The 57,671-nt window shown below is 61.3% G+C and carries 55 protein-coding genes (2 of these 55 only partly in view); 26 read left to right on the forward strand and 29 right to left on the reverse strand.

What is annotated here, in order from left to right; translation table 11 throughout:
• The 5 genes from DESLA_RS19700 to DESLA_RS21705 form a co-directional block, all read right to left on the reverse strand.
• Window positions 1-44, reverse strand: partial view of a hypothetical protein gene (locus DESLA_RS19700; protein WP_035262886.1) — the start only. 607 nt of this gene lie to the left of the window's left edge; only the first 44 of its 651 coding nucleotides appear in the window; its start codon is at window positions 42-44; the stop codon falls past the left edge of the window.
• A gap of 1 nt (window position 45) precedes the next feature.
• Entirely contained in the window at window positions 46-633 is a 588-nt protein-coding gene (gene hisB / locus DESLA_RS0109355) for an imidazoleglycerol-phosphate dehydratase HisB (protein WP_028572247.1), read from the reverse strand.
• 312 nt (window positions 634-945) lie between these two features.
• The gene (locus DESLA_RS0109360) at window positions 946-1,482 is read right to left on the reverse strand and encodes a DUF4416 family protein (RefSeq protein ID WP_028572248.1); all 537 of its coding nucleotides are present in this window, start codon (window positions 1,480-1,482) and stop codon (window positions 946-948) included.
• A gap of 3 nt (window positions 1,483-1,485) precedes the next feature.
• Window positions 1,486-3,507, reverse strand: coding sequence for an ATP-binding protein (locus DESLA_RS21700; protein WP_169732614.1), 2,022 nt, complete (start codon window positions 3,505-3,507; stop codon window positions 1,486-1,488).
• 158 nt (window positions 3,508-3,665) lie between these two features.
• A complete protein-coding gene (locus tag DESLA_RS21705; RefSeq protein WP_051434544.1) occupies window positions 3,666-6,611 on the reverse strand; it encodes a PAS domain S-box protein in 2,946 nt (981 codons plus the stop codon).
• A 497-nt stretch (window positions 6,612-7,108) separates the two neighbouring features.
• On the opposite strand from DESLA_RS21705, the gene DESLA_RS21710 reads away from it, so the two are divergent.
• From DESLA_RS21710 to DESLA_RS22400, 4 genes are all read left to right on the forward strand, one after another.
• On the forward strand, window positions 7,109-9,817 hold the full coding sequence (locus DESLA_RS21710) for a PAS domain-containing hybrid sensor histidine kinase/response regulator (protein WP_051434545.1): 2,709 nt from the start codon (window positions 7,109-7,111) through the stop codon (window positions 9,815-9,817).
• A 72-nt stretch (window positions 9,818-9,889) separates the two neighbouring features.
• Window positions 9,890-12,100, forward strand: a complete 2,211-nt coding sequence (locus tag DESLA_RS21715; RefSeq protein WP_051434546.1) for a LytS/YhcK type 5TM receptor domain-containing protein — start codon at window positions 9,890-9,892, stop codon at window positions 12,098-12,100.
• A 60-nt stretch (window positions 12,101-12,160) separates the two neighbouring features.
• Complete coding sequence (locus tag DESLA_RS0109390; protein WP_028572249.1) at window positions 12,161-12,796, forward strand: response regulator; 636 nt, start codon at window positions 12,161-12,163, stop codon at window positions 12,794-12,796.
• Window positions 12,797-12,851: 55 nt separating this feature from the next.
• Entirely contained in the window at window positions 12,852-12,995 is a 144-nt protein-coding gene (locus DESLA_RS22400) for a response regulator (RefSeq protein ID WP_169732615.1), read from the forward strand.
• Between the two features lie 23 nt (window positions 12,996-13,018).
• Here DESLA_RS22400 and DESLA_RS21720 read toward each other — a convergent pair whose 3' ends face one another.
• Entirely contained in the window at window positions 13,019-14,599 is a 1,581-nt protein-coding gene (locus DESLA_RS21720; protein ID WP_051434547.1) for a GGDEF domain-containing protein, read from the reverse strand.
• A 308-nt stretch (window positions 14,600-14,907) separates the two neighbouring features.
• On the opposite strand from DESLA_RS21720, the gene DESLA_RS0109405 reads away from it, so the two are divergent.
• On the forward strand, window positions 14,908-15,216 hold the full coding sequence (locus tag DESLA_RS0109405; RefSeq protein ID WP_028572250.1) for an RNA recognition motif domain-containing protein: 309 nt from the start codon (window positions 14,908-14,910) through the stop codon (window positions 15,214-15,216).
• A gap of 118 nt (window positions 15,217-15,334) precedes the next feature.
• Window positions 15,335-15,553, forward strand: a complete 219-nt coding sequence (gene infA / locus DESLA_RS0109410) for a translation initiation factor IF-1 (protein ID WP_028572251.1) — start codon at window positions 15,335-15,337, stop codon at window positions 15,551-15,553.
• 163 nt (window positions 15,554-15,716) lie between these two features.
• Here infA and typA read toward each other — a convergent pair whose 3' ends face one another.
• Entirely contained in the window at window positions 15,717-17,540 is a 1,824-nt protein-coding gene (gene typA / locus DESLA_RS0109415; RefSeq protein WP_028572252.1) for a translational GTPase TypA, read from the reverse strand.
• 68 nt (window positions 17,541-17,608) lie between these two features.
• Window positions 17,609-19,132, reverse strand: coding sequence for a helicase HerA-like domain-containing protein (locus DESLA_RS0109420; protein WP_028572253.1), 1,524 nt, complete (start codon window positions 19,130-19,132; stop codon window positions 17,609-17,611).
• 448 nt (window positions 19,133-19,580) lie between these two features.
• On the opposite strand from DESLA_RS0109420, the gene DESLA_RS0109430 reads away from it, so the two are divergent.
• Window positions 19,581-20,786: a type II secretion system F family protein gene (locus DESLA_RS0109430; RefSeq protein ID WP_028572255.1), complete on the forward strand. Its 1,206-nt coding sequence runs from the start codon at window positions 19,581-19,583 to the stop codon at window positions 20,784-20,786.
• A 10-nt stretch (window positions 20,787-20,796) separates the two neighbouring features.
• Here the strand turns inward: DESLA_RS0109430 and DESLA_RS0109435 are convergent, their stop codons facing one another.
• Complete coding sequence (locus DESLA_RS0109435) at window positions 20,797-21,495, reverse strand: heparan-alpha-glucosaminide N-acetyltransferase (RefSeq protein ID WP_028572256.1); 699 nt, start codon at window positions 21,493-21,495, stop codon at window positions 20,797-20,799.
• Window positions 21,496-21,591: 96 nt separating this feature from the next.
• Here DESLA_RS0109435 and DESLA_RS0109440 point away from each other — a divergent pair, with 96 nt between their 5' ends.
• From DESLA_RS0109440 to DESLA_RS0109480, 9 genes are read left to right on the forward strand one after another with little or no spacing between them, the layout of a single operon-like run.
• On the forward strand, window positions 21,592-23,304 hold the full coding sequence (locus DESLA_RS0109440) for a hypothetical protein (RefSeq protein ID WP_028572257.1): 1,713 nt from the start codon (window positions 21,592-21,594) through the stop codon (window positions 23,302-23,304).
• Entirely contained in the window at window positions 23,301-23,738 is a 438-nt protein-coding gene (gene gspG, locus DESLA_RS0109445) for a type II secretion system major pseudopilin GspG (RefSeq protein WP_028572258.1), read from the forward strand. Before DESLA_RS0109440 ends, gspG begins: the two co-directional genes overlap by 4 nt.
• Window positions 23,735-24,178: a prepilin-type N-terminal cleavage/methylation domain-containing protein gene (locus tag DESLA_RS22880; protein WP_051434548.1), complete on the forward strand. Its 444-nt coding sequence runs from the start codon at window positions 23,735-23,737 to the stop codon at window positions 24,176-24,178. Before gspG ends, DESLA_RS22880 begins: the two co-directional genes overlap by 4 nt.
• Window positions 24,175-24,603: a type II secretion system protein gene (locus DESLA_RS19735; protein WP_035261638.1), complete on the forward strand. Its 429-nt coding sequence runs from the start codon at window positions 24,175-24,177 to the stop codon at window positions 24,601-24,603. Before DESLA_RS22880 ends, DESLA_RS19735 begins: the two co-directional genes overlap by 4 nt.
• Window positions 24,534-25,223, forward strand: a complete 690-nt coding sequence (locus DESLA_RS0109460; RefSeq protein ID WP_084031991.1) for a PulJ/GspJ family protein — start codon at window positions 24,534-24,536, stop codon at window positions 25,221-25,223. Before DESLA_RS19735 ends, DESLA_RS0109460 begins: the two co-directional genes overlap by 70 nt.
• Entirely contained in the window at window positions 25,210-26,187 is a 978-nt protein-coding gene (locus DESLA_RS0109465; protein ID WP_028572260.1) for a type II secretion system minor pseudopilin, read from the forward strand. Before DESLA_RS0109460 ends, DESLA_RS0109465 begins: the two co-directional genes overlap by 14 nt.
• Before the next feature lie 59 nt (window positions 26,188-26,246).
• Complete coding sequence (locus DESLA_RS21730; protein ID WP_028572261.1) at window positions 26,247-27,398, forward strand: hypothetical protein; 1,152 nt, start codon at window positions 26,247-26,249, stop codon at window positions 27,396-27,398.
• Between the two features lie 31 nt (window positions 27,399-27,429).
• Entirely contained in the window at window positions 27,430-27,957 is a 528-nt protein-coding gene (locus tag DESLA_RS22885; RefSeq protein WP_051434549.1) for a hypothetical protein, read from the forward strand.
• The gene (locus tag DESLA_RS0109480; protein WP_028572262.1) at window positions 27,954-28,745 is read left to right on the forward strand and encodes a hypothetical protein; all 792 of its coding nucleotides are present in this window, start codon (window positions 27,954-27,956) and stop codon (window positions 28,743-28,745) included. The genes DESLA_RS22885 and DESLA_RS0109480 overlap by 4 nt, the downstream gene beginning before the upstream one ends.
• A gap of 39 nt (window positions 28,746-28,784) precedes the next feature.
• On the opposite strand, the gene DESLA_RS0109485 is transcribed toward DESLA_RS0109480, so the two are convergent.
• The 13 genes from DESLA_RS0109485 to DESLA_RS0109545 form a co-directional block, all read right to left on the reverse strand.
• Window positions 28,785-30,266: a GspE/PulE family protein gene (locus tag DESLA_RS0109485; RefSeq protein WP_245590032.1), complete on the reverse strand. Its 1,482-nt coding sequence runs from the start codon at window positions 30,264-30,266 to the stop codon at window positions 28,785-28,787.
• Window positions 30,263-32,293: a type II secretion system secretin GspD gene (gene gspD / locus DESLA_RS0109490; protein ID WP_028572264.1), complete on the reverse strand. Its 2,031-nt coding sequence runs from the start codon at window positions 32,291-32,293 to the stop codon at window positions 30,263-30,265. The genes DESLA_RS0109485 and gspD overlap by 4 nt, the downstream gene beginning before the upstream one ends.
• Before the next feature lie 53 nt (window positions 32,294-32,346).
• Entirely contained in the window at window positions 32,347-33,150 is an 804-nt protein-coding gene (locus DESLA_RS0109495; RefSeq protein WP_156932916.1) for a PDZ domain-containing protein, read from the reverse strand.
• 305 nt (window positions 33,151-33,455) lie between these two features.
• The gene (fliQ, locus tag DESLA_RS0109500; protein WP_028572266.1) at window positions 33,456-33,725 is read right to left on the reverse strand and encodes a flagellar biosynthesis protein FliQ; all 270 of its coding nucleotides are present in this window, start codon (window positions 33,723-33,725) and stop codon (window positions 33,456-33,458) included.
• 168 nt (window positions 33,726-33,893) lie between these two features.
• Window positions 33,894-34,694, reverse strand: a complete 801-nt coding sequence (gene fliP / locus DESLA_RS0109505) for a flagellar type III secretion system pore protein FliP (protein ID WP_084031995.1) — start codon at window positions 34,692-34,694, stop codon at window positions 33,894-33,896.
• The gene (fliO, locus tag DESLA_RS19750) at window positions 34,633-34,989 is read right to left on the reverse strand and encodes a flagellar biosynthetic protein FliO (RefSeq protein WP_051434550.1); all 357 of its coding nucleotides are present in this window, start codon (window positions 34,987-34,989) and stop codon (window positions 34,633-34,635) included. Before fliO ends, fliP begins: the two co-directional genes overlap by 62 nt.
• Window positions 34,982-35,542, reverse strand: coding sequence for a flagellar motor switch protein FliN (fliN, locus tag DESLA_RS0109515; RefSeq protein ID WP_028572268.1), 561 nt, complete (start codon window positions 35,540-35,542; stop codon window positions 34,982-34,984). The genes fliO and fliN overlap by 8 nt, the downstream gene beginning before the upstream one ends.
• Window positions 35,543-35,614: 72 nt before the next feature.
• The gene (gene fliM, locus DESLA_RS0109520) at window positions 35,615-36,592 is read right to left on the reverse strand and encodes a flagellar motor switch protein FliM (protein WP_028572269.1); all 978 of its coding nucleotides are present in this window, start codon (window positions 36,590-36,592) and stop codon (window positions 35,615-35,617) included.
• 54 nt (window positions 36,593-36,646) lie between these two features.
• A complete protein-coding gene (locus DESLA_RS0109525) occupies window positions 36,647-37,159 on the reverse strand; it encodes a flagellar basal body-associated FliL family protein (RefSeq protein ID WP_028572270.1) in 513 nt (170 codons plus the stop codon).
• 70 nt (window positions 37,160-37,229) lie between these two features.
• Entirely contained in the window at window positions 37,230-37,949 is a 720-nt protein-coding gene (locus tag DESLA_RS0109530) for an OmpA/MotB family protein (protein WP_028572271.1), read from the reverse strand.
• Window positions 37,950-38,204: 255 nt separating this feature from the next.
• On the reverse strand, window positions 38,205-39,038 hold the full coding sequence (locus DESLA_RS19755; protein ID WP_051434551.1) for an OmpA/MotB family protein: 834 nt from the start codon (window positions 39,036-39,038) through the stop codon (window positions 38,205-38,207).
• 24 nt (window positions 39,039-39,062) lie between these two features.
• The gene (locus tag DESLA_RS0109540; RefSeq protein ID WP_028572272.1) at window positions 39,063-39,824 is read right to left on the reverse strand and encodes a motility protein A; all 762 of its coding nucleotides are present in this window, start codon (window positions 39,822-39,824) and stop codon (window positions 39,063-39,065) included.
• A 90-nt stretch (window positions 39,825-39,914) separates the two neighbouring features.
• Window positions 39,915-40,661, reverse strand: coding sequence for a YggS family pyridoxal phosphate-dependent enzyme (locus DESLA_RS0109545; protein WP_051434552.1), 747 nt, complete (start codon window positions 40,659-40,661; stop codon window positions 39,915-39,917).
• 261 nt (window positions 40,662-40,922) lie between these two features.
• On the opposite strand from DESLA_RS0109545, the gene DESLA_RS0109550 reads away from it, so the two are divergent.
• Genes DESLA_RS0109550 through DESLA_RS0109560 form a run of 3 tightly spaced genes read left to right on the forward strand, consistent with a single transcriptional unit; the run spans window position 40,923 to window position 44,928 of the window.
• On the forward strand, window positions 40,923-42,101 hold the full coding sequence (locus tag DESLA_RS0109550; protein ID WP_028572274.1) for a pyridoxal phosphate-dependent aminotransferase: 1,179 nt from the start codon (window positions 40,923-40,925) through the stop codon (window positions 42,099-42,101).
• Window positions 42,102-42,107: 6 nt separating this feature from the next.
• A complete protein-coding gene (locus DESLA_RS0109555) occupies window positions 42,108-43,553 on the forward strand; it encodes an ATP-binding protein (RefSeq protein ID WP_051434553.1) in 1,446 nt (481 codons plus the stop codon).
• A 1-nt stretch (window position 43,554) separates the two neighbouring features.
• Entirely contained in the window at window positions 43,555-44,928 is a 1,374-nt protein-coding gene (locus DESLA_RS0109560) for a sigma-54-dependent transcriptional regulator (RefSeq protein WP_028572276.1), read from the forward strand.
• Window positions 44,929-44,949: 21 nt separating this feature from the next.
• Here the strand turns inward: DESLA_RS0109560 and DESLA_RS0109565 are convergent, their stop codons facing one another.
• Together DESLA_RS0109565 and DESLA_RS19760 are read right to left on the reverse strand one after the other, a co-directional pair.
• Entirely contained in the window at window positions 44,950-45,333 is a 384-nt protein-coding gene (locus DESLA_RS0109565) for a type II toxin-antitoxin system VapC family toxin (protein ID WP_028572277.1), read from the reverse strand.
• Window positions 45,330-45,587, reverse strand: coding sequence for a hypothetical protein (locus tag DESLA_RS19760; RefSeq protein ID WP_156932917.1), 258 nt, complete (start codon window positions 45,585-45,587; stop codon window positions 45,330-45,332). Before DESLA_RS19760 ends, DESLA_RS0109565 begins: the two co-directional genes overlap by 4 nt.
• 70 nt (window positions 45,588-45,657) lie before the next feature.
• Here DESLA_RS19760 and recD2 point away from each other — a divergent pair, with 70 nt between their 5' ends.
• Entirely contained in the window at window positions 45,658-47,877 is a 2,220-nt protein-coding gene (gene recD2, locus DESLA_RS0109575; protein ID WP_051434554.1) for an SF1B family DNA helicase RecD2, read from the forward strand.
• A gap of 46 nt (window positions 47,878-47,923) precedes the next feature.
• On the opposite strand, the gene DESLA_RS0109580 is transcribed toward recD2, so the two are convergent.
• On the reverse strand, window positions 47,924-48,904 hold the full coding sequence (locus DESLA_RS0109580; RefSeq protein WP_028572279.1) for an SAM-dependent methyltransferase: 981 nt from the start codon (window positions 48,902-48,904) through the stop codon (window positions 47,924-47,926).
• 38 nt (window positions 48,905-48,942) lie between these two features.
• On the opposite strand from DESLA_RS0109580, the gene thiD reads away from it, so the two are divergent.
• Window positions 48,943-49,854 (forward strand): bifunctional hydroxymethylpyrimidine kinase/phosphomethylpyrimidine kinase, encoded by a 912-nt coding sequence (gene thiD / locus DESLA_RS19765; RefSeq protein WP_084031996.1) that lies wholly within the window; start codon window positions 48,943-48,945, stop codon window positions 49,852-49,854.
• A gap of 107 nt (window positions 49,855-49,961) precedes the next feature.
• Here thiD and hemC read toward each other — a convergent pair whose 3' ends face one another.
• From hemC to DESLA_RS19770, 4 genes are all read right to left on the reverse strand, one after another.
• A complete protein-coding gene (gene hemC / locus DESLA_RS0109590) occupies window positions 49,962-50,891 on the reverse strand; it encodes a hydroxymethylbilane synthase (RefSeq protein WP_435050756.1) in 930 nt (309 codons plus the stop codon).
• Window positions 50,892-50,904: 13 nt separating this feature from the next.
• Entirely contained in the window at window positions 50,905-51,144 is a 240-nt protein-coding gene (locus DESLA_RS22420; protein WP_084031997.1) for an FmdB family zinc ribbon protein, read from the reverse strand.
• A 395-nt stretch (window positions 51,145-51,539) separates the two neighbouring features.
• On the reverse strand, window positions 51,540-52,142 hold the full coding sequence (locus DESLA_RS0109600; protein ID WP_051434878.1) for a D-sedoheptulose 7-phosphate isomerase: 603 nt from the start codon (window positions 52,140-52,142) through the stop codon (window positions 51,540-51,542).
• 20 nt (window positions 52,143-52,162) lie between these two features.
• Window positions 52,163-52,933 carry a hypothetical protein gene (locus DESLA_RS19770; RefSeq protein WP_035261645.1) on the reverse strand — a complete coding sequence of 257 codons (771 nt, stop codon included), beginning with the start codon at window positions 52,931-52,933 and terminating at the stop codon, window positions 52,163-52,165.
• Between the two features lie 155 nt (window positions 52,934-53,088).
• Between DESLA_RS19770 and DESLA_RS19775 the strand changes: the two genes are divergently transcribed.
• The 5 genes from DESLA_RS19775 to DESLA_RS0109630 all read left to right on the forward strand — a co-directional run.
• The gene (locus DESLA_RS19775) at window positions 53,089-54,465 is read left to right on the forward strand and encodes a TolC family protein (protein ID WP_169732616.1); all 1,377 of its coding nucleotides are present in this window, start codon (window positions 53,089-53,091) and stop codon (window positions 54,463-54,465) included.
• 72 nt (window positions 54,466-54,537) lie between these two features.
• A complete protein-coding gene (locus DESLA_RS0109615) occupies window positions 54,538-54,987 on the forward strand; it encodes a hypothetical protein (protein ID WP_028572283.1) in 450 nt (149 codons plus the stop codon).
• 101 nt (window positions 54,988-55,088) lie between these two features.
• Window positions 55,089-55,910, forward strand: coding sequence for a glycosyltransferase family 2 protein (locus tag DESLA_RS19780; protein WP_051434556.1), 822 nt, complete (start codon window positions 55,089-55,091; stop codon window positions 55,908-55,910).
• Window positions 55,911-55,924: 14 nt separating this feature from the next.
• A complete protein-coding gene (locus DESLA_RS0109625; protein ID WP_028572284.1) occupies window positions 55,925-57,061 on the forward strand; it encodes a glycosyltransferase family 4 protein in 1,137 nt (378 codons plus the stop codon).
• Window positions 57,062-57,104: 43 nt separating this feature from the next.
• Window positions 57,105-57,671 carry the start of a hypothetical protein gene (locus DESLA_RS0109630; protein ID WP_028572285.1) on the forward strand. 1,710 nt of this gene lie beyond the right edge of the window, so 567 of the gene's 2,277 nt are visible here — the first part of the coding sequence; it begins with the start codon at window positions 57,105-57,107; the stop codon falls past the right edge of the window.

A 57,671-nucleotide genomic window follows, 5' to 3' on the forward strand; every position in this document is an offset into this window, starting at 1 on the left:
ATCATGCAGCACAGATACGGAATCAACGAAAAACGACTCGTCATATCAGCAACTTCCTTTGGTGCTCGGCACACCGGTACGGGTCCTGGAAACAGCCTGGCGCAGGGACATGCCAAGGGCCTTGAACGCCCCTTCCACGAGATGGTGGCCGTTGCGGCCGTAGCGATACTGAACATGCAGGTTCATCCGGGCCTCCTGGGTCAGGGACTTGAAGAATTCCCGCCAGACGTCCTTTTCCTCTCCGGCGATCAGAGCAGGCAGCGGCTCGTCGTCGTACACGAGATACGGCCTGCCCGAGAGATCCACCACGACTTCCACCAAGGCCTCGTCCATGGGAACCACCGATGAGCCCAGCCGGACGATCCCGGCCTTGTCCCCCAGGGCGTCCGAGAGGGCCTTGCCCAGGGTCAGGCCCACGTCTTCCAGGCTGTGGTGCGCGTCGATATGCAGGTCCCCGGCGCAGGTCAGATTCAGGTCGAAGTCCGCCCAAAAAGCCAACAGATGCAGCATGTGGTCGGCGAACCCGACGCCGGTCTGGATGTGGGTCGCCCCGGAACCGTCCAGGACCAGTTCCAGCTTGATGGATGTTTCCTTGGTCGTCCGCTCCGTCGCGGCTTTGCGAATCTCGTGCATATACCGTGTCCCGCCTTGCGTTTTGATGCAAAAAGGACATTTTCTCCCGGAAGACGACCGCTGTCAATGCAACCGTCGGGAACGTCCAAGGCAATCTTGTTCTCGAACCACAGGCGTTCTTGGGTCGGTATCGAAATAGAAATCGCGATCGAAATCGATTTCTGGTAATGTTCCGATTTCGATAGCGATTTCGACTTCGATGATTGCTGCCCCACCCTTGCGGGCTTCCCCTGAACACCTTGCAATTCAATTACTTGAAATTACAAATATTTCTAAAGAACACAAATCTCTTACGAGAATGTCCCGGCCCTATCAGTCGGTACAAACGCCCAGCTTCACCCGGTAGCCATGGCGCAGTACGGTCAATTGGGCTTGCAGGGCCGGATCGGCGTAGTCCCGGAAGGTCCAGGGCAGGGAGCGCCACTTCCCGGCCTGAAAAATCAGGGTCAGGTCGGCGAAGACGCCCTGGCCGAGATAAATGCGGTGGGTGAAGTTCTTGCCCGTGGCCAGCACGAACCGCTCCTGGGTCAGCAGTCCCGGGTCCAGATTGAACAACCGCTTGCCGTCCCGGACATGACGCTGTTCCAGTTCATGGGCCCACAACTTGATCTCCCGCAACCGATCCTGCCCCACGACCTGGGCGAACCCGAGCAACCGACGCTCCAACGGCGCTCCGAACTCCGCCTGGTAATACGTCGTTTCCGTGAACGGCAACGGCTTCCCCACGGTTTCCAGCGGCCCGAGATACGCCTCCAGCTCGGATCGTAGGTCCGGCCAAAAAACGTCCCACCGGGCGCTGAACAGGGACAAGACCATCAGGGCCGGAAGAGGTTCTTTGGGAATGCTCATGGTTCAGGCTCGTTTCGGTGATGCCACCACATCATCAGACAGTTTGAACGGCAAAACCACGTACACCGTGGTTCCCTCGCCCACGACGCTTTCCACGAAGGCGTGGCCTTGCAGCAGGTCCACGATCCGTTTGACGATGGCCAGCCCCAGGCCCGCGCCTTGGTGTTTGCGGGTGTAGGAGCCGTCCACCTGGACAAAGGGCCTGAACAGCCCGCCGAGCTTGTCGTCGGGAATGCCGATCCCGGTGTCCGAGACGGTGAACAATATCCGGACGTCTTCTCCCCGGACCGGAGCCAGGGGCGTCATGTCCACCCGGACCTCGCCGCGATCCGTGAACTTCAGGGCGTTGCCCATCAGATTGAACAGCACCTGCCGAATCCGGGCCTCGTCCCCGACGACCCGCGGGGGCAGGGCCGGGTCCAAGGTGCATTTCAGGTCCACGCCCTTGTCCCGGGCCTGCACCGTGAACAGCTCCATGACGGAATTTCCCAGGTCCCTGACCGAAAACTCGGCCTCATAAATCGACAGTTTCCCGGCCTCGATCATGGACAGGTCCAGAATGTCCGAAAGCAGACGGGTCAGGCGGTTGGCCGAGGTGAAGACCATCTGCACGTATTTTTGCTGATCCGCGTCCAGGGTCGTGGCCTGCAAGAGCTGCATCAGTCCCATGATGCCGTTCAAGGGCGTGCGGATTTCATGGCTCATGTTGGCCAGAAACTCACTCTTGGCCTTGTTGGCGGCCTCGGCCTGCTCCTTGGCCTGAAGCAGATCCCGTTCGGCCTGCCTGCGCTCGGTGGCGTCGCGGATGATCATGCTGGTCACGTCGCGGCCTTCGCAGTCCCGGAAAGCGGACGAACTGACCTCCGCGGGGAACCGGGAACCGTCCTTGCGGGTGAAGGTCAATTCACCCAACGCCTTCCCGTGGGCGCATCGCTGTTCCAGCAACTCCGGAAGCCGGGGGTCCGACATGTCCACCAGCCCGCGGCGGCCCGCCTGGATGATCTCCTCCTCCGTTCGCCCGAACATGGCGCACGCCGCGGGATTGGCCGCGAGAATCCCGCCCTGGGGCGTGGTCAACAGGATCGCGTCCAGGCTGTTTTCGAAAAATGCCCGGTACTTCTGCTCGCTGGCCGCAAGCTGGCGCGTCCGCAACCGGACCTGCCGCCGCAAGGCCCAGGACCACAACAGCGCGACGAGCAGCAGCACGACCAACGGCAGCAGCACCATCCCGAAATACCGCGCGAAGTCGAGAAACGAGTGCGGACCCTCTTCGTAGACCCCCATCCATTTTTCATAGATCCGACGGTATTCGTTGTTGTCCCTGAGCACCTGCAAGCCTTCGCTGAAAAGGGCCAGAAGATCGTCCCGCCCCTTGAGCACGGCATAGCAAAAACCCGCGGAAAACAACGAATGACGGCCCACGAGCAGGTTGTTCCAACCATCCTTTTCAATCCAGTACATCGCGGAAAGCCTGGGCAACAGGGCCACCTCGTGCCGCCCCCGGGCCAGTTCGCGCAGCACGTCCCGCAAGGAATCGACAACCGCGGCCTGGCCTTCCAAACCATGGTCCACGACGTAATCGTGCATGATGTCGCCGCGCTGGACCACGAGACGCATCCCGGCCAAATCGGCCAAATCCCTCGGCGGGTCGACTTCGCCCTTGCGCACCACGGCCACGTAATGAATGACCGCGACCGGAGGGCTGAAATCATGGGTCGCATCCCGTCCCGGGGAGTAAAGCATGCCCTGGATCACGTCGATGTCGCCCTGGATCAGTTGTTCGCGAACCACCGGCCAAGGATCCAGACGGATTTCCAGGTCCATCTCCATCGCCTGGGCAACGGCCCGGGTCAGGTCGAGCATGAATCCGGCGGGAGCGCCGTCCTGATCAAGAAAGGCGAACGGAGGATAGTTGTCGTCGCCGCTGACGACGATGGGCCGCCCGCTCGCGATGCCGTCGCCCGGCACGGGGAACACGAGCACGGCCAACAGGACCACCGCGACCAGCACCATAATCCGTTTCAACGCCGTTCCGGACGACCTCACGCTCGCACGGCTGATGTCATGCATAATTGACACGTTCATCGCAACCCCTGGCTTTCCGACGCGGACACGTCGATATCTTGTCGTCACCTTGCCGCCCGGATGACGGACTCACCGCCTCGTCCATCCAAATCGAAATCTCACCGCTCCAAAACCTCCCGAATCACGGCCTCCAAATCCCGCAATTGATACGGCTTGCCGATAAAGCCCTTGGCGCCGGCGGACAGGGATTGTCGACCGTGCCCTTCCGATGAGTAGCCGCTGGCGATCACCACCTTGACCAGCGGGTCGGCGCGCAGCAGTTCTTGCAGGCATCTGTGCCCGCCCATGCCGGGCATGTTCAGATCCAGCAGCACCAAATCGATTCCCTCGCCCTCCCGGCGGTATGTTTCCAGGGCCTCTTCCCCGCTGACCGCGCTTTTCACCTTGAACCCCAAAGCCTCCAAGGCCTCACGGGTCAATTCACGGATTTCCGGCTCGTCGTCCACCACCAGAATGGTTTCTCCCTGGCCATGGCCCGTGGCCAACGGGCTGTTCCGCTCCGTCTCCTCTTCCGGCGCATGTCCGTCCGCCGCGGGCAGGTAGATTCTGAACACGGTCCCCTGCCCTGGTTCGCTGTAGCATTGGATGTAGCCGCCGTGGCTCTTGACGATGCCGTACACCGAGGCCAGTCCCAGCCCGGTACCCTTGCCCACGGTCTTGGTGGTGTAAAAGGGATCAAAAATGTGAATCAGTGTTTCCTTGTCCATGCCGCGGCCCGTATCCATGACGGTCAACAGCACGTGGCGGCCGAGATCGGAGCCGGGATGCATCCGGACAAAGCCTTCGTCCAAAACCACGTTGCCGGTTTCGATGCGAAACATTCCTCCGTCCGGCATGGCGTCCACCGAGTTGTTCGCCAGGTTGAGCAGCACCTGTTCGATCTGTACGGGATCGGCCAAGAGCGGCCAAAGCCCGGGATCAAGACGCGTTTCCACGGCGACCATCTTGGGGATGGTCCGCCGCAGCATGTCCGCCACGCCTTCCACTTCCCGGTTCAGGTCCACCGGTACCCGACATGATCCCTCCTTGCGACTGAACAGAAGCAATTGCCTGACCAACTGGGCGGCCCGCTGGATGGAATGCAGCGCGGCCTTCAGGCGGTCGACGTCAGGATGGTCGTCGGACTTGCCCGCAAGCAACAGCTCGATATTGCCGCCCATGGCCTGGAGCAGGTTGTTGAAATCGTGGGCCACGCCTCCGGCAAGAATGCCCACGGATTCCATCTTCTGCGCCTGGAACAACTGGGCCTGCATTTTTTCCCGCTCCGCCTCGGCCTGCTTGCGCTCGGAGACGTCGTAGGCCAATCCGCCCACCGCTCTCCGGCCGTCGGCCAGGATCAAGGCGAACTTGACGTCATTCAACCAGCGTTGTTCTCCTCCGATGTGAGCCAGATATTCCAGCTCGATTCTATCCTGTTCACCGGAGAGAATCCGCCTGTCCGCCTCCTCGAGCAAATCGGCGGTCGCCGGATCGAAAAGCGCCCGCGCCGAATCCCCGCCGGCTTGACCGGCCGAGACGTTCACCAATTTCGCAACCCGCCTGTTTCTGTACACATGGGCGAGACTCTCGTCCTTAATGTAAGCGTACACCGGGGTCTCATCCATGAACGCCTGAAAACGTTGCTCGCTTTGCCGCAACCGCTCCTCCACGGCATACTCCTCGGTCACGTCACGGAACACCAGCACCACGCCGGTTATCGTGCCTTGGCGGTCGCGGATGGGGGCCGCGCTGTCGGCGATCTGGTATTCCTCGCCATCCCTGGAGAGCAGCAGGGTGTGGTTGGCCAGACCCACGATCCGGCCGGACTGAATCACTTGATGTACGGGATTTTCCATGACCTTCCGGGTCCGGGCGTCGACGATGCGAAACACTTCGTTCAACGACTTGCCTTTGGCTTCAGCCAAAGACCAGCCGCAAAGCTTTTCCGCGACCTGATTCATATTGGTCACCAGACCTCGGGCGTCCGTGGCGATCACGCCGTCGCCGATGGAATGCAGGGTGGTGGCGAGGTTCTCCTCACTGGCCTGCAGGTCCCGAGTCATCTTTTCCCGCTGGCGGATATTCCAGGCCATTTGCACGACCAGCACCAGGAGCACGGCGGAGAAGGCCGTCAGGACGCCCAGAAAAAGACGGGTCCGGGTGGACAAGGCCGCCTCGGCCAGCTTGCGCTCGGTTTCGTCAAGGATCAGGGACAGCATCACCCGGTGTCCGTTCAACAGCACGACCTCGGCGGACCACAAGGCGTACCTGGCCTCTCCATCCTTGGTCATGAACTGGATCGGCTCGTCCTTGAAGAACCCTTGCTCCGCTATCTTGGCCACGATGCGGTCCCGGTCCGCGGGATCGGCCCAGATGCCGACCTCCTTGGAAGTCCGTCCGATCATTTCCTCTCTGGCATACCCGAGCATCTCGTTCCAGCGTTCATTGACGTCCAGAAACAACCCGGTTTCGATCTCTGAGATGACCAGCGGCGCCGGACTGGAGTGAAAGGCCTTGGCGAACCGCTCCTCGGACTGCTTACGATCCGTGATGTCCAACACGGTGAAGGTCACTCCGGCGGACAGGTCCTCCGGGTCCAGGGGAGTCGAGGAAAGGATGACGTCCAGGACGGCCCCGTCCTTGCGCAGCCAGCGGGTTTCCACGGACCCCGTACCCTTTTGGGAGATTTGACGATATTTTTCCCGCCCAACGTAGTCGTAGTCCTCCTGCGTGGGGTAGAGCATCCGCGCGCTCTGGCCGATCAGCTCCTCCCGGCTGTAGCCGGTCAGCTCCAAAACATAGTCGTTGACACTGACGATCACCCGGTTTTCCACCATCCCGATGCCCGTGGGCGCGGTCTGGAGGATGGTGGCCAAAAGCTGATCGGCCAGCGAATGCCTGTCTTCCCCTTCGAGCTCATGAGAAAACGACGGCACGGCGAGCAACATCAAAAACAATACCAGCAGGCATGTCCCCGGCAGCCCGGAAATCGAACCGCCGGTTCCCTGCCTGTTCGCAACGAAACAAACCCGAATCTCAGAGCTTTGATCCTGGAGTGTGGTCATAACATGAGCCTTTTCTTTGTGTCTCGGTGAACCAGGTTCATATCGTCATCGCTTTGCAACTCGCCCATGCCTTACGAAAGATAAAGGAATCGGCACGATCTCAAGCTATCTGAAAAACCGGCCAATGACGAGCAAAAATCTGGCAAACAAGTCGAATTTCAGCAACAAGAAATCAGGCCGAGCCTCGTGATCGTTTCTGGTGTTTCCCCATACAACCCATCCTACAGTGAATGCCTACATAAACGGATCACCGCGAACAGAAGTCTTCCGGCACCTTCTTGACCTGAAAATAGGAGTTGATGTTTTTGCCTTCTCTTGCCTAAACTGACACGAAAAAGTCCAGTTCGCCCAACGATTTCATTGGTGCTTCGGGGGCCTGCTCGAAACGACGAAAACCATGCCTTCCTACTGAGTGTCTTGATTCCGACCTGCTTCTCCCGGCATGTTTATCTCCTCTGTCCGCCAAGCGCATCCATCCTTCAACACAGGAGCCGTCCATGTCCGAGACGTTCCCTTTCAAAGACGACAGAGCCCCAGACTCCGGGCCAGACCCAGGCTCCAGCCTTCAGGACGTCTTCGAGAACGCGCCCATCGGCATTTTCACTTCCACTCCCAAGGGGCGATTCCTTGCTGCCAACCCCGCGGCGGCAAAAATGTTTGGATTTGAGACGCCGCGTGACCTGCTCGACTCAATCACCGACATCGCCGCGCAACTCTATGTCGATCCGCGAGACAGAGAAGAATTCAAGGCGGTCCTGGAGGCGGAAGGTGAGGTGCTCGACCAGGAAATTCGAATGCTTCGCAAGAACGGGACAATGCTGTGGGTGAGCAGAAGCGCCCGCGTTCTGCGAGATCGGGATGGACGGATCAGGGCTTATCAGGGATTCATTACGGACATTTCCCAGCGGAAGCAGGCCGAAGAGGCGTTGAAAAACGAGCAAGTCCGGCGGCGCATTCTGGTCGATCAATCCAGGGATGGAATCGTCGTGTTGAACCGGGACGGCGGCGTCCATGAAACGAACAAGCGCTTTGCCGAGATGCTTGGGCATACCCCGGAAGAGGTCCTCCAACTCCACGCATGGGATTGGGACACCCAATGGACGCGCGAGCAACTCCAGAAGATGATTCAGGATGTCGATTTCGCTGGAGATCATTTCGAAACACGTCACCGGCGCAAGGACGGATCGTTCTACGAAGTCGAAATCAGTACGAACGGAGCCGTTATCAACGGGAAAAAGCTCGTCTTTTGCGTCTGCCGCGACATTACGGAGCGAAAAAAGAGTGAAGAGCGTTTACGAAATGAAAAAGCCGCGTTGAAAGCCATCATCGACAATATTCCCGTGATGATCACCCGCTACGATCCAGGTGCCCAAATTCTTTATCTGAACAAAGAATTTGAAAAGAAAATCGGCTGGCGAACAGAGGAAGTGAAGAATATCGATCTGATGGAAAAAGCATACCCCGATCCGGTTTATCGCCGGAATGCCCGGGAGTATATGGAAAAAGCCACCGTGGAATGGAAGGAGTTCACGGTTCGGACGAAATCCGACGAGCCCGTGGTTTCGGAATGGTCGAACATCCGGCTGGATGATGGTACCCGAATCGGCATTGGAATCGACGTCACGGAGCGCAAGAAAGCGGCCGAGACGCTGCGTCGAAGCGAAAACCTGTTCAGAAAGGTCTTTGAAATCCTGCCCATCGGTCTATGGATCGCGGATAAAAACGGAAAGCTCATGCAGGGCAACCCGGCCGGCGTGGCCATCTGGGGGGCGGAGCCCCACGTTGATCAGGAGAAGTACGGCGTTTTCAAGGCCAGACGTCTGCCCTCCGGAGAAGAGATCGCGCCGAACGACTGGGCCTTGGCGCGCACCGTGAACAGTGGCGAGACCATTGTCGACGAACTCCTGGAGATCGACGCCTTTGACGGAAAAAAGAAGATCATCCTCAACTATACCGCTCCGGTGCTGGACGAGAATGGTAAGATCGAAGCAGCCATCATCGTAAACCAGGACGTCACCTCTCGGTATCTGGCGGAGGAGGCGTTGCTTACTGCCAAGGAACAGGCTGAAGCCGCCAACCGGGCCAAGAGCGAATTCCTGGCCAACATGAGCCACGAAATCCGCACTCCGATCAACGGCATCATGGGCATGCTGCAACTTCTGAAGACCACCAAACTGGATGCCAAGCAACACCGCTACATTCAGCTGGCCACCGGTTCCGCCGAGCGTTTGACCAGGCTGCTGTCCGACATTCTCGACCTGTCACGGGTCGAAGCGCGCAAGATGGAGATCCATGAGTCGACATTCCGCCTGGACGAACTCCAAGACTCCATCACCGGCCTGTTCACCGTCACGGCCCAAAGCAAGGGCATCGCCCTGGAGTGCACCGTTGATCCCGCCATCCCGCCGCGCCTGGTCGGCGACGAAGCCCGGGTCCGGCAAATTCTCTTCAACCTCGTCGGCAATGCGCTGAAATTCAGCGATTCTGGGAAAATCACCGTGGAAATGGTCCCGATCCGGTCCTGGAAACCCGAAGCCGTTCGCATCCTCTTCTCCGTGACCGACACGGGCATCGGCATACCCAAGAACAAGCTGAAGGACCTTTTCCAGCCGTTCACGCAAGTCGATGGCTCCTACACCCGAAAACACCAAGGTGCCGGGCTGGGGCTGGCCATTGTCAAGCGGCTGGTTGAACTCATGGACGGGCACCTTTGCGTGGAAAGCCGCGAAGGTGAAGGTACCTCGGTCCACTTCGCCCTGTACTTCAGGCTCCCCGATGACGCCGCGACCCGGGAAGCTCCGACGTCGCCCACTTCCGTCTCGCCCGGCTTGCGCATTTTGCTGGCCGAAGACGATCCGTCCAATGCTCTGCCCACCCGCCTTTTGCTTGAAAAATCCGGGCATATCGTTACTCTGGCCGAGGATGGGCAACAAGCTCTCGACCTGCTCAAGTCTCTGGATTTCGACGTCATTCTGATGGACATCCAGATGCCGGTGATGAACGGCATCCAAGCCACCGGGGCCATCCGCTCATCCACCGACCTCGGTCCCAAGAAAGACATCCCCATCATCGCCCTGACCGCCTATGCCATGACCGGAGACCGGGAGAATTTTCTGGAAGCCGGGATGAACGACTACCTGGCCAAACCGGTGCTGATGAAAGACCTGGAAAAAGCCTTGGAAAAGATCATTGGGCGACCGGCCTGAACCGAGCCGTGGCTACCACAACATCACGGCTCATGATCTTAACGCAACGCATCGTTTTGTTTGGAGACCAGCATGGAACCATTGTCTTCAGCCATAGTCGCCTTGGCGCAGAACGCCGCGCTGTTGCTGGCCACGGCACTGCTTTTCGACATTTTCGCGTCCAGGTGGCGGAGCGGGGAACTCTTTTTGCTCCAGAAGGTCTTTGTCGGGCTGCTTCTCGGAGGCATCGGCATGGTGGTCATGCTGACCCCGTGGACCATGCTTCCCGGCGTGATGTTCGATACGAGGTCGGTCCTGATCAGCATAACCGGCCTGTTTTTCGGGGCCATTCCCGTGGCGGCGACCATGGTCATGACGGCCGCCTTGCGCCTGTATCAAGGCGGTTCGGGCGTCTGGATGGGCGTTTCGGTAATCCTGGCCTCGGGGATCATCGGTCTCGTCTGGCGATATGCGCGAAAAAAGCAGCTGGAAACAACCCCATGGCTCGAACTCCTCGCCTTCGGAATCGTCGTCCACATCGGCATGCTCATCATGACGGTTTTCCTGCCCAGGGATGTCGCGTTCCAGGTCTTTTCCAACATCGCCGTGCCGGTGATGCTGATCTATCCCATGGCCACCGCCCTGCTCGGCAGCCTGATGGTCCGGCGTCTGGTCCACGAGCAGTCCGAGGAACAGGTGCGGGATGAAAGGAAATACAGCCGGACCCTGTTCGACGAATCCCCCGTCGGATTGGCGCTTTGTCGTATGGACGGGAGCCTCGTGGACGTCAATCCCGCCTATGCGCGGATCATCGGCCGCACTGTCGAGGAGACGTTCTCTCTGACGTACTGGGATATTACGCCGGAGGAGTATGCGCCCCTGGAGCAGGCTCAACTGCGATCTCTCGCCGAAACCGGGCGGTACGGGCCAATCGAGAAAGAATATATGCACGCGGACGGCCACCGGGTGCCGGTCCGTCTGCAAGGCTTGATTACGGAGATCAAAGGCGAAAACTTCATTCTCTCGGCGGTGCAGGACGTCACGGACCAAAGAAAGCATGAACACGCCTTGCTCCTGGCCAAGGAACAGGCCGAAGCCGCCAACCAGGCCAAATCCGAATTCCTGGCCAATATGAGCCACGAAATCCGCACTCCGATCAACGGCGTCATGGGCATGCTGCAACTTCTGAACACCACCAAACTGGACGACAAGCAACACCGCTTCATTCAGCTGGCCACCGGTTCCGCCCAGCGTCTGACCACGCTGCTGTCCGACATTCTCGACCTGTCACGGGTCGAAGCGGGCAAGATGGAGATCCATGAATCGACATTCAGCCTGGAAGAACTCCAAGACTCCATCACCGGCCTGTTCACCGTCACGGCCCAAAGCAAGGGCATCGCCCTGGAGTGCACTCTTGACCCCGCCATTCCGCCGCGCCTGGTCGGCGACGAAGCCCGTGTCCGGCAAATTCTCTTCAACCTCGTCGGCAATGCCTTGAAATTCAGCGATGCCGGAAAAATCACCGTGGAAATGGTCCCGATCCGCTCCTGGAAACCCGAAGCCGTTCGCATCCTCTTCACCGTGACCGACACGGGCATCGGCATCCCTGAGAACAAGCTGCAGGAACTTTTCCAGCCGTTTACGCAGGTGGACGGCTCCTACACCCGCAGGCACCAGGGAGCCGGGCTGGGACTGGCCATCATCAAGCGATTGATCGAACTCATGGATGGGCATCTCTGCGTGGAAAGCCGGGAAGGTGAAGGCACTTCGGCATACTTCGCCCTGTACTTCAAGCTCCCAAGCGACGCCGTGACCAGCAAGGACTCCCCGCGGCCTCCCGCTTCCGCTCCAACCGGCTTACGCATTCTTCTGGCCGAGGACGATCCGTCCAATGCGTTTCCCACCCAGGAACAATTGAAAATCGCCGGACACCAGGTCACCCTCGCCGAAAACGGCAGACAGGTCCTGGAACTGCTCAATGACCAAGAATTCGACGTCATCCTGATGGACATCCAGATGCCGGTGATGGACGGCCTGGAAGCGACCCGGCGCATCCGCGCGGCTGAGACCGAAAAACAGGACTCAGTAGTCAAAGATCAGCACTCCGCCCCTCAGGTTTCAAGTTTCAGCCCTCAGCCTTCCCGACGCATTCCCATCATCGCCCTGACCGCCTACGCCATGGTTGGAGACAAGGAAAAGTTCCTGGCCGCCGGGATGGACGATTACTTGGCCAAGCCGGTGAGGATGGAGGATTTGCGGAAGATTCTGGAACGGTTGCCGAAAGACAGAGGTCAGACTCATTAACCAACCAGACATGCGTCTTTGGCCGAATGATTCCTGAAACCTGAACACCCTTTGAGAACCATGCAGACCATCCTGATCGTCGACGACGACCCCGACTTCCTGACCGTGGCCCGGCAAATCCTGGCCCCCACGATGTACTACCTGCTGATCGCGGACTCCGGAACCAAGGCCTGGGAAATTGGGGTGTTCGAGAAGTTCCAACAGGCGGATGCCTCAAGCACCCGCAAGTACGGAGGCAGCGGCCTGGGCCTGGCCATCTGCAAGCAGCTCGTCGAACTGATGGGCGGCAAGATGGGCGTGGAAAGCCGCGTCGGAGAGGGATCGGGATTCTGGTTCGTGATTCCGCTGGCCGTACAAGACCGGAAAAGCCCCGAGGCCGCGCCGAGCAACCGGAACCACGCATCACCGATCACCGACTACCCACTATTTGTCGGACGCGTGCTGCTGGTGGAGGACAATCAGGTCAACCAGACGGTGGCCCTGGGAATTCTCAAAAAACTGGGCCTCCAAGCCGACGTCGCGTCCAACGGCCTGGAAGCCCTCAAAGCCCTGGAGCAAAACGACTACGACCTGGTGCTGATGGACGTGCAAATGCCCGGAATGGACGGACTGGAAACGACGAGAAGGATTAGAGGTCAGGAGGCAGGAGGCAGGAGACAGGAGACAGGAGACAGACGTCGGAGATCGGCTCTCTGAACCTCAGCCCTCAGGTTTCAGCCCTCAGCCCTCTCGGCGAATGCCGATAATCGCCATGACCGCCGGAGCGATGCGGGAAGACAGGGAACGCTCCAAGGAAGCAGGCATGGACGACCATCTGACCAAGCCCATTGATCCTCGGTCGCTGTGCGAGACTCTGGGACGATGGCTGCCCAGGCGCGAGCAGGACGCCGGATAAGGCCGGCTGGGTAAGAATCGTGCTCAGGCAACGGTGACCCTGTTGCGGCCCTGGTGTTTGCTTTCGTACAGGGCCTGATCAGCCCGCTTGCACAGGCCGTCGAACTCCTCGTCGGGCAGGAGCCCGGCCACCCCGAAGCTGGAGGTGATCCGGCCCGCTCCGGCAAAGGGTTCGGACTCCACCATCAGACGAAGCTTTTCAGCCAAAAGGGCCGCGGCTTCGGGGCCGTCGTCGGGCAGCAGGATCACGAACTCCTCCCCGCCCCAGCGGGCGAAAAGATCGATGCTCCGGATCGCTCCCTGAATGCGGGCGCAGAACTCGCGCAGCACGTCGTCCCCCACGTCGTGGCCGAAGGTGTCGTTGACTTTTTTGAAGTGATCGATGTCCAGGATGATCAAGGACAAGGAGCCGGGATGGCGCTGTCTGCGGGCCAGCGTGTTGTGGGCGACCTCGTTGAAGTAGAGCCGGTTGGGGATGCCGGTCAGGGCGTCGGTATAGGCCAGGCGATGCTTTTCCTTGAGCAACCCCTCGGCGGCGTCCAGCAGTTTGTTGAATCCGCGCACGATGATCCCGGCTTCTCCCTGGGCTGAAACACGGATACGGGTGGAAAAATCGCGGCTTTCGACGACCTTGTCGATACTTGCGGTCAGCGCGTCCAGGGCGTGGAGCACCTTGCGCATGGTGTAGACCACCAAGCCGAACACCAGCAGGCCGATCCCCAGGATCAGGACGATGTCCCGTGCAAGTCCGGAACGAACGGCGCGCATCAGATCGTCCACGTTTCGGGCCACCGTCTCCAGGACCGTCCTTTCCACTTTCCGGATTCCATCAATGGGCGGACTGACCAGGTCAAACCAGGAATCGCCTTCAACGTTCACCTCCCTGTAGCGCGGAGAGGCGATCAGGGAAACAAGTTCCAGGGCTTCCCGGACCGCGTCCCCGGCGACCACCCGATCAAAGACGGCCAGAGCCTCGGAGGAAGCGTTGCCTCGAAAAAGGTCCAGTCTGGAGCGCACCCGGGTTTCAAGACGGGCCGCGGCATAGCTGGTCTCCACGTCCACGTTCTTCCAGTCTTGCAGGGAACGATTCACCAGGGAACGAATCTGGCCCAGATCTTCCTTGGCTGTCACGAGATGCACCAGGGCTTGGAGATCCTCCGGAACCACGGGGCTGGTCCGCGTCAGTTCGGCCAGACGGCCCACAATCCGCTCCACCTCCCTGGTGTAAAAGGCATGGGGCGCGGTCCAGGACACGTTCCCGTCCAGGGCCTGGACGCGCATCGCCTGAAGCTCCGCGTGCAGCCGCCGCACCTCCGCGTCGGACAGCGGATGCCCGGCAAGCACCTCGTCCGTGCGCTCGCGCTGGGCGAGCATCAGCTCCAGGTGTTCCCAGGAAGGACGGCCCAAATAGCCGGAAGTCAGCCCGCGCTCGCGTTGCAGCTCGTGCACGATGGCCGACAAGGCCGGAACCAGACGCAGTTCCTCGGCGACGATCCGTTGCGCCCGGTACGCGGCCGTTCGCCGCACGGCGCTCTCCGCCAGCAGATATGCAAGACTCAGCGCGGCTATCGCGCCGAGCAGAAGAATGCCCTGACGAATGCTCAACGTTCACGCTCCTGATTGTTCGGTTTGAATCTGAAAGCGACGGCCCGATCAGCACGAGCCCGGCACGACCAAAACCGGCGTCTCGACAATACTTCGCGGCGACGCCAAACACTGATGCGGTCTCCTCAAAGATTCACGTTCTGAAGAAATGCTCACGGCAAAATGTTTTTGTTGACAGCCCAATCCAATCCGAGTAGTTACTTTGAATTCGATTTGCAACGGCGGAGTCCCGTTCTACCTGAACACCGGGGTGTGCCCGGATTCAGAGAGACAGAATGTCCGCCTCAACCTTTTTTGGAGTTATTCGCATGTCAAGTAAGTTGTATGTTGGGAATTTGCCTTTTACCGCCCAGGAAGACGATATTCGCGATCTGTTCGCCACCTATGGCGAAGTTCTTTCCGTGGCCTTGATTAGTGATCGTGAAACAGGTCGTCCGCGTGGTTTCGCCTTCGTGGAAATGAACGAAGCCGGAGCCCGTTCCGCTCAGGAGGCGTTGGACGGCAAAGATTTCCAGGGACGTAGCCTGCGCATCAACGAAGCTCAGGAACGTGCCCCCCGTCCCAGTGGCGGTGGCGGCGGCTACGGGGACAGGAACCGTCAGTCCAAGCGCTGGTAACGGCTACCCGACTGCATTGATTCAATAAGGCCCTTGCGAAGCCCCGTCCTCTATCTTCGTGAGGGCGGGGCTTTTTTCATCCCCGCGGGCCTTGAACAAGACAACCCAAGGAGGCCAAATGGCCAAGGAAGAATGTATTGAAATGAGCGGCATTGTTCAGGAAGCCTTGCCGAGCACCCTGTTTTCCGTGGAGCTGGAGACCGGGCACACTATTTTGGGGCATTTGTGCGGAAAAATGCGCAAGTTCCGCATCCGCATCCTGCCCGGAGACAAGGTTCGTGTTCAGCTGTCTCCCTATGACCTGACCAAGGGACGGATCGTTTTTCGGGAAAAATAGGCAACCCCGTACGGCAAGGGGGCGGCTGCCCAAAGCTCCGCCTCGGCCCGGCCCCCTTTCTCGCTTTTTTTTACGCTCCGCGAGCCCCCGGAACATCTTCCAGGGGCGTCTTGCGTCCTTCGGCTTCCATGCCGTCGTGCCAGGAACTCCACCCCCTCCGTTTCTATTTCCCCCCCAGAACATGCCGTTTGGAGGCAGAAAGAATCGTCTTGCGCAGCCGGATGGAATGCGGCGTGACCTCCAGCAGTTCGTCCTCCCGGATGAAATGCAGAGCCCACTCCAGGGTCAACGGCGGCACCGGCGTCAGGATGACCGCCTCGTCCTTGCCCGAAGCGCGCATGTTGGTCAGTTTCTTTTCCTTGCAGGCATTGACGTTCAGGTCGCTCTCCCGGTTGTGCTCGCCGACGATCATGCCTTCGTAGACCGGCTCGCCCGGTGAAACGAACAGCCTGCCCCGGGGCTCCAGGTTGAACAGGGCGTAGGGTACGGCGGTCCCGGACCGGTCCGCCACGATGGAGCCCATGAACCGGGTCGGGAAGTCTCCCCGGTATTCCTCATACCCGGAAAAGTAGGAGTTCATCACCCCGGTCCCCTTGGTGTCGGTCAGAAACTCGTCCCGGTAACCGATCAGACCCCTAGAAGGAATGGAGAATTCCACCCGCACCCGGCCGGTGCCCTTGTTCACCAGATTGGACATCCGTCCCTTGCGGATGGACAGCTTTTCCGTGACCACCCCAAGAAAAATCTCCTCGCAGTCCACGAACAGGTGCTCCATGGGTTCGTGCCGCTTCCCGTCCACATCCTTGTAGATCACCTCGGGTCGGCCAACGCTCAGTTCGTACCCTTCCCGACGCATGGTCTCGATCAAAATGGCCATCTGAAACTCGCCCCGGCCTTTGACCACAAAGCTGTCCCGGTCTTCGGTCTCTTCCACGCGGATGGCCACGTTGCTCAGGGATTCCTTGACCAGCCGCTCCCATATTTTCCGGGACTGGACGAACTTGCCCTCCCGTCCGGCCAGCGGCGAGGTATTGATGGTGAACTTCATGGCCACGGTGGGCTCGTCCACGGCGATCCGCTTCAAGGCCGAGGGTTCGGCCTTGGTACAGATGGTGTCCCCGATATGCACGTTTTCGATCCCGGCCAGCACCGCGATGTCTCCGGGTTCCACCTCGCCCACCTCTTTCAGTGACAGACCCGCGTAGGTCTGCAATTTGGTGACCCGCAGCGGAAGAAGCTCCGCCGAAGCGTTGATGCAGACCAGCTGCTCGTTCTGCCTGGCCCGGCCATTGACCACCCGCCCGATGGCCAGGCGGCCCAAATAGTCCGAATAGCCCAGGTCCGCCACCAGCATCTGAAACGGCATATCCGAATCATAGGTCGGTCCGGGTATGGTTTGCAGAATCGCGTCAAACAGCGGGTGCAGATTTTCCCCGGGCTCGTCCAGGGAGCGTTTGGCCACCCCGTCCCGGGCAATGGCGTACAAGACCGGAAAATCGAGTTGCTCCTCGGAAGCGTCCAGGTCGATGAACAGATCGTAGACCTCGTCCAGCACCTCGGACACCCGAGCGTCCTGACGATCGATCTTGTTGATGACCACGATGACCTTCAGCCTGGCTTCCAGGGTCTTCTTGAGCACGAACCGGGTCTGGGGCAGAGGGCCTTCCGATGCGTCCACCAGGAGCACCGCGCCGTCGGCCATGGACAGGGAGCGTTCCACCTCCCCGCCGAAGTCCGCGTGCCCCGGGGTGTCGATAATGTTGATCTTCACGCCTTTCCAGGTCACGGCGCAGTTCTTGGCCGCGATGGTGATCCCGCGCTCCCGCTCCAGATCCATGGAGTCCATGATCCGCTCGGCCACTTCCTGATTGTCCCGAAACAGGCCGCTTTGTCTGAACAGGGCGTCCACCAGGGTGGTCTTGCCGTGGTCGACGTGGGCGATGATCGCAATGTTCCTAAGGGCCGGATTGATGGTATTTTGTGTCATGTGTGATGTGGTTGAAAGGTTGATGAAAGTATCGAGCGATATAGCCGACCGATAGTAACGGGCGTGCCTTATTTCCTGCCGCCCAGCAGCCCGCCCAGTACGCCGCGCAGCACCTGACGACCGATCTGGCTGCCCACGGTGCGCATGGCGGACTTGCCCATGGCCTCCAGGGCGCCCTGACGGCGCTTGGAGCCAAACAGGAAGTCCCGCATAGCCCCTGAGACACCACCGGTAGCCCCACCGCCGCCCGCGGCTTCCTCGCTTCGGGTCGATTTCCCTCCAGAAGCGGTGCTCTCAATTGATTTCGCGGCCACGGCCTCCGCGGCCCGGGCCTGGAGGATTTCATAGGCGGACTCACGGTCAACAGGCGTGTCGTATTTCCCGCTCAAAGGGCTGCGTCCGCGAACAAGTTGCCGCTCCTCCGGCGTGATCACGCCGATCCGGCATCGGGGCGGGGCGACCAGAGCCCGTTCCACGGGCAGTGGGATGCCCTTGTCCTGCAAGGTGGTCACCAGGGCCTCGCCCACGGCCATGGCGGTCAGGGACTGGAGCACGTCCACCGCGGGGTTGGGCGGAAAGGTCTGGGCCGCAACACGCACGGCCTTTTGGTCTCGAGGCGTGTAGGCCCGTAGCGCGTGCTGGATGCGGTTGCCCAGCTGCCCCAAAATCTCCTGGGGCACGTCGTCCGGATACTGGCTGCAAAAATAGACGCCCACGCCCTTGGACCGGATCAGCCGGACCACCTGCTCCACCCGTTGCCGCAGGGCCGACGGCGCATCGGCGAACAGCAGATGGGCCTCGTCGAAAAAAAAGACCATCTTCGGCAGATCCCGGTCCCCGACCTCCGGCAGGGTCTCGAACAGCTCCGAGAGCATCCAGAGCAGAAAGCTGGAATACATCCTGGGCCGCAGATACAACTTCTCCGCGGCCAGGACGTTGACGATCCCCCGGCCGGACATGTCCTGGCGCATGAAATCCGTCAACTCCAGGGCCGGTTCGCCGAAAAACAGGTCGCCGCCGTCCCCGTCCAACCGAAGCAGGGCCCGCTGGATCGCGGCCAGGGACGAGGCGTGAACCAGCCCGAACCGGGCCGACACGCTCTTCACGTTTTCGGAGGTGAAGATCAGCAGGGAGCGCAGGTCCTTGAGGTCCAGCAGGAGCAGCCCTTCCTCGTCCGCCAGACGGAAGACGATCTCCAGCACCCCGGCCTGGGTGTCGTTGAGTTCCATCAGCCGGGCCAGCAGGGTCGGCCCCATCTGGGAGACCGTGGTGCGCAGCGGGTGTCCCAGTTCGCCGAAGATGTCCCAAAACAGGACCGGATTCGACTCGTTGGCGTAGCCCTCGATCCCGATGCTCTCCAACCGCGACCGGATCCGGTCGTTCATGGCCCCGGGCATGGCCAGCCCGGCCAGGTCGCCCTTGACGTCCGCCAGAAACACCGGCACCCCGAGCCGGGAAAAGCCCTCGGCCAGGACCATCAGGGAAACGCTCTTCCCCGTCCCCGTGGCCCCGGCGATCATCCCGTGCCGGTTGGCGTACCGTCCATGCAGAAACACCTGCTCCCGGCCCTTGCCGATCAGGATCGTGTTCATGGTCTTCTCCAGTTGAAACCATTCACAAGTCACGATACGCAACGTTGTCAAAGGGGCCATCCCACTCGCTCAACGTGCTCTCCAGGCAATGAAGACAGTCAACCTCAAGATCCGACAGTCGCCGAACGCCGGCCACGCCTTCCTGCTTGATTTCCCGGACGATAACGTCTCCAGGGCCAATCAGCATGGCTTTTCGAACGTCTTGAGGAAGGTTGTCCGCCCTTTGGACGTGATCTTCGAGGTGGCTGTCATTGCCAACCTCCCGGGGATACCGAGTTGGGCAAGAACATGAGTGAAAACTTTATTATCCTACAGAGTGAATAATCGGTTGTAAACAAACGATGTTGTTGGACCGACTTTCTTTGATCCCGAATCACGTCCCGGATTGGACATCCGCCGCTCAAGCGGGCAAAATTATGCGGTTGTTTTCTCTTGGACAAGGAGCACCGTGCCGACATTCCAATATGTGGCCCTGGATCAGCAGGGCGAACAGCGCAAGGGGCTGTGCGAGGCCGAAAGCCGCGCCACGGCCTATGCCAGACTCCAGGAACAAGGGCTCTTGCCGATCCGTCTCGGCAACGCCGGGCATGCGCAGGGCCGCACTCTGCGCGGCCTGCTTTCCCCCGGCTCCTGGCCGCGGCGCATCCGCCTGGACGAGGCCTTCTACTCCCTGGGCATGATGATCCAGGGAGGCGGATCCCTGGCCCAGAGCCTGGATCTGTTGGCCCGGATGTCCAGTGGAGCGTCGGCCCGGTTCTGGGTCCGGATCCGCGACGCGGTGGAAGGCGGCCAGGCCTTTTCCCAGGCACTGCAGGATCACCCGGGCGTCGTCTCGCCAGTGTACGCGGCCATGGTCCAGGTGGCGGAGCAGGTGGGCCGGTTGGGCGAAGTCCTGGAACGCATCGCCCGGTACGAGGAGGGCCGCCGGGACTTCCGGGAAAAGCTGCTCACCTCCCTGGGCTATCCCCTGACCATCCTGATCATCGGCCTGGGCGCGGTCTTTTTCCTGCTCTCTCGAGTCCTGCCCCGGATCGCGGACATCGTCACCGCCTCGGCCGGGGAACTGTCCTGGGACACCCGCCTGCTGCTGAATGTCGGGTCCTGGATGGAGTCCTGGGGCGGCTTGCTGCTGCTGGGTCTGGCCGGGATGATCTTCCTCGGCGTGACGACCTACAGGCGCCGCCCGAACTGGCGCATCCGCCTGGACCGCCTGCTCTGGCGGCTGCCGGTGGTCCAGAAGGGCGTTCTGGCCCGCTTTTCCGGCCTGGTCTCCTTTCAGATCCAGGCCGGAATCCCCTTGGTCCAGGCCTTGCAAAGCTCGGCCCAGGGAGTGGGGTCGCTTTTTTTCCGGGAAAAAATGCTCCAGGCCGCCCGGGAAGTCTCCACCGGCCAGCCTCTGGACGGCGTGCTCTGGAAACAGGGCGTCTACCCGGACGTCTTCCTGACCGCCATCAGCGCCGGCCGGGCCGCCGGAAAACTGGGCCCGTTCCTGGAACGCCTGGGCAAACTCCTGGAACGCGAAACCGACGCGTCCCTGAAACGCTTCGCCGCCCTGATCGAACCGGCCCTGATCCTGGGTCTGGGGCTGCTGGTGGGATTTCTGGTTCTGGCCGTAATGGGGCCGATCTTTGATCTGACGTCCCGGGTCGGCTGACCCTTCACACCTACCGCAGCAACAGATACAGCACGCCCATGAACAGCGGCTGGTGAAGCAGATAGATCAGCAGGCTGTGGCGTCCCAGCCAGGACAGTATCCCGGATCCCGGAAGAGACGAGGGCGCCTGGAGAATAGACAGGCGGTGGCGATGAATTGACTGGCCGATGTATAGCCCCAGGAGCAGGACGCCGAACCAGGGCAAAATCGGCACGTAGTCCTCGGTGAAGGGCTTGTGGGTCATCATGCCCAGCCAGTGCAGCCAGGGATGGTTGAAGACCGGGTGCTGAACGGTTAGGCCCACGAGCAGGAACAGCACGCCGAAGGCCGGGTTCAGATGGTGCAGACGCAGAAACGGCAGGCTCAGAATTCGAGCAACAAAAATGAAATGCAGGACGCCGAAGACCACCCAGGTCAGAGGGAAAATCAGGTACGTGCCCAAAGAAACCAAGCCCGCCGAGACGCCCAGGATGATTTGACGCCGCAGGAATCGCCGCGGGTTCAAGCCGTTGTGGGTGGACAGGGCCAGACTCGCGCCCACGGCAAACACGAAGCCCCCCACGATCACCGCCCGCAGGCCCAGCCAGAGCGGGTCGGTTTGGAACCGGATGGAAACGACCCCGAAGTAATTAAGATCGAAGCAAAAATGATAAACAAGCATCAGCAGCACGGCCGCGCCGCGAAACATGTCCAGTGCGGACAGGCGCATCGCGGAAGGTCCGAAAGATCCCGGCGAAGCGGGGGAAATGGAAGAATCGGCGTGATGCATGGTGGGGATGCCGGAGATTGGAGATATTTTACCCAAATGACCGCCCAGAAGCTCAAAGCCCCCTTGGGCGAGACCGATTCACGCAGTACAAGCTTTTCGGCCAAAGGCCAACAGCCCCCCCGGCACCTACTCGGCATGGCCCTGTTCATCGGCGTGCTCCTCCTGCTGTCCGCCGCCTGCGCCCCGCGTGGGGCGCAGCCTCCCAAGCCCGCCCCCCTGCTCACCGAACAGACCCCCTTTGGGCCGAGCATCACGCTGGCCGAAATGCTCGAACAAAGCCTGCGCACCCAGTATCGGCCTCCGAACATCGACTTCCCCGTGCCGGAGCAAATGCCCGATTCCTCTTCCGATCCCCGGCACCGATCCGGCGACTACTTCATGGAAATGAGCCGGGAGCCCGTCACCCTGCATGTGGCGTCCGACGTCACCGCTTTTGTGCTCGGGCCGTCGGCGGCATCCAACGGAGCAATGCAAGCCGGGGAAGGCATGGCCGACATACCGGAAGCCGGGCTGGCCGTGGGCCACGCCAACGGAGACATCCACATTTGGAGCGCCTGGCCCTGCGCCTCCCTGACCCTGCCCACGAAGGCTCCGGTCACCCTGCTGACCTGGGACGGCCTCGGGCCGTTTCTCGGCGCGGGCAATGCCCAAGGCGGGGAACTGCATGTCTTTGATCTGCGCCACTGCGCCCGGGTAGGCACGGTTCCCGGGCAGCGGCCATTGCGCGTCGCGGCTCTGTCCGCTTCATTGACCTGGGCCGCGGTCACGGATAGCGGCCAACGCCTGTTCGTGGGGCCGGTCGGCGAACCCTTTTCCAACCCGTCCAACGCCTCCCCGGTATTGGAACAAGACCCCATGCGTCACGTCGGCACCCTGCGTTTCCCGCCCCTGGCCCTGGCTTTCAGCCCACGAGAAGGTCTGCTCCAGAGCGTGGACCGGGCAGGATGGCTGTTGGTCTGGACCCTGCCGGAGTTGAACCTGCTGGAACAGGTCCGCATCCCTGGCGGCCCCTTTGGGGCAGCACTCTTCCATGGCGGCCATCTCATTCTGCGCCCAGCGAGCGACGAACAGGAGAGTCCGACTCCCTCGCACGACGGCTCCAACGAGCCTTTACCCGAAGGGTCGCGCCGCGAGCTGGTAGTCTGGGACATTCCAGGTTCCCGCGCCGTTGCCGTCGAAGATATTTTACCGCCTCAACACGCCTCCGCCATGGACCAAAACACGGCCTGGGATCTGCTCCACTTTTTCGAGCGGTTCAGCCTGGACGCCGGTTTGCTGACCTTCCTCACGGCCCGGGAGCACTGGCTGCGCAAGCTGCATTTCGGTACTCCCCGGTTCAGCGTGCATGCCGCGGACGATGTCGGCCTGCTGCGTGTGACCGAGCCGGACCAGACCCAACGCTGGTATCAGGCCGCAACCGGAAGGCCCACGGACGCTCCCGAAAATGAACCAACTCGCCTGACGCCCCTTGCCGTGGCCCCGAACGGGACGGTGTCCTGGAGCGGGCGGACCTACGCCCTTGCCGATCCGATCCAGACCAGTGACGGATATGTGCTGCTGGGCCGGCATGTTCCGGAGCATCGCTTTTTCCTGTGGTGGATACCCATGGAAGAAGCTCGCACATCCTTAGACAGTTGGAACGTGCCCGATAAAACCGACCTCCTGCCGGTCAGAGGCAGCCTGCTTCAGGATTCGCCGCCGACCTGGATTTCCCTTTCCGACCACCAACCCCTTGGAGATATGCAATGAAACGCCAATCCGGCTTCAGCCTGATCGAGTTGATGATCGTCGTGGTCATCCTCGGACTGATGGCCACGCTGCTTGTGCCTCGAATCATGGATCGCCCGGACGAGGCCCGGGTGACCAAGGCCAAGGTGGACATCCGCACCCTGGAATCCGCCCTGCGCCTGTACCGGCTGGACAACGGGGTCTATCCCACCACCGAGCAAGGGCTCGCCGCCCTGTTCCGTAAACCGGACATCGCCCCCATCCCCCGCAACTACCGCGACGGCGGCTACCTGGAAGCATCATCCGTGCCCAGGGACCCCTGGGGCAATGCCTACCGCTACCGCTCTCCCGGGCAACAAGGCCGGGACTATGAAATCACCAGCCTGGGCGCGGACGGCAAGGAGGGCGGGACCGGCTTCGCCCAGGACATCAACAGTTGGGAGTTGGACGATTGAGCCGCTCCGGCCCGCGCGACCACGCCTCCGCCGGTCTGACCCTGGTCGAACTGCTGATCGTGCTGTTCATCGTCGGCCTGGGCTGGTTCACCCTACTGCCCCGGCTGGACCCCACCCGGCCTTCCGGAAGCAACGCACCGCTGCATGAAATGAACGTCTTTCTGGACCAGGTTCGAAGCGCGGCGATTGAAACCGGTCGGTTTCAGGTCATTCGCCTGGATCCCGTATCCGGCGGACTGTCCTGGAACGAGGCGACGCACCGCATGCCGCACCCGCCCAGCCGCTGCGTTCTGAACGAAATTCCATGCCCGCACCCTTTCAGCCACTTCCGCGTCTACCCCCAGGGCCACATGGACCGGCTCCTGTTCTCCTTCACGGACGGGGAACGCTGGATCACCGCGGACCTGGACGCCCGCCTGGTCAACGAGTACGGCCCATGACGTTTGGACGCTCTTCCACCAATCCACGGCATCAGCACGGCGACGCGAACCGCCCGCGAGGCTTCACTCTGGTTGAAGTCCTGGTGGCCCTGGTCATCGCCGCCATCCTGGCTTCCGGCCTGCTCGCCTCACAACGCCACGGTCTGAACCAGGCCAGGCAGGCGGACGTGCTCTGGCTGCACCTGAATACGGCTCAGGAAGCGCTCATGGGCCGGGATATCGGCCGGGATATTGGTCGGAATATTGGGCGCGGGGATTCTCAGTTGACGGTGTCCGGCGGGATGACGCCTGATGGCCGCGACCCTCTGGCCGTCCGGATCACCACCAACCCGCCGACACCGGAGCGCCCCTCCCCATGGGTGACCCTGACCACGCGCCTGGAGGGACGGGAACTGGAGTGGTCCTGGCCAGCGGTCTCTCCGTGATGGATACGAAGAACCAAAAAATGACGCCACGGAACGCTTCCACTCATCACGACAGCTGCCCTACGCCCTCCCCTCCCGGCTTCACCCTGGTGGAAATCCTGGTGGCCCTGGTGGTGGCCGGGATGCTCACCGCATTGCTGGCGGCGATTCTCGGGCGCGGGGTCGTGGCCTCGTCCGCCCTGGAGGAAACCGTTGAAAACCAGCGTTCCCGGGTCGTCCTGCAGCGGTTGTTGAGCATGGATCTGCGGGGCATGCTTCCGGAAACGGAACTGACCATCACGGAGCACGGATTCACGCTGGAGACGGTCGCCAACCACCTTGTTCCCGGCCCCCTGCCCATGACCGTGACCTGGGACTTTTCCCAGCGCCAGGTCCGCCGCACCGAGGAGCAGCCGGACCTGGACTATGTTCAGGAGCTGCTCGTGATCTCGAACTTGCAAGACTGGAGCCTGGCCTTCCACGATCTGACCGAAGGCCGCTGGGTGGACCTGCGCTCCTGGCTGCACGGCACGGAGCGACCGGCCCCGGCGGGCCTGCGGCTGGAACTGCGCCCTGCCGACGTAAAAACCGCATGGAATATCATCCATCGCCTATCCCTGGAGCACGATGCGCCGCTTTGATCGCCCACCCCGCTCCTCTGGCGCCGTCCTCGTCCTGGTGCTGGTCACCCTGCTCCTGTTCAGCACCGTGGTGTTGCGTGTCGTCCAGCATGCCGCCCTGACCGAGGAGGAACACATTCTGCTGCTCCAGACCATCCAGGCCGGATTCCAGGCCGAAGCCGCGGTGCACAAAGCCATGGAACTACTCGCTCTTTCCGCCGACCATCTCGACGCGGCAGACCAACCCCCGAGCCCGCCGGAATGGAGCGAGGACGGCATCCGGATCACCATCATCCCCACCAACGCCAAGCTGAACCTCAACGCCCTGCACCCGCCCTCCCTGCATCCCCAGGCCATGACCAGGTTGCGGGAAGGCCTGACCCGCCTGTTCCACCATGAGACCTTTCACGAAGGTTCCAGGGTGAATTTCCGAGGCGATACGCGGGACATCATGCTCTGGCTGGGTGAAGGCCATGACCCGGACCGGCCTGGTTCGGCCCGCGCCGCCGACGCACCCTACACCGGAATCCGGCCATCCTATCGCCCCAGGAAAGGCCCGATGCAACGACCGGAAGAACTGCTCCTGGTCACCGGCTTTACGGACCTCGATCCGGCCTGGGTACGCCGACATTTCACGGTGTGGGGAACGGACGGACGGATCAACCTGAACCTGGCCGACAAAGAACTGATCCTGGCCGTGGCTCCGGAACTGGAAGCCTACTGGCCGGCCATCCAGCGCTACCGCACGGAACACGGTTTCCAGCGCCTGGACGAACTCCTCGCCCGCATCCGGCTGCCCATGGACGTCTACCAGCGCGTCCTGCCTCATCTGGCCCTGGAAGCGGACACCCTGGAAATCTCGGTTGAGGTCCGGCAACCCGCATGGTATGAACTCCATCGGATCATCGTGGAACGGCCATCCATCCTCGCCGACACCGCGCCCAGAATTCTGGCCAGGGATATCATCGAGTCCAGGCCGCTTTGAGCGCAGTGCCGTAACCGTCAAGCCATCCCTTTTCCAAGCATTGAACACGAGCCACCCCCTTGCCCCGCACCTCCACCAGCAACCATTTTTTCGTCGTCCGGTTCACCAAGGACGTCCCGGTTTGGGAACGCTTTGACGGCCAAACTCTTCATCCGGTCCCGCATCCGGATCAGGCCTCGAAGTCTTTGCGCTCCCTGCCGGTGTTGGTGCTGATTCCGGATCGCTTGTTCTTTTTCTACCAGCCGGAGAGCGATCACCATTCCGGCAGCCTCCGGCAGCGCACCGCCGCGGCCCGCCTGGAACTGGAGCAGGTCTTTCCCGCCCAAACGACGGAAAACGGCCCCGGGATCGTGCTCGATGCCGGACGCACCCACCTTTTGGGCTGTCTTCCGCACCCGGAGCTGACCGAATTCGCTCGTCGCCACCAGGATGTTCTGGCCCGAGCCAACGCCGTGACCACGCCGTTTTTTCTGGCCTGGAACGCGGGGCATCGACGCAGGATCGAAAGCTGGGTCTGGAACAATCCGGAGGACGGGACCACGGCGGCCATGCTCCACGGCCAGATGACCTTCTTTCCCGGCAACGGCGCGGAACTGGAAACGCGGATCGGCGAAGCGTCGGGAGCCGGGAATACCGAACGGTCTCTCCAAGTCGACACGCAATGGAGCCTGCCAGATCTGCTTCAGGCCGCTCCGGACATCGGCTGGTCCCAGTTGCGCCTGCCTTTGCCCGCCGCGGCGGGCGAGGGATCGGACCTGGGCGGCCTGGTTCGATGGTGGATCGCCGCGACGCTTCTTGGAGTTTTGATCTGCACCGGACAGGCCCTGCGCCTGACGGACCAACAAGCCCAAGTGGAACACTGGGAACAGGCCACCAATCGGCTCTATGCCGAAGTACTCACCCCGCCCCTGGGTGACGATCCTTTTGGCCGCCTGCTCTTCCGACATAGCCAGCTCCAGGGGCCGGTCCAATCCGGACCGGACGCCCTGGCCATGCTGGGGCTGCTCAGCGCATCGGCACCACCGGAGTTCCATGTGGAAAACTTCTCTCTGGGCCCGAATTCCGGGATCATCCGGGCCAGACTGGCCGACTATGAACAACTGGAATCCCTGCTCAAGGCCCTGGAGGGCCAGGGTCGCCTCCGTTTTGACCTGGACCAGGCCTCCAGCGCGGACGACGCCGTTCTGGCGACCCTGCGGGTGAGCTACTGAGGCAGACCCGGCAAACCGATCACCCCACCCCATGAATCACGTAAAAACCATCTCCTTCCGGCACCGGCTGCACCACTTGGCCTTTTGGCGGGATTGGCCGTCCGGCCGCCGACGCGGAGCCCTGTATCTGCTCCTGGCCCTGACCACGGCGGGTTCCATGGCGGCTTGGCTCTCGCTGTACGCCGCGACCCAGCGCTCGATCCTTCGTGAGGAAGCGGCCATGGAGCTCCACCAGCACGTATCGGCATTGGTCGCGGAAATCCGGAGCCTGGACCGTGGGCCGAACCCGGAGCGGGCCAACCTGCCGATCCTGGTCGCGGCCCGTCAGCTCAGCCGCGACATCGGCCTGGAAGACAAGCTGATTTCAGTCAGGCCGGCCTTGCAGGCCACGGGCCGGGACGGAGTTCAACTTTACTACGAACGCCTGACCCTACCGGACCTGCTGGCCCTGCTGGAAACCCTGAGCCGCGACGGCGGCCTGCAAACCTCCACCATGACCTTCAACCGGCGTCTGGACAATCCGTCCCTGGCCGATCTCCAACTGGTACTCTATCGATGACCTCTCCCAATCCTGCTCAGGACGCTCTTCGTGATCCAACTCCCCGCGACGCCGACAAAACCGTCTCCAAACCGGGCCTGCTCCGCCGCTTCGGCCCGGTGGGCACGATCTTCCTCATCGGCCTGCTGATCGGCGTGCTCTTCTTCCTGTCCAGGGAACTGCTCTGGAGCCAGGTGCTGCGGCACACCCTCGGCCACCTGCCCAACGCCTCCTGGAGTTGGCAGGCCGTCGGGGACCGGGGGCTGACGCACATTACCTACCAGCACTTTGAATTGCATGTGAACCAGAACCGGTTCTTCGTTCCAAAGCTGACCATCCAACTGGGCACGACCCGCCCGGTGACCATGACCGCGGTCACCGGCCCGACCCTGGTGGCCGACTTGAGCTGGGACAAGGAACTGCGCCTTTCCGGCGGCGTGGATCTGCAACGGCTCATGCCCGAGCAGAGGGTCCAGGGAACCCTGGAGACCGATGGGTTCGTCCGCTGGCAAACCTGGGACCAGCCCCCGCATCAAGGCGAGCTGGACATCCAGGCCCCCGGGCTCTTGGTGCTGGCCCCGGGAATCATGACCATCAACCTGCGCGGCCAGGCCACCCTGGAAGGCAACCACCTCCGCCTGACCCCCCTGCAAGCCGACGGCCCGGTGGGCGTCACCGCCGACGCCGAAGGCTTCCTGGACTGGAACCGCCTGGAAAACACCACCTACTCCATCTCCGGCACCCTGACCGGACTGGGCAACCTACCCTTTTCGGCCTCGGGAAGGTTGGGGAGTTTGTGGGGGAAATAGGACGAAAAAGAGGACGAGGAGAAAAGCCGGAGAGCCGACTTACAGACTGGTGACCCGCAACAGCTCTTCCATGGTGGTTTTGCCCTGATCAACGAGGCGAAGGCCATGGTCGTGCATGGTTTGGAAGCCGGTTGTCTTGAGGTGGGTGCGGAGCTGTTCCACGGAGGCTTTCCGGACGACCAGGCTGCGCAAGGCCTCGTCCACGGGCATCAGCTCGAAAATCCCCTGGCGGCCGCGATAACCGCTGTGGCGACAGGCTTCGCAGCCGATGATGGGCGATGGCTGAGGTGAGTGGGGGATATGGGAAGGATCGGTAGGCGCGGAACACGTTGGACAATTTAGACGGACGAGGCGTTGACCGATGACCAGATGCAGGGATGAGGCCAGCAGGAAAGGTTCCACGCCCATTTCCAGCATCCGGGTGACCGCGGTGGGCGCGTCGTTGGTGTGCAGGGTGGCCAGGACCAGATGCCCGGTCAGGGAGGCCTGTACGGCGGTGCTCGCGGTTTCCTGGTCCCGGATCTCGCCCACCAGGATGATGTCCGGGTCCTGGCGCAGGAAGCCGCGGATGGCCGTGGCAAAGGTCACGCCGGCGGCCCGGTTCACCTGGACCTGGTTCACGCCGGGCAGGTGGTATTCCACCGGGTCCTCCACGGTCATGATGTTCCGGGATTCGCGGATCAGCTCGCGCAGGGCCGCGTAGAGGGTCGTGGTCTTGCCGCTGCCCGTGGGGCCGGTGACCAGGATGATCCCGTGGGGCGCGGCGATCATCCGGGTGATCACGGCCACGGCCTCCGGCTCCAGGCCGAGGTCGGACAAGGGAAGAATATTTTTGGATCGGTCCAGGATGCGCAGCACGGCCTTTTCGCCGTTGAGCGTGGGCATGGTGGAAACTCGGACGTCCACGTCTTTGCGGCCCACCCGGACCTGAAAGCGCCCGTCTTGCGGAGCCCGGCTTTCGGCCACGTCCATGTGCCCCATGACCTTGATCCGGGCCAGCACCGTGGATTGGACCGCCAGCTCCAGGCGGCGTTCGGTGCGCAGTTCGCCGTCAACCCGGAACCGGACCTGAAAGCCGTTTTCCCGGCCCTCGAAGTGAATGTCGCTGGCCCCCTGGCTCACCGCCTGGTGCAGCAACCGATTCACCAGCCGGACAATGGGCGCGTCCTCATGGGACCAGCCCAGCAGCTCCCTACCGGAGTCGTCCGCTTCCTCACCCCCGGCCTCCCCGTCGTCCTCCGCCGGAGCGTCCTCTTCCCAGAGCGCCAAGGCCTGCTCCAGAGCCGGAAAAAACACCTCGTTGCGGACCAATTCCGTGCGCACCGCCAAGCCGAGTCTCCATGCCAGGAAGTCGGCCAGGGATCTGGCCCTGCCCGCCAGGAGCCAGACCCGAAGCACCCCGTCTTCCGCGGCCACGGGCAGAAATTCGTTACGCCGGGGAAAGGCCAGGTACTGGCTCACGATCTCCTGTGGCAAGCGCGACAGGTCCGGTGACGCGGAAAACGCGGCATCGGGCATCATCGACCAGGCTCCCGCTCCAACTCATGATCCCGTTCTCGCCCCGGTTCCCGGCCCAGTTCACGGCCCAGTTCACGGCCCATCTCCTGCTCAAGGTCGAAGCCGTGTTGCTCCCCACCCTGCCAGAACTCCCGCTGCAGCAGCTCGCGACTGGTCCGTTGGCCTTCGCGCAGGTTGTCCATGCGTCGCTTGGTCAGCTCATCGGCCTGCGCCACGGTGTTGATGATCCTGGCCGACAAGAAGACCATCAAAGTCGCTTTCTCCGCAGAAATCTGCTCCCGGCGAAACAGCCAGCCCAGAACGGGAACTTTGGACAACCCCGGTACGGCCCGGCGAATCTGGCCGAATTCGTTCTGCATCAACCCGCTGATGACCATGGTGAACCCGTCCGGAATCTGGACATTGGTTCTGGTGTTCCGGCTGCGGGTTCGCGGCCGGTCGTCCTCACCGGCCGAATCGATCACGTTGCTGACATCCTGCTCCACCTGCATCCGGATCACCCCGGTCTCGGCATTGATGTGCGGGGTGACCTTCAGCCGTATCCCGACGTCCCGGTATTCAAAGGTCTTGATGGCGTTATTCTGGGTGTCGTATTTCTCGCTGACCTGGTAGGCGCGATTCTCGCCCACGAAGATTTCCGCCTCGGCATTGTCCAGGGTCATGATCTGCGGCGTGGAAAGAATATTGAAGTCCTGTGCAGTCTTCATGAAGCTGATCAGGGCCCCCAGGGAGGAAAACGTCTGACCGGCATAGGTGATGGAATTGCCCAACGCACCCACGGTAAACCCTCCCGGCGCCAACGGCGGAGCCGCCGTCGCCAGCAAGGGAGCCAGGTTCGAAGGTGAACCCAGAAAACCGCCCGTGGCCACACCGTCGGAGCCTCCGCCGCCCACGACCCATTCTACGCCAAAGTCCTGACTGTTCGTCAGGGACGTCTCCACGATCAGGGCCTCCACGAAGACCTGATCCAGGGGACGATCCAGGTGGGTAATGATGGATTCCACCTGGCGCTGGATCCGCGGTTCGGCCAGAACCAGCACGGAGTTGGTTTCCGCGTCCGCGGCCACCAAGACGCCGCGACCGTTCACGCCCTCCTCCTCCGCCCCGACTTGGTCTCCCTGGAGCAAAGTACGCAGCACGTCCGCGGCGGAGGAGGCCTTGGCGTTCTTCAGGGCGTACATGCTCATGTCCGCGCTGGAATCCGTGATTCGATCCAGATTGTCCAGCAAGCCGCGCACGGCCTGACGCTGCTCGTCGGAGCCGGCCACCAGCAGGGAGTTGGACCATTCCACCGCCAGGATCACCGGGGTCTCGGCCAGATGGCCGCGGGAAAACAGTTCCTCGTACAACTGGCCCACCTTCCGGGCCGTGACCCCGGCCTGGGCCTGATGCAGGGGGAGCAATTCCACGTCCCAGCGCGTGCCCAGGGACAACACCGCTTCCAGGACTTCCTGCATCTTGCGCACCCTGGAACGGGTGTCCCGAAGCAGCAAGGCCTGGGCCTGGGGAACTTCCATGATCATCCCGAACCGGGAAGCAAAGGGCTGCAACAATTCGCTGACCTGCTCCCGCGGCAAGCGCTGGTGCAGGCGGATGACCGTGGTCAACAGTTCGCTGTCCTCCCCGGGCTCCAGCCCGGGCCGGAGCGGATCGACCATTTCCGCGGCCTGCGGGGATTGCAGGACGTAGAACAGGTCGCCCTGGGCCACCAGATCCAGATTGTTGCTGGCCAGAACCCGGTCCAGCACGGCCAACAGTTCCGGTTCGGTCATGGGAGCCTGGGAATGCAGGGAAACCTTCACCGGTGGGATCTGATCCTCGCGAAAGACCATGTTCCGGCCGGTGAACCGGCCGACGAATACGATGAAATCACGTAGCGTGATCCCTTCCAGGTTGGCGGTCATTCGCTGTTCTTCGGCTTCCTCTGCCTCCTGGGCCAAAACCATACCTGGCAACAGCACGAGCCCGCAAAATAAGAGCAACAGGGCGATCAAACGCCACGCACCGGAATATGCCGAAAATCTCTTCATGGATACCGTTCCTCTCATCTTCGCCGGACGACGGTCAGCAAAATACAAGGGGTCTAATTCAATTCAAGGATAAACGTCTGCATCTGGGAGGCTCGTTGAACATCCAGGGTCACAAGGGAAGACCGGTCCATGCCGGAATAGGCCTGGAGGAGCTGGGTCGGCCCGGTCAGCGCCTGGCCGTTGATCCGGGCCAGCACGTCCCCGTTACGCAGCCCGACCTTGTGCAGCAGAGAATCCGGACGGATGCTGAGCACCTGAAAGCCGCTGACCCGGCCGTCCACGGTGAACGGCTTGAAGCTGGCCATTTGCAGCAGCGTATTCGGATCAGAAAGCAGCGGCTGGACGTCCTGCCGGGAAAGACTGACCCGGGTCCCGACGCCGGGAGCGGCCCAAGTCTGCATCTCAGCCGGACGCCCCCCCTCGCCTGCTTCCATTGTTTCTTGCTCGCCGTCCCACAGCGGGACTTCTTCCCGCCGACCTCCGGACGCGAACACCGCGGACCGGGTCCGCACTTCCACCAGTTCCCATCCGTCAAGCACGTCGCCCTGGTCGGCGATCACGAATTCCTCGTCGCGACGCACCAGGGCCTTGGGCCTGGCCCCGATGACCGTGCCCAACAAACGCCAGTCAAAGGACGTAGCCGCCGAGACGGGTTCCGGCGAGAGCTGTTCTTGTTCGGGAGTTTCCAATCCCAGGATATTGGCTTCCAGAATCACCGCCGTCCAGGACTCGGAGGCGGCGCTGGTCGTTGCCATCGGACTTGGCGAGGCAAGCTTCGGCGTGGTCTCGGCATGCCTGTTCCACAAGCCCGTGAGCACGAAAGCCGCCGCCAGGCCGAACGCCAACGGCAGAAGCAACCGGAAGGACCGGAGGGAGAACAGCCGGGAGGAATTCACGAAGAGGAGGAGAAAGGGTTCAGGATGTGGGGCACGGGGAAAACTAAAACATTCATCCGTTCCGGGCAAGAAGAAACGTTGAGATGACGACAACCGGCCCAAGGCAACCTGTTCTCATCAAAATCCAAATCGCAATCGAAATCGAAATCGGAAAATACTGTACATCACTACATGATTACAGCATCTCTTGGACACGACGTTCGATTACGATCACGATTACGATTTCGATTTCGATACCAATTCAGACAATGTATGGATGTGCAGCGCTACCCCACATAGTTCGGCAGGTTCAAAAACAACTCACGGGTAAAGGTGACCAGCTTGTCCATGATCCAGGGAAAGGAAAACAGCAACGCCAGAAAAATGGAAATGATCTTGGGCACGAAGGTCAGGGTCATTTCCTGGATCTGCGTCGCGGCCTGGATAATGCTGACCAGGACGCCCACAATCAAGCCAATACCCAACATGGGCAGGGCGATCATCAGGGTCAGTTCAATGGATTGACGGGCAAAGCCGATCACGAATTCAGGGGTCATACTGGTCTCCGGGCAAGAGGATCTGGTTAAAAAGAGGGGCTAGGGGCTAGGGGCCAGGGGCCAGGGGCCAGGGGCCAGGGGCCTGAAATGTAACACATCGATTTAAAAGTCAAATTCCCCGTCACTGTCACCTGACTTCTGAATCCTGACTCCTGTCTTCAGCCCCAATCACGCAAAGCCGTTCACCAGCGAAAAGATCAGCAGATTCCAACCATCCACCATCACGAACAGCAGCAGTTTGAACGGCAGGGAGATCATCACCGGGGGCAGCATCATCATGCCCATGGACAGCAGGATGCTGGCCACGACCATGTCCAGGATCAGGAACGGGATGTAGATCAAAAAGCCCATCTGGAAGGCGGTTTTCAATTCGCTGATCACGAAGGCGGGAACCAGGATGATGGTCGGCACCTCGTCTCGGTTGGACGGGCGATCCATTTGGGTGATGGAGTAGAACAGCGAGAGGTCTTTTTCACGGGTGTGCTTGAACAGGAAGGCCCGCATGGGTTGTTCGGCCCGGGTCAGCGCTTCTTGAAAACCGATATCCTCGGTTAAATATGGCTGGAGCGCCGTGTCGTTGATCTCTTTGCCGACGGGCATCATGATCACGAACGTCAAAAAAATGGCCAGACTGGCCAGGACCTGATTGGGCGGCATCTGCTGCGTGCCCATGGCCTGACGGATAAAGGAAAAAACGATGACGATGCGGGTGAAGCAGGTGGCCGTGAGCAGGATGGCCGGGGCCACGGAAAGGACGGTGAGTAGGAAAAGGATTTCCAGGGCGATGGAAACGTTGTCCGGCTCGCTGGCCCCGCCGCTCAAGGTCAGGTTCAGGGCCGGAGCCCCGGTCTGGGCGGCGGCGAGGCCGGACAGCAGGGGCAGAAGTATCAGGGCGGCAAAGCCGAGCCTAACCGCCTGTGGTCCTGGATTGCTCCAGATGCTTGGAAAAGTCGGCTTGTTGGTGGTCATGGTGCGTCTCCGTGAGCAGCGTTATGGAAGTATCGGTCACTCCCAGCACCATGTCCTTATTCAAATACCGGACCACCACCACGCTCTTGCGCGGCCCCAGGGCCATCTGGCCCACCAGCTTGAGGTCCGCTGGAAGCTGGCGGGTCAACCCGGCCTTGTGCCCGTACCGTTTAAGCAGGTGGAGAACCACGAACAGCAGGGCCAGGACCAGAAACAGGCCCCCGACCATTTTCAACGCCGCGAAGCCGAAGTCCCAGGTCGGGGCCGCGACGGACGGTTCGACTGGATCAGGCAAGTTGTTTCACCCTCTCGATGGGGCTGATGATGTCCGTCAATCGCACCCCGAATTTTTCGTTGATCACCACGGCCTCGCCCCGGGCCACCAGCTTGCCGTTGACGAAAATTTCCAAAGGTTCGCCGGCCAGCTTGTTCAACTCCACCACGGAACCCTGCCCGAGTTGGAGCAGCTCGTTGATCAACAGCTTGGTCCGCCCCAGTTCGGCGGAAACATCCAGCGGGATGTCCAGGATGAAGTCCAGGTCCCGCTTGGTCTTCTCCTTGGGGCTCTTGGCGTCCGACGTCAAATCCTTGAACTTGGGATCCTCGGTCTTGGCAGCGAAGGACTTCTGCTGTTTCTCCTTCTTCAGCTGGGTCTCCTCTTCCATGGCCAGGGCCTTGGCCCATTCGTCCGCCATATCCTCCTGGCTTTCACTTTCTTTCCCGGCCTGGGCGGCGGCTTTGGTGGCCGCCTCGAACGGATCTTCCGGCTCTCCGCCCTCGTCCATATCTTCCAGGGCCTTGGCCCACTCTTCAGCCAGTTTATCCTGGTCCATTGACTCGTCGCTCATGCGGGACCTCGTTTCAGTCTCAGCGGCCGCTTCCGGCTCGCTGGTGATTGTTGATCGTCGATTGAAGCATGGTCAGTATCGAACTTCCGCTTCCTTGACCACCTGGATCGCCCTGTTCGCCTTGACGAAGCCGGGCTGGCAATAGAACTTGTCCACTCCGTGAATTTTCACTTCCAAATGCTGGTCCGTGTCCGTATCCAACAACAAAATGTCACCGATATCCAGATTCAGCAACTGCCGTCCGGTGATGGAAGTCCGGCCCAGAGGAACCACCAGTTCCACCGGGATTTCCATCATTCGTTCCTTAAACCGGGAAAGCCAAGCGTGATCCACCTCCAGTCGCTCGGACTGGAAGGAAGCATAGAGCTTGGAACGGATCGGCTCAATGGTCGAGTACGGCAGGCAAAACACCAGGGAGCCGATGGCGTTCTCCAGTTCCACTTCCATGGAAATCACGACGACTACGTCGCTGGGCGGCACAATGCTGGCGAACTGGGGGTTGATTTCCATGCGCTGAAGCTCAATGCGTACATCATGCACCGGGGTCCAGGCCTGTTCCATGGCGTTGAGAAAAAGCTTGACGACCCGCTCGATCACCGACTGCTCAATGGGGGTGAAGTCTCGGCCTTCGATCTTGGGCTGGGTGCCTTGCCCGCCGAAAAAATTCTCCACCAGGGCGAAAACCAATCTGGTGTCCACGACCAGAATGGCATTACCGCGCAAGGGCTCGATCTTGAAAATGTTAATGCTCGTGGGAACGGGCAAGGAGCGCATGAAGTCCCCGAACTTGGACATATCGATGGACACCGGGTTGACGTCGACCTTCTTGCGCATGGTGTTGGCCAAAGCATTGGAAGACAAGCGGGCGAAACGATCGTTGACGATCTCCATTACCGGCATTCGCCCGCGGATAATTCGGTCCTGATTGGCCAGGTCAAAAGAGATGACCCCCGTATCATCGTCGACATCCGCGGATTCGGTCTCGAGTTCCCCGCCGGTCAGCCCTCGCAAGAGAGAGTCGACTTCGTCCTGGGACAGTATTTTGTTCATATGTCGATCATCCGTGCGGAAAACGTTTCTTAGATCCCTGGGCCTCGCCTCGGTTCACTGGACCACGAACTCCGTGAAATACACGTTGGTCACCCTGCCGCCCCCGACGATCTGGTTCAGTCGCTCCACGATCTGGTTTTTCAAGGTGATTTTTCCTTCCATGCTGGCCAGGTCGGCGAAGGACTTGCCGGCCAACAGGAGAATCACCGCGTCACGAATCCGGGAGTTATTGCGTTGCACGTCGGCGATGGCGGCCCTGTTCAGCACTTCCACGTCCAGGGTCATGCGCAGGAACCGCCTGCCCAGCGGATCAGCCAGGTTGACGACGAACGTATCCAGGGTCACGATCTCCGGAACGAATTCCGTCCGAGCCCCCTGCAGGCCTGCTTGATCCCCTTCCTGTTCCAGGGCACCGTCCTCGGAAACGGCTCCGGGTCCCATCAAAAACCAGTAGGCAGCTCCCCCGCCACCGGCCAGCAGCAGCAAAACCAGCAGCAAAACGATCCACTTCACCTTCGCTCCCTTTTTCTTTTCCTCGTCCACCGGAAGAGCATCTTTTTTCGCCATGCATCACCTCGTCGAGACGGTTTGCGGAACACAAAGAACCGCGGAGCCGTCTTCACGCTCATCTGATCTGTTACAATGCGTTCTTGAAGAGAATTTCCACCCGGCGATTCAAGGCCCGTCCTTCCGGGATCCGATTATCCCCCACCGGCATGCGCTCGGCGTAGGCGGAAACGGACAGTTTGGCATCCGGAACCCCGGAAAGCAGCAAAACTTCCAGCACGGCCATGGCCCGCAGGGCGGACAGGGTGTCGTTGTCCATGGTTCTCCCCGGCAAACTGTCCGTGTGCCCGGAAACATTGACGACATTGTGCACGTACAGAACCAACGGGGCCAGTACTTCCAAAAGCCTTTTGGCCGGATCGGTCAATTCATGGCCACCCAAGGGGAAAAGCAATTCGTCCGTCAGCAGAATGGCCACTCCCTCGGGACGTTCCAGAAGTTTCAAATTCTCATCCAACGTGGATCTTGGAATTTCCCGCGGCAGGACATCGTCCGGAAAAAGCAGGTCGCGGATGCGCTGTTCACTGTCCCGGAACTCCCAGGGACGTTCCAAAAGCTTCATCACCTCTTCCACCCTAGTGGGAATCCGTCCGGCCGTCTGTTTGGAAAGAACGCCCATATCCCCTCTGAAAAAGGTCGCGGCATCCATGACCACCTGTCGATCCATGGAGGACATGCTGAGCAGCAGGACGAAAAAGGTCAAGAGCAGGGTGATCAGGTCGGAAAACGTGATCAGCCAACCCATGGGATCGACGCTGACCCCGCCGCCCTTTTTCTTCTTTTTGCCCACGGTCGCTCCGTCCCGGCTCGTTCAGCTAGCTGAGTGTTGAAAAGCCTTTATCGGCAGTCCGTTCAAAAATCCCAAGTGCAAGAAGCAAGAAAAGCTATCCGGACACGTCCTGTGTCCGGCCCCTCCGGGCTGTGGCTGCGCCACATTTTCGATTGCCGTCCTGGCAATCGAATCAAGGTCAAAGCGTATTTATTGATACGTGAGAGTTTGAACTTTATGCGGCGACGCAGCAATTGGGAGTTTTTCAACGGACTGCTAAGGTCGCGGGGAGTTGTCCGGCGCATCGGGAAACCGGAAAATAAAGTCCCTGTAAATATATTCCTCCGGCATGGTGCTCGCATCCGGTCGGGCCAAGCGCGGCGTCCAGGTTTCGTTGCGTCGATCCAGAATAAAGTCCACCCTTCTGTTGGCGCGACGTCCTTGCGGCGTTTGCGGGCTTTCCCGCGGCTGGAACCGCCCCAGTCCTTCCATGCGCAGGTTTTCCACGGGAACGCCTTGCTCCAAAAGAAAACGGTACACGCTCATCGCCCGGAACAAGGACAAGGTCCAGGAAGGATCCGGAACTTCGTCAGACATCGCCGTCTGGTAGATCGCCTCGAACTCATCCCGCAACACCGAGGTATGCCCGGCGATCTGCACGGGAGCCTCGACCACGCGCAGCACCGGAACCACCTGTCGCAAAAACGCTCTGCCCCCGGGCGATAGGTCCGTTTCTCCGGAGGGAAACAAGACCGCCGTATTCACGCTGAAAATCTGCACGAACCGGTTGCTGACGAACTGCAAGTCCTCCTCGATGTCGTCCCAGAGCAGTTCCTTGAGCGCGGCCAGATCCCGATCCGGGGGAATCGGCCCGGGATGGGCGGATTCCAAACTTTCCTGGACGCCCAGGACGTCCGGCTTGGCCTGAGTCATCCCGAACGTGCCCAGTAACGAACCGAGAGCCAGTCGAATCCTGCGCTCATCCATCAAGGAGGCGTTGGTCACCAGGTAGACGAAAAATGCCATGATCAGGATCATCAAACCCGTGAAGGTCAGCAGCCAACCGGGAGTTTGCGGTGCGGCCTTCTTTTTTTCCCGCTTCTTGCCCATGGAAATATCCGGTCCAGCTCGGCATCAGTCCGACTGGGTGCGCACTTTGGGAGGCAGAAAACCGTTCAATTTTTCTTCGATGATCCTGGGGTTTTCTCCTCGGGAAATGGACAAAATGCCCTCCAGGGCCAATTCCCGGAGCAGCACTTCCTCTTTGCTGCGGGTTTTCAGTTTGCCGGAAAGAGGGTTGAAGACCAGGTTGGCCAAAACCGCGCCGTAGAACGTGGTGATCAAGGCCACGGCCATGGCCGGCCCGATGGCCGACGGGTCGTCCATGCTTTGCAGCATCTGGACCAGCCCGATGACCGTGCCGATCATCCCCAGGGCCGGCGCGTACATGCCCATGGCCGCGAAAATGTCCGCCCCGGTCTCATGGCGTTCCTGCAGGTAGGCGATTTCCGTTTCCATGATGTCCTGAATCATCTGCGGCTCCACCCCGTCCACCGTGAGCTGCATGGCCTTGCGGAGATAAGCGTCGTCGATCTCCTTGAGCAGGGGCTCCAGGGAAAGAATCCCCTCCTTGCGCGCCCGGTTGGCATAGTCCAGAAACTGGCCGATGGTGTCGCCGGGCTTGGGCAATTGATTGAAAAAGCAGTTCTTGACCACGCCGGTCACGCCGAGAATATGGCCCAGCGGGTAGTGGACCAGGGTCGCCCCGATGGTCCCGCCGACCACGATCAGGAGCGAAGGAATCGACACGAACACGAACAGGCTGCTGCCCATCATGATCGCGGAAATAACCAGCCCAAAAGAAAGCACTACCCCGATGATCGTCGCCAGATCCATAAGGGACCCTCAATTCCTTTTACCTCACGCGGCCCCAAACGGCCAGGCCGCGCCCACGTTTTAGATTTTTACTTTTTTCGCGTTCCCTGGTCACGACGCAACCCGCGTCGGGCGCTCGCCGAAAATCCGCGTCCCGATCCGCACCATGGTCGCCCCTTCGGCAATGGCCTGGGGAAAATCATCCGTCGTGCCCATGGAAAGCTCCGGTAACGCGAGCCCGGTCTGCCGCCGTACAGCATCCCGCAGCTTCCTAAGTTCACTGAAGAGGCGCTGCTTATGCGCCAAATCCAATTCAAAGGGCGGCAGTGCCATCAAGCCGCGCAAAGCCAATCCGGACAACCCGCCGACATGCTCCACCAGGTTCGAAAGCTCTTCCGGAGCTATCCCGCCTTTTTGCCGCTCGTCTCCGAGGTTCACCTGAATAAGGACATCCAGCACTTGGCTTTTGGCTTGAAATCTTTCATGCAAATCCAAAGCCAACACCGCATTGTCGAGACCATGAAACAGAATAAAGTTTCCGGGCAGGTACTTGGCCTTATTGCGTTGCAACCTGCCCAAAAAGTGCCATCGCAAATCCGGACGACGGATTTCCCGCTGCTTGGCCAGGGCCTCTTGGACGTAGTTTTCGCCGAAGTCGCGCTGCCCCGCTTCGGCCAGGGTCGCCACGGCAGCCGCGGGCTGATACTTGGACACGGCGACGATCCGGACCTCCTCCGGTTTTCGGCCATGGCGGACGGCGAGTTCGGCGACCATTCGCCGGGTTCGCGCATACCGCTCATGCAAATCCGCCGCACACTCCTCGCTCTCATGGGCATCCAATCCCGTCGTCACATTCATCCCCCATCCGCCTTCGTTTTACTCCTGACTCCTGACTCCTGACTCCTGACTCCTGACTCCTGACTCCTGACTCCTGACTCCTGACTCCTGACTCCTTTCAAAACGCCCACCTTGAATTGTTCACCCGCGCTGGTCAATACGCGAGCTGAAAAACAGCCCGGCGGGCCTTGTGCTGGGCCGACCTTTGGAGTTACAAAACCGTGGTTCACGGCTTACTACCGGACCATCGCCGTCCGTCAATTTCATTTTTCAGGAGAACCCATGCATATCGCCAAAAAAATTCGCTCCATTCCACCGTCGGCCACCCTGGCCGTGAACGCCAAGGCTCAGGAACTGACGGCCCAAGGAAAAAAGATCATCAGCCTGGCCGTCGGCGAACCGGACTTTCCCACCCCCGAGCATGTCCGCCAAGCGGCCAAGGATGCCCTGGACGAGGGGTTCACCCGCTACACCCCGGTACCCGGCATTCCGGCCCTGCGCAAGACCGTGGCCGGCTACTTCGCCGGGATCGCCGGCCAGGACGAGCTGCCCGCCGAGGCGACCATGATCTGCAACGGCGGCAAGCATGCCCTGTACAACCTGTTCCAGGCCTTGCTGGAGCCCGGCGATTCGGTGCTGATTCCCGCGCCCTACTGGGTCAGTTATCCGCCCATGGTTCTGCTGGCCGAAGGCAAGCCGACCATCATCCCCTCCACGCCGGAGCGGCGCTTTCTGATCACCCCGGAAGACCTGGAGCGCCACGCCCCCCAAGGCGCCAGAGTACTCCTGCTCAATTCCCCCTCCAACCCCACGGGCTGCCACTATTCCCAGGACGAACTGGACGCCCTGATCGGCTGGGCCCTGGAGCGGGACATCTTCGTGATCTCCGATGAAATCTACGACCAACTGGTCTATCCGCCGGCCCGCCCCAGCAGCGCGGTCTCCTGGTGGGTCAAATTTCCGGACAAGGTCGCGGTGGTCAACGGTCTGTCCAAGTCCATGGCCATGACCGGCTGGCGGATCGGCTACGTCCTGGCCCACCCGGACCTGATCAAGGCCATGGTTCGCATCCAGGGTCAAAGCACGTCCAACGTCTGCTCCATCACCCAGAAGGCCGCCCTGGCCGCCCTGACCGGCCCCATGGACAGCCTCCGGGAGATGCGCGTCGCATTCCAGCGCCGCCGGGATCTGGCCCTGGAGAAGATCGCCTCCTGGCCCGGGGTGGTCTGCCCCAAGCCGGACGGGGCCTTCTACCTGTTCCCTCGGCTGGACGCCCTGTTCACCAAGGACCGAAACGATTCCGCGGCCTTGTGCACGTACATCCTGGAGCGGGCCGGCGTGGCCCTGGTCCCTGGAGTCGCTTTTGGCGACGATCGCTGCGTGCGCTTCTCCTACGCCCTGGACGATGAAACCCTGGTCACGGCCCTGGACCTGGTCCGGAACGCCCTGCTGGACGCGTAATCACCCTTGAAAACCAAGATCACCTTCGGCCCCAGGCCGTTTCAGCCCGTCAAATTCCTGTCATGGAGTTCGCTGGTCCTGATCCTGGCGGTGAACCTGCTGCTGTCCGTGTTCATCGCCAACTCCGCCCGCCAGACCATGCTGGAAAAGAACCAGGAGTTCGCCATTCTGTTGGCCGAAAACCTGAACCATCAGATTTTCCAGCGCTTCACCCTGCCCACGGTGATCGGCTTTGGTCGGATCGAGCTGCGCAATCCGGCCCAGTACGAGCGGCTGGACCAGATCGTGTTGTCCACGATCCACAGCTTCCACGTCCTGGAAGTCCGCATCTACGACTTCGACCACCAAATCGCCTACTCCACCAATCAGGATTTGGTGGGCAAGACCGAGGCCGCGGGCAAGGCCGTGCGGCAAGCCCTGGACCCGGGCGTTTCCAGTTTTGAGCTGGTCAGCCGCGTCTCTTCCTGGTGGGCCATGTTCTCCCTCGAACTGGCCCCGGAAAGCTTCGTTCTGCGGACCATCTACCCTTTGCGGGCCGAGCGCGGGTTCGACCCGGTGACCGGGCCGGGGCCGATCATGGGCGCACTGGAATTCACCCAGGACATCACCGACGACTACGAAGCCGTGCTCCTGTTTCAGCTTATGATCCTGGCCGCCTCCTTCGCCTCGTCCCTGGTGCTCTTCTCCGTGCTCTACCTGATCATTCGCCGGGCCGCCGGGACCATTGCCAAGCGGGCTGAAGAAAAGGAGCGTTTGGAGAGGGAACTGCACCAGAATGAAAAGCTAGCCAGCATGGGACGGACCGTGGCCAGCATCGCCCACGAGATCCGCAACCCCCTGGGCATCATCCGCAGCACGGCCGAACTGCTCATGAAGCGCTCCCAAAACCGCGAGGGAGCGGGAGATCCGCAGCAAACCCGCCTGCTCAAGGCGATTTTCGACGAGTCCCTGCGACTCTCCCAGACCGTGAACGACTTTCTGGACTATGCCCGGCCCAAGGCCCCGAACAAGACCAATGTCGACCTGTCCCATGTCCTGGACCAGGTCCTGGCCTTCTGGGAACACGAGATGGCCGAAAAAGGCGTGGAGGTCCACCGAACCGACACCGCCGGGCTGGCGGTCATGGGTGACAAGGACTTGCTCTACCGAGCCGTCTACAACATCCTGGCCAACGCCCTGCAAGCCATGAACGGCCCCGGGGCCATCCATATTTCCACGCAAAAAGATTCCGCGGGCGTCACGCTGACCATCCGGGACACCGGACCCGGGATCCCTGTGCAGCTCACGGACAAAATCCTGGACCCCTTCTTCACCACCAAGGAAAAAGGTACGGGGCTCGGCCTGTCCATCGTCAACAGCATCCTGCGCAGCCATGACGCCCGGCTCGAACTGGCCAACCATCCCCAGGGCGGCGCGGAAGTCCGAATGTTTTTTCCAGAAGGGGAGAGCTGACATGTCCAACCACGTTCTCGTACTCGACGACGAACAAAACTATCTGCTGCTGCTGGAAACCCTGCTCGGCGACGAAGGCTACACCGTCACCGCTCTCCAGGACCCGGAACTGGCCTTGGCCTATCTGGAGGAATCCGAAGTGGACGTGATCATCACGGACATGAAGATGCCCAAGATGTCCGGCCAGGACGTGCTGGCCCACGTTCAGAAAAACTACCCGCACATTCCGGTGCTGATCATGACCGCCTACGGGTCCATCGATACCGCGGTGGTGGCCATGCGTCACGGAGCCTTCGACTACATCACCAAGCCCTTTGCCAACGATGAAATAACTCTCTCCGTGCGCAAGGCCGCGCAACTGGCCCAAGCTCAGCGCCGCTACAGCCTGCTTTCCGAGAACCTGGAGCAACGCTACGGCGTGCACCAGATCATTGGTCGGAGCAAGGCCATGCGGCGGGTTCTGGACATGGTCGACCGGGCCGCGCCCAGCAAGAGCACGGTCCTGATCACCGGGGAATCCGGGACCGGCAAGGAACTCATCGCCAAGGCCATCCATTTCACCTCCCCGCGCAAAAAAGGGCCGTTCATTTCCGTAAACTGCATGGCCCTGAACCCCGGAGTCCTGGAAAGCGAGCTGTTCGGCCATGAAAAAGGCTCCTTCACCGGAGCCGTGGCCCGCAAGCGCGGCCGCTTTGAACTGGCCCACGGGGGCACGCTGTTTTTGGATGAAATCGGCGAATTGTCCCAGGATTTGCAGGTCAAGCTCCTGCGCGTGCTCCAGGAGCGCAGCTTCGAGCGGGTGGGCGGATCCGAGCTCATCAGCGTGGACATCCGGATCGTCACGGCCACCAACAAGGACTTGCAGGCCTCGATCCAGTCCGGGGCGTTCCGCGAGGACCTCTTCTACCGCCTGAACGTGGTCCAGATCCCCCTGCCGTCTCTGCGGGAGCGCCGGGAGGACATCCCGCTGCTGGCGGCCCATTTTCTGAAAAAATTCTCCGAGGAAAATGCCGGGCACGTCAAAGGCTTCACCGCGGACGCCATCGACTATCTCACGGCCTACGAATGGCCGGGCAACGTCCGGCAACTGGAGAACGTGGTGGAGCGCTGCGTGGTCATGGCCGGGGACGAGATGATCCGGGCGGACGACCTGCCGCCCGAGATCAAGGACGAGGAGGCCCAGTTCAAAAGCGCCGTGGACCTGCTCCCGGCCCGTCTGAACCTGGCCGACACCCTGGAAAAAATCGAAGCCGCCCTGATCCGCCGCGCCCTGGTCCACACCAACTTCGTCCAGGTCAAAACCGCGGACATGCTCGGCATCTCCAAGAGCCTGTTGCAGTACAAGCTGAAGAAATACAAGTTGACGGGAAATTGAACGGCTCGAACGGCCGAATGATCAGCAAAGCATGCAAACGGGATCGCCATACGCGCCGACATGCTCGTCCGCCGTCAAAAGGGCGACGTCCTCGTAGCGGGCTTGGGCGATCAAGAGACGGTCAAACGGATCATTATGAAGAAGAGGCAAATCGACGGTTGTAGCTGCATGGTCGGCGGAGACGGGTAACACAATCATCCGGGCTTCTCGAACCGACGCCAACAACAGACGAGGCGCGACATGGAGCTTGCCCAGCTTGTATTTGATCCCGACTTCCCAAATGGAGGCGACACTGACCAAGCATGTCGCTTCCTTGATCTGCTTGCACCCGGAAGCGCTCAACCGAGGATGCCCGGCAAGCCACCAGAGAACGATGTGCGTATCCAGCAAAAGCTTCGCCGTCATGAAGCGTTTCCAGCGTGAGGATTGAACAGGGCCGCGACCTCTTCTTCCACCTCGGAGGAGAAAGCCGCGTCAAGTTCATCGGCTGAAATGTCCAAGGAGTGATAGCCCGTGGTGCGATGAGCGGGTTCCGAAAGCGGGGTGAGCCGGACAAGGGGCTTGCCGGAGCTGAAAAGCAGGACGTGTTCTCCAGCCAACGCGGCCTGCATCAATTGAAAAATCTGTGTATCACGATCATCGATATGAACTTCCAGCATAAACGCCCCCTTTACTCCGAGTGTATGGGGAACCGATCCGAAGTCAACCCAGCCTCCAAAGCAGCCGATCATGACTGACTCCGCGACCCAAAATCCGCGATCCGCGGACCCGCCTTCCTCCGTCACCCTGAATGCCGAGGTCAACGGCGTGACCTTCTTCAACCCGGAGAACGGCTACGCCGTGCTCCGGATCAAGGTCCGGAACGAACCGGGGATTATAACCGCGGTGGGCAACGTGGTCCAGGTCAAACCCGGAGAGACGCTCAACCTCTCCGGCCGGTGGAAGGAGCATCCCAAGTACGGACGACAGTTCCAGATCGAAACGGCCGAGCCGCTGCTTCCGGCCGGGGTCAACGCCATTCGTCGCTATCTGGCCTCCGGGCAACTCAAGGGCGTAGGCCCGACCCTGGCCGAGCGGCTGATCAAGCAGTTCAAGGACAAGACCCTGGACATCATCGACACGGACCCGGACCAGCTCCTGCGGGTGGACGGCATCGGTCCGTCCAAGTTGAAAAAAATCGTCCAGTCCTGGGAAGAGCAGCATCATGTCCGGGCCCTGATCCTTTTTCTCCAGGAACACGACGTCTCCCCGGCCCTGGCCGCCCGCATCCATCGCCATTACGGCCCCCAGGCCCTGCACAAGGTGCGCGAGAACCCGTATGATCTGGCCTACGAGGTCCACGGCATCGGTTTCAAGACCGCGGACGTCATCGCTCTGAAACTGGGGTTTGCCCCGGACTGCCGGGAGCGATTGGAAGCGGCCCTGATTTTCGTGCTCTTCCAGTTCAGCGAATCCGGGCATCTTTTCGCGCCACTGGACGAACTGCTGGAAAAAACCTCGGCTCTGCTCGGCGGTACGCCGACGGAAAGCCTTTACGGGGCACTGGAGGTACTCAAGGAGCGCAAGCGGGTGATCCTGGAGGAACTCCCGGCCCAGGGACTGGGCACGGTGGTCTACCTGGGCCATTTTCACCGCTGGGAAAAGGAAATCGCCCAACGCCTGCAAGCCCTGATCGAGCACCCCACGGGCCTGGACGCCAAGAAACTGCGCGTCGTGCTCAAGCAGCTGGAGGCCCGGCACCGGATCACCCTCTCGCCGCAGCAGCGCCAGGCCGTGGAGGACGCCTGTCTGAACAAGGTCTTCATCCTCACCGGCGGCCCGGGCACGGGCAAGACCACCATCACCCGGTTCGTGGTCGAAGCCATTGCCGAGCTGGGCATCACGGTCAAGCTGGCCGCGCCCACGGGCCGGGCCGCCAAGCGCCTCTCCGAGGCCACCCGCACCCCGGCCTCCACCCTGCACCGCCTCCTCCAGTACGCGCCGGACGGGGGCTTCGCCATCAACGACACGAAAATGCTCAAGGCCGGCATGCTGGTGGTGGACGAGGCCTCCATGCTGGACTGCCACCTTTTCCTGGCCGTGCTCCGGGCCTTGCCCATGACAGCACGCCTCGTTCTGGTGGGGGACGTGAACCAGCTTCCCTCGGTGGGACCGGGCAACGTCCTGGGCGACCTGCTCCAAAGCGGCGCCCTGCCCAGCACGGAGCTGACCCACATCTACCGCCAGGCCCAGGAAAGCATGATCGTAGTCAACGCCCACCGCATCAACCAGGGCCGGTTTCCGCTCCACTCGCCCAAGGCCGCGCCGGAGGCCGATTTTTTCTGGATTGAACAGGACGACGCGACACGGGTCCAGGACATGATTCTACGGATGGTCTGCGAGCGCATCCCGGCGGGCTACGGTCTGGATCCGCGCCAGGACATCCAGGTGCTCACGCCCATGCACAAGGGCGAGGTGGGCACCCAGCAGTTGAACGCCCTGCTCCAGCAGCGGCTCAACCCCGGCGGACGAGAGTTCGCCGTGGGCTTTCGCAAGCTGCGCGTGGGGGACCGGGTGCTCCAGACGCGCAACAACTACGACAAGGACGTGTTCAACGGCGACCTGGGCTGGATCGCCTCGGTGGATATGGAAGAAGGCCAGGCCGTGGTGGCATTCGACGGCCGGGACGTGACCTACGAACTGACCGAAATGGACGAACTAAACCTGGCCTACGCCGTGAGCGTGCACAAATCCCAGGGCAGCGAATATCCGGCCGTGGTCATGCCCCTGCTCACCCAGCACTTCCTGCTCCTGCAGCGCAACCTGATCTACACCGGCCTGACCCGGGCCAGACGCTTGGCGGTGATCCTGGGCGGCAAGAAAGCCCTGGCCATCGGCCTGAAAAACGCCACGGCCCGGACACGGTACACGAATTTGGCGCACCGGATCATGGAGATGATGAATGGGTGATGGGGCTATGGGCTATGGGCTATGGGCTATGGGCCATGGGCGAGGTTCAGACTATGCACACCCAGGTCAATTCGTGCTTGTTGTGCGCGAGATGCAGGAGGCGGGAGTGGGGGATGGACCGGAACTGGTCGACGACCTGGAAGTCCGTCTCTCCCTGGAACTTGATGGTGCAGACCATGTTCCGGACCGTCCCGGCGTCCAGCCAGCGGCGGACCATGGCCAGCAGGCGCTCGGGATAGCAGACCACGTCCGAAAACAGCCAGTCCACCGGGCCAAAGGCTTGTGGGTCCTGGGCAAAGGCGCTTTCAGCCCGAAAGGTGATCCCCGGTAGTCCGGCCAGTCGGGCATCCAGCGGGGCCTTGTCCACGCTGATCACCCGTGCGCCCAACTCGTGCAGCACCCAGGTCCATCCGCCGGGGCTGGAGCCCAGGTCCAGGCAGAGCTGACCCGGCCGGGGACGCCGGTCCAGCAGGGTGAACACTTCCCACAGCTTCAGATAGGCCCGGCTCGGCGGGCCGGTCTTGTCCTCCACGAACAGCGCCTCGCCGTGGGCGAAGGGGCTGGAGCAACGGGGCGAGGCCAGCAGGGTGGTGTCGTCGAGCAAGGTCCAGGAACCAAGCGGGTGCTTGGGCAACGGGTCGCCGAAGACCAGGGGCCGGGAAGAGGGGCCGCGTAGCCGTTGCTGGATCAAGCGGGCCCGACCCCGGCGCGGCAGGTGTTCGTCGTACAAGGCCCAGCGCGGCCCCAACCCCTTGAGCGCGGTGGCGGCCTGGGCTATGGACGTGAAGGGGATCACCCGAAGATCGTGCCAGATATTTTGCGCCCAGGCCGGAAGAACAGTGGCCGGAAGAGCAGTGGCCGGAAAAACAGTGATCGGACGAACAGCCACCGGATGAGCAAGCGGCGCGACGCACAGCGCCAAGCGTCCCAAGACACCTTCCACCGCGCCCAGTTCCCGCAGCAGCTCCGGCAGAAATCCCTCGGGCGCGAAATACCCGACGCCGCCACGCGGCACCGCGAATCCCATCAGTCGCCCCAACCACGTACACACAAGAGGTTCATTCCATGTCCATCCCGCCCTGCCTCCTGACCATCGCCGGTTCCGACTCCAGCGGCGGTGCCGGCATCCAGGCCGACCTGAAAACCTTCACCGTGCTGGGCGGCTACGGAGCCTCGGTGCTCACCGCGCTCACGGCCCAGAACACCCAGGGCGTTCAGGACATCCTGCCCTTGCCGGAAGCCTTCGTGGTCCAGCAGCTTCGTTCGGTTCTGGACGACCTGCCCATTGCCGCGGCCAAGACCGGAATGCTCTTTTCCGCGGACCTGATCCGCGCCCTGGCCCGGGAACTGAACAACAAATCCTTTCCTCTGGTGGTGGACCCGGTCTGCGTGAGCAAAAGCGGCCACAACCTGCTCCTGCCCGAGGCCGTGGAAACCCTGAAGACGGTCTTCCTGCCCCTGGCCGACCTGATCACCCCCAACCGCCCGGAAGCGGAACTGCTGGCCCGGATGACCATTGCCGACGAGACGGACGTCCCCGAGGCCCTGGAACGCCTGCTGGCCCTGGGCCCCAAAGCCGTGCTGCTCAAGGGCGGCCACTTCTCCGGCGACATCCTCACGGACTGGCTGGCCATACCCGGCCAAAAGCCGCGCGCCTTCCAGCACCCCCGGCTGTCCAACCAGAACACCCACGGCACGGGCTGCACCCTCTCCGCGGCCATCGCCGCGGGCCTGGGCCGCGGCCTGGACCTGGAAACCGCCGTGGGCCACGCCGTGGACTACATCCACGAAGCCATCCGCACCGCATATCCCCTGGGCCGAGGCGTCGGGCCGGTCAATCATCTGCATCCGCTGGTACACATCCAGCACAAGCTGGATCAAGGCAACCTCCAAAATACTCTGCTCGAAAATCTCGCGGCCAGGGTCAGCAAGCTTGAAGCCAGGAAAGCCGGAGACGACAGCGGCACTTTCTCGTAAACAGCAGGCGGAGGTAACTACTCAGCAACTCCGGGCAACTGAAGCCCACCAAAACACCTGGACCCCGGCCTACGCCGGGGTGACGAGTGTCGCTGGAGCATTTCCCATCACGCCCCATACACCTCGGCCAAAATCTCCCGCCCCCCGCGATCCAGAATCGCCTGGGCCACCCGGCGGCCCAGTTCTTCGGCGTCCCGGGGCTTGTCCGTGGCCTCCTCGATAATCAGGGTCTTCCCGTCCACATCGGCCACGAGCCCGCGCAGGGTGATCCGGTTCGGGGCGCTGACGTGGGCGTACCCGCCAATGGGCACTTGGCATCCGCCCTCCAGGGTGGCCAGAAAAGCCCGTTCCGCGCGGACGCAGCAGTGGGTGTCCGGATGGTTCAAAAAACCCAAAAGTTCCACCAAGTCCTCGCGGTCCTGGGCGTATTCCAGACCCAACGCCCCCTGGCCCACGGCGGGCAGGAACAGCGGCGGCCCCAACGGCGTGGACTTGGGAACACTGAGCCCGAGGCGGTTCATCCCGGCCTGGGCCACGATGATGGCGTCGTAGTCCCCAGCCAGCAGCTTGTTCACCCGGGTATCCAGATTGCCGCGCAGGTTCAGGATTTTCAGGTCCGGACGCAGCGCCAGAAGCTGGCAGCGCCGACGCAGGCTGCTGGTGCCCACCCGGGCGCCCTCGGGCAGACCGTCCAACCCGTCGTACTGCACGGACAACAGGGCGTCGGTCATGTTTTCCCGTTCCGGGATGACCCCCAGGACCAGCCCTTCCGGCAGTTCGGCCGGGACGTCCTTCATGCTGTGCACGGCCAGGTCGGCCCGTCCGTCAAGCAGGGCCTCTTCGATTTCCTTCACGAACAACCCCTTGCCGCCGACCTTGGCCAGGGGCACGTCCTGAATCTTGTCGCCCATGGTTTTGATGAGCAGCAGTTCCACTTCCAGCCCGGGATAGCGCTCCAGCAACCGGCTCTTGACGTGCTCCGCCTGCCACAAAGCCAGCTTGCTGCCCCGGGTCGCGATGGTGATGCGTTCCAACATGGCCATGCCCATCTCAATGGCACCCGGCGCAACTGGACGCCGAGCACCCGGAACAGGATGAGCCGGAACCGGAACTTGCCGGTGCCGCCGAACCTACGGCGTCGCCCCCGCCGCCGGATTTATGCCGGCACCGGGACATCAGCTTGCCGGTCCTGGCTGATCCGCAATGCGGACAAATCACTTTAGGGTCTCCAAAGACCAGTTCCTCGAACTCTTTCTCGCAATCATCGCACAGATATTCATAAATCGGCATATTCTCTCCTTGATGGACGCTTTGTTCTCGCCCGGCGTCTTTGATATCGAGCTTATTCGGATTCCCGTTCCATTTATGATGCGTACACCCAAGGCAGCACGAATCGAAATCCAAATCGAGATCGAAATCGTAATCGAACCATGACACACTTGAATGTATGCACAATTTGTCCGGGCAATCGAAGACCACAAAAAAAGACCTGGATTCCGGCCTTCGCCGGAATGACTGATAACAGCAAGCCCTTCCCGCAAAGTCACCCGGCGCAGGCCGGGGTCCAGGCGAGTTCTCCGAGTGCTTGAGTAATTTCACTGAATTTCTCGATTTCGATCCCGATTTCGATTTCGATTTCGGCTCAAAAGTCGAGTTGCTCAAGCAATATTTTACGCAACGAACCGTTACCCTTCCCCAAACAAAATTTCATCCGTCACCAAGCACAACAAGTGCCCCACCGTGATGTGAATCTCCTGAATAAGCGGCGTCCGACGCGAGGGCACGGCCAGCAGATAATCGCACAGCCCCCGCATCGCGCCGCCTCCCTCGCCGGTCAGACCGATGGTGATCATGCCCAAGGCCCGACCGGCTTCCAGGGCCGCGACCACGTTCGGACTGTTGCCGGAGGTGGACAGCCCCAGCAGCACGTCGCCTTCCCGGCCCAGAGCCTGTACTTGTTTGGCAAAGACCAGATCGAAGCCGAAATCGTTGCCCACCGCCGTCAGGATGGAGGTGTCCGTGGTCAGGGCCAGGGCTGGAAGCGGACGACGGTCGATGAGAAACCGGTTCACGAATTCCGCGGCCAGGTGTTGGGCGTCCGCGGCGCTGCCGCCGTTGCCGCAAAGCAGAATCTTGCCTCCCCGGGCCAAGGCCCCGGCCAGAACATGCGCCAGCCGCACCACCTCTTCCCCCTGCGCGGAGAAAAAGGCTTCCCGCAACGCGTCGCCCTCGGCCACGTACGTTTCCAACCGTTCAAAATCGCGTCGCAATACGTCATCATTATTCATGGCCAATCGCCTCGCCCCGGTCATGGTTGTACCTCCAACGGTCTTTCGCTTCGTTCGTCATCGCCGCCGGTGACGGACTCCTTCCCCCCAACGAGAGCCAGCCCCTCTTCCTCGGCCCGGACCGCTTCCCGCTCCCAGCCCCCCAGCATGAGACTTTGCGCGGCGAGGTGGTACATTTTTTCGGGACGACCTCCATACAGGGCAGAGATCAAAGCTTGGTAGTCCTGGGCAAAAGCCATGCGTACCAGGCTGTTCTGGTCATAGAGCAGACGGGCCAACAAGGCGTTGTCCCCGTGCTCCGGCAAGTAGCGAATAAACAGTTGCCGACTGGACGAGATAATAAACCGAATCCTGGCCACCTCGCGGCGCATGCTTTCCCGGGTTTGGTCGACCACCTTGGAGAGCTCCCCGACGATGCCCCGCTCTTCCGGACGCAGCCCGATCTGTCGAAACTCCAGAAACCGTCCTCCGTAGATCTCTCGTTGGTAGGCGTCTTCCTTCAGTTTCATGGTTTCATGAAAAATATATCCCAGACACCACCCCAGCAACTGACCGTGGACGTCCGCGTCCCGGTCCGTGCGAAACAGATGATGCGCGGTGTCTTTCAATCGCCAGAGCAGCCCCTTGTTCATCTCCACGCCCAACACTTCCCGCAGAACCTCGAAGTCCAGGCGTTCCTCGGCGTCAAACATCCTGAACTGGTTCTCCAGAACCTGCTGACTCAGGCAAAAGTCGCGCAGAATGTCTCGGACGAATTCGGATCGTTTTGACCGTATCCAGGCTCGGAACATGACGTATGCTTGCTCGTTTATGGTTGCGAAGTTGACGACGCTTGGGGCGACGGACGATTATTGACCGATGCCTCTCGACTAGGATAGTCGGAGGGATGTCGCGAAGGACGCGAATGTGTAACCTCAAGCCGGTAAAAAATCAAAAGAGCTTGTCCATGAAAATGCAATCGTTTTTTCCGTCTTTTTTCTTATTTTTCTTGTCCGCCTTGTTTTTCGTCGCTTCCCCGACCCCGGGCCAAGCCATGGAACCAGCCGGCGCTCCGGACGCGATTTCCCCCGACGCAATTTCCTCGGACGTCCTCGTTCCCAACGCCTTCACTCTGGAACAGGCCGTCCGGCAAGGTTTGCGGGCCAATCCACGGATGGCCGCGGTTCGCGCCGCCCTCCGCGGAGCGGAGTTCGGGGAAATGTCGGCCAAGTCCGCTTTTTACCCCACTTTCTCAGCCAACTATGGCTTTGGCTACGATGACAAGCCCTTAGCTGGCGGAGACAAGGACACCTGGACCCTGAACATCAACCTCAGCCAGCCCGTGTTCACCGGCTGGCGACTGCTGAACACGCACCAAAAAGCCCAATTGACCGTGGAACGAACCCAGGTCGAAGTGGAGAACATCGAGCTGAACCTGATCCTGCTCATTCAGGAACAATTTCTGGAGTTGCTCAAGGCCAGGGAGAACGTCCGCAGCGCCCAGGACTCGGTCACCCGCCTGCAGTCCCAGTTGCAAAACGCTCAGGCTTTTTTCGACGTCGGACTGCGGCCCAAGTTCGACGTGCTCCAGGCCGAGGTGGACCTGGCCCGGGCCGAACAGGACTTGCTCATCGCCCAAAACGCCGTGGCCACCCAGATCGCCCGGCTGAACACCCTGCTCAATCTGGACCTGTCCACCGAAACGGACTACGTCGGCGAACTCACCTATGTGCCCTATGCGCCCCAATTCGAGGAATCCCTGGAAACCGCGTACCGGCTGCGCCCGGATATCATCCTGGCCCTCAAGGCCGAGGAGATCGCGGACAAGGACGTTGAAATCACGGCCAGTGACCTCTATCCCCAAGTCTCCGCGGACCTGGATCTGTACAGCCGCGGGACTGACCCCACTGTTTCCGGTACCGACTCACGGCCCGATCCCTGGTGGACCGCCGGCGTCAATATGCGCTGGCAGGCCTTCGACTGGGGCCGGACCCGCTACGCAACGGAACAGTCCCGCCAAAACGTCCTCCGGTTGCGCGAAGAGACGGCCAACCTGCGCCTGGAAGTCTCCTTTGCCGTCAAATCCCTGCATCTCAAGCTGGACGAAACCGCGGCCCGCATCGCGGTGGCCAACAAGGCCCTGGAAGAAGCCCGAGAAGGTTTTCGCATCGCCCAAGCCCGATTCCAGGCCCAGGTCGGCACCAACACGGACGTCCTGGACGCCCAGGCCCGCCTGACCCGCGGGGAAGCCGACCTGACCGACGCCATGGCCGACTACCAACTCACCCTGGCCCGCCTCTTCGCCGCCACCGGGGAACGAAACCCGGGGTTGCTGGTCCCGTAGCGAGCCCAGACAAGCAAATCAGGCAAGCGAATCGGACAAGCCTGTCGGGCACGCCAAACCGAGGATACATCCATGCAATCGGATCAGATCACCCGGGAAATCCTCTCCAGCCCAGCCTTTCGGGATCTGCTGGACAAGCATGTCGCGGACAGCCTGGCCGCCTTCGTGGAACTCCAGGAGAAGCGCGCCGGCCAGGCCTCGCTCATCGAGCGGATCGTCCGTGTCGAGGAGGCCCAGCGCTCCCACGAAGCCCTGACCCGGCTGCTCCTGGAACAGATCAACCTGCGCTTCGAGGAAATGCAGAAGTACATGGACAGCCGCTTCGAGCAGGTGGAAAAACGTTTCGAGCAGATCGACAAGCGCTTTGAGCAAATAGAAAAACGTTTTGAGCAGATGGATAAGCGCTTCGAGCAGGTGGACAAGCGCTTTGAAGCCCTGACCCGCCGCCTGGACCGCTTCATGATCTGGTCCCTGGGCTTGGTCGCCTCGTCCACGGCCCTGATCATCACCATCTTAAAGTAGCCATGCCGTCACCGGCTCCGCCCCATACCGTATAACCCGCGCCTTCCCGCCCCACACACTCAAGCCCCCATCGCCTATCGCCCCTAGCCCATCGCCCCCCCATGCCCCGCATCACCATCATCACCCCGAACAAGAACGGGGAGCGCTTTCTGGACCAAGCCATCCGGAGCGTCCTGGCCCAGCGCAATGACGGCGTCGACCTGGAGTACATCGTCCTGGACGGAGCCAGCACGGACGGCTCAATGAAGATCATTGAGCGCTACCGGAATCTGATCGACCTGGTGATCTCCGAACCGGATCAGGGGCCCGCCTCGGCGATCAACAAGGGGCTGCGTCTGGCCCGAGGGGAAATTCTGGCCTGGCTCAACGCCGACGATGTCTATCACCCGAACACGCTCGCCCGGGTCCTGAAGGTGATGGACGCAAACCCAAAGGCGGCCCTGTGCTTCGGCTCCTGCCGGATCATCGACGAGCAAAACCGGGAAATCCGCCGGCCCATCACCCGCTTCAAGGAATGCTTCTTTCCCCTCTCCAGCCGCTTCACCATCCAGTGCATCAACTATATCTCCCAACCGTCCATGTTCTTTCGCCGCCGTGCCCTGGACCAGGCCGGGCCACTTCGTGAAGATCTCACAGCGGCCTTTGACTACGACTTCACTTTGCGCCTCCGGCGTCATGGCGACGCGGCCCGCGTCCCCGGCCCGCCCCTGGCGGACTTCCGTTGGCGTCCCGATTCCATCAGCGGCTCCGGCTTCCAGATTCAGTTCCGGGAAGAACTCCAGGCCGTTGCCCGGGACGCCGGCCCCCTGGCCCCCCAAACCCTTGTCCACCACGGGGTCAGATGGGGTATCGTGGGCATCTACGCCTTGATGGCCTGGAGGCGAAACCAGCAAACGCGAAATCCATCGCGAAGCCCCGCGTAGCCCCGGACGACATCATGGCCCGCATCGGCATCAGCGCGGTGGCTTTGGAGCCGCATCGGACCGGAGGAGCGGAAACCTATATCCGCCAACTTCTGCGATGCCCGGCGTTTCACCACGCCCTTCGCCGTCACGAGGTGCTCGTCTTCACCGGACAAACCATTGACCCGGCTCTGGAAAATTGCGGCCTCAGACTCGTCCGCGCCACCGTGGACCCCGCTTGCCGCAACCATCGTCTGCTCTGGGAACAGTATGCTTTCCCAGGACTGTTGCGGCGTCATGACATCGACCTGGTTCACTTTCCCTATTCCGGTTTTCCCTGGGCCTGCCGGACGCCCTTCGTGGTCACGATTCACGACACGACGAACTTCGTGATGCCCGGATCGGTCAGTCTCCCTGAGCGCGTCTACCGGCGCATTCTCCAGCGACGACTGCCAAAGATCGATCACGGCCACGTGATCACCGTCTCGGACGCGGATCGGACCGTCTTTCTCCGCCATGTCCCTTTGGATGCCCGTCGCTGTACCACGGTGCATCATGGCCGCTCGCCGGACTTTACCTGTCCCGAACCGCTGCTCGGACAGCCCAGGCCGGACGGAGACCTGATCTGGTTCGGTCGCCCGTACCATCACAAGAACATCGACCTGCTGCCCCGGATGATGCCCCACCTATACGCCTTGCTGGACCAAGCATCCCTGAGATCGCGTCCCAAGCTCCGCCTCGTGGGGCTGGATGCCGAGGAACAGCGACGCGCCCTGGCCCTCGGACAATCCCTGAGCATCACATCCCATATAACGGTGGAGCCCCCGGTCCCCCATGAACGATTGCCCGATTACCTCCGCAAGGCGCGCCTGCTGATTTTTCCATCAACCTACGAAAGCTTTGGCCTGCCCGCGCTGGAAGCCATGTCCAGCGGCACCCCGGTGGTCTGCTCCGACATTCCGGTCTTTCGAGAACTGTTCGCCGATGCGGCGATCTACGCGGACCCGTCTCGGCCGGAAGACTTTGCCCGAGCCTGTTTCGGACTGCTCAGCGTGCCAGAGTCCTGGCATAGTCAAGCCGTGCTTGGTTTTCATCGGGCCCAAGTCTATACGTGGGCGCGCTGCGCTGAAGAAACGGCGGCGGTTTATGAAAGAATTGCGTGGTCAATATGACCCCACCGCGTCTCAGCTCCCGAAACCAATTTTCCAGCCTCACATGACCAGCTTAAAAAACCTCGAGATCTGCGTCTTGATCTACGCCCTTCTGGGGGCCCTGCTTTTCCTTCGCCCACACCAGGAAACCTTTATCGGTCTGGACAGCTCGGCCATCCGCCTGATGACCCATGCTCCGACGCATGGCCGCGACCTGATCGGCGTGGACCAGACCTTGACTCGCGTCCTGCCTGAACTGCGAACCTCCTTCCTGTACATCCCCGCCCCGCACCTGCGCATGACCCGGGACCGCTCCTTTCAACTGGACGACCTGGATAGCTGTACCTATCGCCCTTGGTTCTATCCTTTTCTCACCTATGCCGCCTTGGGGTTCGATCATATCATCCCCGGAAAAGCGGTTGACTACTTTCTCCCTTCCCTGACCCTGCTCTTCTTCATCCTGGCCGGTGCGTTCATGGCGTCCAAGACCGGTTTGCCGGGACTGGTCGCCGCCCTGGGACTGATCGCCGGCCTGCCGCTGATTCCCTGGTTCGCTCGGGGATATTATCCGGAATGGGCGGCCTTGCTCCTGGTTTTTCCGGTGGTCCTGAACTGGTTGCGGGATCAAAGC

The sequence above is a fragment of the Desulfonatronum lacustre DSM 10312 genome (assembly GCF_000519265.1).
GTDB classification, from domain to species: domain Bacteria; phylum Desulfobacterota; class Desulfovibrionia; order Desulfovibrionales; family Desulfonatronaceae; genus Desulfonatronum; species Desulfonatronum lacustre.

Coding starts and splice junctions, on each gene's coding strand:
- hisB (WP_028572247.1), bottom strand. CDS start 633: ATGCACGAGATTCGCAAAGCCGCGACGGAGCGGACGACCAAGGAAACA.
- DESLA_RS19775 (WP_169732616.1), top strand. CDS start 53,089: ATGAAAATGCAATCGTTTTTTCCGTCTTTTTTCTTATTTTTCTTGTCC.
- DESLA_RS0109435 (WP_028572256.1), bottom strand. CDS start 21,495: ATGCGCCTGTCCGCACTGGACATGTTTCGCGGCGCGGCCGTGCTGCTG.
- DESLA_RS0109480 (WP_028572262.1), top strand. CDS start 27,954: ATGACCTCTCCCAATCCTGCTCAGGACGCTCTTCGTGATCCAACTCCC.
- DESLA_RS22400 (WP_169732615.1), top strand. CDS start 12,852: ATGACCGCCGGAGCGATGCGGGAAGACAGGGAACGCTCCAAGGAAGCA.
- DESLA_RS0109360 (WP_028572248.1), bottom strand. CDS start 1,482: ATGAGCATTCCCAAAGAACCTCTTCCGGCCCTGATGGTCTTGTCCCTG.
- DESLA_RS21710 (WP_051434545.1), top strand. CDS start 7,109: ATGTCCGAGACGTTCCCTTTCAAAGACGACAGAGCCCCAGACTCCGGG.
- thiD (WP_084031996.1), top strand. CDS start 48,943: ATGTCCATCCCGCCCTGCCTCCTGACCATCGCCGGTTCCGACTCCAGC.
- DESLA_RS0109560 (WP_028572276.1), top strand. CDS start 43,555: ATGTCCAACCACGTTCTCGTACTCGACGACGAACAAAACTATCTGCTG.
- DESLA_RS0109405 (WP_028572250.1), top strand. CDS start 14,908: ATGTCAAGTAAGTTGTATGTTGGGAATTTGCCTTTTACCGCCCAGGAA.
- DESLA_RS0109440 (WP_028572257.1), top strand. CDS start 21,592: ATGACCGCCCAGAAGCTCAAAGCCCCCTTGGGCGAGACCGATTCACGC.
- DESLA_RS0109540 (WP_028572272.1), bottom strand. CDS start 39,824: ATGGATCTGGCGACGATCATCGGGGTAGTGCTTTCTTTTGGGCTGGTT.
- DESLA_RS22885 (WP_051434549.1), top strand. CDS start 27,430: ATGAATCACGTAAAAACCATCTCCTTCCGGCACCGGCTGCACCACTTG.
- DESLA_RS0109625 (WP_028572284.1), top strand. CDS start 55,925: ATGGCCCGCATCGGCATCAGCGCGGTGGCTTTGGAGCCGCATCGGACC.
- gspD (WP_028572264.1), bottom strand. CDS start 32,293: ATGAAGAGATTTTCGGCATATTCCGGTGCGTGGCGTTTGATCGCCCTG.
- DESLA_RS0109565 (WP_028572277.1), bottom strand. CDS start 45,333: ATGACGGCGAAGCTTTTGCTGGATACGCACATCGTTCTCTGGTGGCTT.
- DESLA_RS0109465 (WP_028572260.1), top strand. CDS start 25,210: ATGCGCCGCTTTGATCGCCCACCCCGCTCCTCTGGCGCCGTCCTCGTC.
- DESLA_RS19760 (WP_156932917.1), bottom strand. CDS start 45,587: ATGCTGGAAGTTCATATCGATGATCGTGATACACAGATTTTTCAATTG.
- fliN (WP_028572268.1), bottom strand. CDS start 35,542: ATGAGCGACGAGTCAATGGACCAGGATAAACTGGCTGAAGAGTGGGCC.
- recD2 (WP_051434554.1), top strand. CDS start 45,658: ATGACTGACTCCGCGACCCAAAATCCGCGATCCGCGGACCCGCCTTCC.
- fliQ (WP_028572266.1), bottom strand. CDS start 33,725: ATGACCCCTGAATTCGTGATCGGCTTTGCCCGTCAATCCATTGAACTG.
- hemC (WP_435050756.1), bottom strand. CDS start 50,891: ATGTTGGAACGCATCACCATCGCGACCCGGGGCAGCAAGCTGGCTTTG.
- DESLA_RS0109550 (WP_028572274.1), top strand. CDS start 40,923: ATGCATATCGCCAAAAAAATTCGCTCCATTCCACCGTCGGCCACCCTG.
- DESLA_RS0109420 (WP_028572253.1), bottom strand. CDS start 19,132: ATGAACACGATCCTGATCGGCAAGGGCCGGGAGCAGGTGTTTCTGCAT.
- infA (WP_028572251.1), top strand. CDS start 15,335: ATGGCCAAGGAAGAATGTATTGAAATGAGCGGCATTGTTCAGGAAGCC.
- DESLA_RS0109390 (WP_028572249.1), top strand. CDS start 12,161: ATGCAGACCATCCTGATCGTCGACGACGACCCCGACTTCCTGACCGTG.
- DESLA_RS0109545 (WP_051434552.1), bottom strand. CDS start 40,661: ATGAATGTGACGACGGGATTGGATGCCCATGAGAGCGAGGAGTGTGCG.
- DESLA_RS19780 (WP_051434556.1), top strand. CDS start 55,089: ATGCCCCGCATCACCATCATCACCCCGAACAAGAACGGGGAGCGCTTT.
- DESLA_RS0109580 (WP_028572279.1), bottom strand. CDS start 48,904: ATGGGATTCGCGGTGCCGCGTGGCGGCGTCGGGTATTTCGCGCCCGAG.
- DESLA_RS0109485 (WP_245590032.1), bottom strand. CDS start 30,266: ATGATGCCCGATGCCGCGTTTTCCGCGTCACCGGACCTGTCGCGCTTG.
- DESLA_RS21715 (WP_051434546.1), top strand. CDS start 9,890: ATGGAACCATTGTCTTCAGCCATAGTCGCCTTGGCGCAGAACGCCGCG.
- DESLA_RS19770 (WP_035261645.1), bottom strand. CDS start 52,933: ATGTTCCGAGCCTGGATACGGTCAAAACGATCCGAATTCGTCCGAGAC.
- DESLA_RS0109615 (WP_028572283.1), top strand. CDS start 54,538: ATGCAATCGGATCAGATCACCCGGGAAATCCTCTCCAGCCCAGCCTTT.
- DESLA_RS22420 (WP_084031997.1), bottom strand. CDS start 51,144: ATGCCGATTTATGAATATCTGTGCGATGATTGCGAGAAAGAGTTCGAG.
- DESLA_RS19735 (WP_035261638.1), top strand. CDS start 24,175: ATGACGTTTGGACGCTCTTCCACCAATCCACGGCATCAGCACGGCGAC.
- gspG (WP_028572258.1), top strand. CDS start 23,301: ATGAAACGCCAATCCGGCTTCAGCCTGATCGAGTTGATGATCGTCGTG.
- fliM (WP_028572269.1), bottom strand. CDS start 36,592: ATGAACAAAATACTGTCCCAGGACGAAGTCGACTCTCTCTTGCGAGGG.
- DESLA_RS21705 (WP_051434544.1), bottom strand. CDS start 6,611: ATGACCACACTCCAGGATCAAAGCTCTGAGATTCGGGTTTGTTTCGTT.
- fliP (WP_084031995.1), bottom strand. CDS start 34,694: ATGACCACCAACAAGCCGACTTTTCCAAGCATCTGGAGCAATCCAGGA.
- DESLA_RS0109460 (WP_084031991.1), top strand. CDS start 24,534: ATGGGTGACCCTGACCACGCGCCTGGAGGGACGGGAACTGGAGTGGTC.
- DESLA_RS19755 (WP_051434551.1), bottom strand. CDS start 39,038: ATGGGCAAGAAGCGGGAAAAAAAGAAGGCCGCACCGCAAACTCCCGGT.
- DESLA_RS0109525 (WP_028572270.1), bottom strand. CDS start 37,159: ATGGCGAAAAAAGATGCTCTTCCGGTGGACGAGGAAAAGAAAAAGGGA.
- DESLA_RS0109600 (WP_051434878.1), bottom strand. CDS start 52,142: ATGAATAATGATGACGTATTGCGACGCGATTTTGAACGGTTGGAAACG.
- typA (WP_028572252.1), bottom strand. CDS start 17,540: ATGACACAAAATACCATCAATCCGGCCCTTAGGAACATTGCGATCATC.